The organism is Planosporangium thailandense, assembly GCF_011947195.1.
Taxonomy (GTDB): Bacteria; Actinomycetota; Actinomycetes; order Mycobacteriales; family Micromonosporaceae; genus Planosporangium; species Planosporangium thailandense.
On sequence record NZ_JAATVY010000013.1, the window covers coordinates 1 to 57,381 of the forward strand.

Annotated in this window: 52 protein-coding genes, 1 tRNA gene and 1 pseudogene (1 of these 54 only partly in view); 36 read left to right on the plus strand and 18 right to left on the minus strand. The window is 71.1% G+C overall.

Going from position 1 to position 57,381, the window contains the following annotated elements:
* Nucleotides 1–65: 65 nt before the first annotated feature.
* Nucleotides 66–848, minus strand: a complete 783-nt coding sequence (locus HC031_RS18295; protein WP_167926568.1) for a hypothetical protein — start codon at nt 846–848, stop codon at nt 66–68.
* A gap of 190 nt (nt 849–1,038) precedes the next feature.
* Here HC031_RS18295 and HC031_RS18300 point away from each other — a divergent pair, with 190 nt between their 5' ends.
* From HC031_RS18300 to HC031_RS18310, 3 genes are read left to right on the plus strand one after another with little or no spacing between them, the layout of a single operon-like run.
* Complete coding sequence (locus HC031_RS18300; protein WP_167926700.1) at nt 1,039–3,747, plus strand: valine--tRNA ligase; 2,709 nt, start codon at nt 1,039–1,041, stop codon at nt 3,745–3,747.
* A 26-nt stretch (nt 3,748–3,773) separates the two neighbouring features.
* Nucleotides 3,774–5,141: a bifunctional folylpolyglutamate synthase/dihydrofolate synthase gene (locus HC031_RS18305; protein WP_167926569.1), complete on the plus strand. Its 1,368-nt coding sequence runs from the start codon at nt 3,774–3,776 to the stop codon at nt 5,139–5,141.
* A complete protein-coding gene (locus HC031_RS18310) occupies nt 5,134–5,502 on the plus strand; it encodes a DUF4233 domain-containing protein (protein ID WP_167926570.1) in 369 nt (122 codons plus the stop codon). Before HC031_RS18305 ends, HC031_RS18310 begins: the two co-directional genes overlap by 8 nt.
* A gap of 5 nt (nt 5,503–5,507) precedes the next feature.
* On the opposite strand, the gene HC031_RS18315 is transcribed toward HC031_RS18310, so the two are convergent.
* Entirely contained in the window at nt 5,508–7,034 is a 1,527-nt protein-coding gene (locus HC031_RS18315; protein ID WP_338090724.1) for a VOC family protein, read from the minus strand.
* Between the two features lie 171 nt (nt 7,035–7,205).
* Here HC031_RS18315 and ndk point away from each other — a divergent pair, with 171 nt between their 5' ends.
* From ndk to HC031_RS18330, 3 genes are all read left to right on the plus strand, one after another.
* Nucleotides 7,206–7,649: a nucleoside-diphosphate kinase gene (gene ndk / locus HC031_RS18320; protein WP_167926571.1), complete on the plus strand. Its 444-nt coding sequence runs from the start codon at nt 7,206–7,208 to the stop codon at nt 7,647–7,649.
* A gap of 295 nt (nt 7,650–7,944) precedes the next feature.
* Nucleotides 7,945–11,061 (plus strand): isoleucine--tRNA ligase, encoded by a 3,117-nt coding sequence (gene ileS / locus HC031_RS18325; protein WP_167926572.1) that lies wholly within the window; start codon nt 7,945–7,947, stop codon nt 11,059–11,061.
* A 76-nt stretch (nt 11,062–11,137) separates the two neighbouring features.
* Complete coding sequence (locus HC031_RS18330) at nt 11,138–11,797, plus strand: 1-acyl-sn-glycerol-3-phosphate acyltransferase (RefSeq protein ID WP_167926573.1); 660 nt, start codon at nt 11,138–11,140, stop codon at nt 11,795–11,797.
* A gap of 146 nt (nt 11,798–11,943) precedes the next feature.
* Here the strand turns inward: HC031_RS18330 and HC031_RS18335 are convergent, their stop codons facing one another.
* Nucleotides 11,944–13,293, minus strand: a complete 1,350-nt coding sequence (locus HC031_RS18335; protein WP_205862909.1) for a cellulose binding domain-containing protein — start codon at nt 13,291–13,293, stop codon at nt 11,944–11,946.
* Between the two features lie 136 nt (nt 13,294–13,429).
* Here HC031_RS18335 and HC031_RS18340 point away from each other — a divergent pair, with 136 nt between their 5' ends.
* The 9 genes from HC031_RS18340 to HC031_RS18375 all read left to right on the plus strand — a co-directional run bounded on the left by HC031_RS18340 (nt 13,430) and on the right by HC031_RS18375 (nt 23,625).
* Nucleotides 13,430–15,376, plus strand: coding sequence for a TIGR03960 family B12-binding radical SAM protein (locus HC031_RS18340; RefSeq protein ID WP_167926575.1), 1,947 nt, complete (start codon nt 13,430–13,432; stop codon nt 15,374–15,376).
* Entirely contained in the window at nt 15,373–15,501 is a 129-nt protein-coding gene (locus tag HC031_RS33950) for a hypothetical protein (RefSeq protein ID WP_277349728.1), read from the plus strand. Before HC031_RS18340 ends, HC031_RS33950 begins: the two co-directional genes overlap by 4 nt.
* A complete protein-coding gene (locus tag HC031_RS18345) occupies nt 15,498–16,286 on the plus strand; it encodes a TIGR03936 family radical SAM-associated protein (RefSeq protein WP_167926576.1) in 789 nt (262 codons plus the stop codon). The genes HC031_RS33950 and HC031_RS18345 overlap by 4 nt, the downstream gene beginning before the upstream one ends.
* 119 nt (nt 16,287–16,405) lie before the next feature.
* Nucleotides 16,406–19,369: a ribonuclease E/G gene (locus HC031_RS18350; RefSeq protein ID WP_167926703.1), complete on the plus strand. Its 2,964-nt coding sequence runs from the start codon at nt 16,406–16,408 to the stop codon at nt 19,367–19,369.
* A gap of 181 nt (nt 19,370–19,550) precedes the next feature.
* On the plus strand, nt 19,551–19,982 hold the full coding sequence (locus HC031_RS18355) for a hypothetical protein (protein ID WP_167926577.1): 432 nt from the start codon (nt 19,551–19,553) through the stop codon (nt 19,980–19,982).
* A 171-nt stretch (nt 19,983–20,153) separates the two neighbouring features.
* Nucleotides 20,154–20,468 (plus strand): 50S ribosomal protein L21, encoded by a 315-nt coding sequence (rplU, locus tag HC031_RS18360; RefSeq protein ID WP_167926578.1) that lies wholly within the window; start codon nt 20,154–20,156, stop codon nt 20,466–20,468.
* Nucleotides 20,469–20,479: 11 nt separating this feature from the next.
* Nucleotides 20,480–20,737 carry a 50S ribosomal protein L27 gene (rpmA, locus tag HC031_RS18365; RefSeq protein WP_167926579.1) on the plus strand — a complete coding sequence of 86 codons (258 nt, stop codon included), beginning with the start codon at nt 20,480–20,482 and terminating at the stop codon, nt 20,735–20,737.
* Between the two features lie 105 nt (nt 20,738–20,842).
* Nucleotides 20,843–22,327: a GTPase ObgE gene (gene obgE, locus HC031_RS18370; RefSeq protein ID WP_167926580.1), complete on the plus strand. Its 1,485-nt coding sequence runs from the start codon at nt 20,843–20,845 to the stop codon at nt 22,325–22,327.
* Between the two features lie 86 nt (nt 22,328–22,413).
* A complete protein-coding gene (locus HC031_RS18375) occupies nt 22,414–23,625 on the plus strand; it encodes a DUF1444 domain-containing protein (RefSeq protein ID WP_167926581.1) in 1,212 nt (403 codons plus the stop codon).
* Between the two features lie 125 nt (nt 23,626–23,750).
* On the opposite strand, the gene HC031_RS18380 is transcribed toward HC031_RS18375, so the two are convergent.
* Complete coding sequence (locus HC031_RS18380; RefSeq protein ID WP_167926582.1) at nt 23,751–25,433, minus strand: DHA2 family efflux MFS transporter permease subunit; 1,683 nt, start codon at nt 25,431–25,433, stop codon at nt 23,751–23,753.
* A 593-nt stretch (nt 25,434–26,026) separates the two neighbouring features.
* On the opposite strand from HC031_RS18380, the gene HC031_RS18385 reads away from it, so the two are divergent.
* The 11 genes from HC031_RS18385 (at nt 26,027) to holA (ending at nt 37,870) form a co-directional block, all read left to right on the plus strand.
* Nucleotides 26,027–26,758: a carbohydrate-binding protein gene (locus tag HC031_RS18385; protein ID WP_167926583.1), complete on the plus strand. Its 732-nt coding sequence runs from the start codon at nt 26,027–26,029 to the stop codon at nt 26,756–26,758.
* 395 nt (nt 26,759–27,153) lie between these two features.
* A complete protein-coding gene (locus HC031_RS18390) occupies nt 27,154–27,672 on the plus strand; it encodes a hypothetical protein (RefSeq protein ID WP_167926584.1) in 519 nt (172 codons plus the stop codon).
* 117 nt (nt 27,673–27,789) lie between these two features.
* On the plus strand, nt 27,790–30,318 hold the full coding sequence (gene pepN / locus HC031_RS18395) for an aminopeptidase N (RefSeq protein WP_167926585.1): 2,529 nt from the start codon (nt 27,790–27,792) through the stop codon (nt 30,316–30,318).
* Between the two features lie 24 nt (nt 30,319–30,342).
* Nucleotides 30,343–30,936 (plus strand): nicotinate-nucleotide adenylyltransferase, encoded by a 594-nt coding sequence (gene nadD, locus HC031_RS18400; RefSeq protein WP_167926586.1) that lies wholly within the window; start codon nt 30,343–30,345, stop codon nt 30,934–30,936.
* A gap of 107 nt (nt 30,937–31,043) precedes the next feature.
* Entirely contained in the window at nt 31,044–31,487 is a 444-nt protein-coding gene (gene rsfS, locus HC031_RS18405; RefSeq protein ID WP_167926587.1) for a ribosome silencing factor, read from the plus strand.
* Nucleotides 31,484–32,080 carry a histidine phosphatase family protein gene (locus HC031_RS18410; protein WP_167926588.1) on the plus strand — a complete coding sequence of 199 codons (597 nt, stop codon included), beginning with the start codon at nt 31,484–31,486 and terminating at the stop codon, nt 32,078–32,080. Before rsfS ends, HC031_RS18410 begins: the two co-directional genes overlap by 4 nt.
* Nucleotides 32,081–32,130: 50 nt before the next feature.
* Nucleotides 32,131–32,610 (plus strand): hypothetical protein, encoded by a 480-nt coding sequence (locus HC031_RS18415; RefSeq protein ID WP_167926589.1) that lies wholly within the window; start codon nt 32,131–32,133, stop codon nt 32,608–32,610.
* 45 nt (nt 32,611–32,655) lie between these two features.
* A complete protein-coding gene (locus HC031_RS18420) occupies nt 32,656–33,516 on the plus strand; it encodes a DegV family protein (RefSeq protein WP_167926590.1) in 861 nt (286 codons plus the stop codon).
* A 105-nt stretch (nt 33,517–33,621) separates the two neighbouring features.
* Entirely contained in the window at nt 33,622–34,503 is an 882-nt protein-coding gene (locus HC031_RS18425; protein ID WP_167926591.1) for a ComEA family DNA-binding protein, read from the plus strand.
* Nucleotides 34,500–36,854: a ComEC/Rec2 family competence protein gene (locus HC031_RS18430; protein ID WP_167926592.1), complete on the plus strand. Its 2,355-nt coding sequence runs from the start codon at nt 34,500–34,502 to the stop codon at nt 36,852–36,854. Before HC031_RS18425 ends, HC031_RS18430 begins: the two co-directional genes overlap by 4 nt.
* A 14-nt stretch (nt 36,855–36,868) precedes the next feature.
* On the plus strand, nt 36,869–37,870 hold the full coding sequence (holA, locus tag HC031_RS18435; protein WP_167926704.1) for a DNA polymerase III subunit delta: 1,002 nt from the start codon (nt 36,869–36,871) through the stop codon (nt 37,868–37,870).
* A gap of 146 nt (nt 37,871–38,016) precedes the next feature.
* Here holA and rpsT read toward each other — a convergent pair whose 3' ends face one another.
* On the minus strand, nt 38,017–38,283 hold the full coding sequence (gene rpsT / locus HC031_RS18440; protein WP_167926593.1) for a 30S ribosomal protein S20: 267 nt from the start codon (nt 38,281–38,283) through the stop codon (nt 38,017–38,019).
* A gap of 389 nt (nt 38,284–38,672) precedes the next feature.
* Here rpsT and HC031_RS18445 point away from each other — a divergent pair.
* A tRNA-Lys gene (locus HC031_RS18445) sits at nt 38,673–38,748 on the plus strand.
* 292 nt (nt 38,749–39,040) lie between these two features.
* Nucleotides 39,041–39,361, plus strand: coding sequence for an integrase core domain-containing protein (locus HC031_RS18450; RefSeq protein WP_167926594.1), 321 nt, complete (start codon nt 39,041–39,043; stop codon nt 39,359–39,361).
* A 134-nt stretch (nt 39,362–39,495) separates the two neighbouring features.
* Here HC031_RS18450 and HC031_RS18455 read toward each other — a convergent pair whose 3' ends face one another.
* Both HC031_RS18455 and HC031_RS18460 read right to left on the minus strand, forming a co-directional pair.
* Nucleotides 39,496–40,803, minus strand: coding sequence for a hypothetical protein (locus tag HC031_RS18455; protein WP_167926595.1), 1,308 nt, complete (start codon nt 40,801–40,803; stop codon nt 39,496–39,498).
* Nucleotides 40,804–40,830: 27 nt separating this feature from the next.
* Nucleotides 40,831–41,100, minus strand: coding sequence for an integrase core domain-containing protein (locus tag HC031_RS18460; RefSeq protein ID WP_167926596.1), 270 nt, complete (start codon nt 41,098–41,100; stop codon nt 40,831–40,833).
* A 289-nt stretch (nt 41,101–41,389) separates the two neighbouring features.
* Here HC031_RS18460 and HC031_RS33200 point away from each other — a divergent pair, with 289 nt between their 5' ends.
* From HC031_RS33200 to HC031_RS18475, 3 genes are all read left to right on the plus strand, one after another.
* Nucleotides 41,390–41,632 (plus strand): DUF4190 domain-containing protein, encoded by a 243-nt coding sequence (locus tag HC031_RS33200; RefSeq protein ID WP_240942678.1) that lies wholly within the window; start codon nt 41,390–41,392, stop codon nt 41,630–41,632.
* A gap of 355 nt (nt 41,633–41,987) precedes the next feature.
* A complete protein-coding gene (locus tag HC031_RS18470; protein ID WP_167926598.1) occupies nt 41,988–42,386 on the plus strand; it encodes a hypothetical protein in 399 nt (132 codons plus the stop codon).
* 224 nt (nt 42,387–42,610) lie between these two features.
* Complete coding sequence (locus HC031_RS18475) at nt 42,611–42,955, plus strand: HEAT repeat domain-containing protein (RefSeq protein ID WP_338090725.1); 345 nt, start codon at nt 42,611–42,613, stop codon at nt 42,953–42,955.
* A 145-nt stretch (nt 42,956–43,100) separates the two neighbouring features.
* On the opposite strand, the gene HC031_RS18480 is transcribed toward HC031_RS18475, so the two are convergent.
* Nucleotides 43,101–43,391 (minus strand): hypothetical protein, encoded by a 291-nt coding sequence (locus tag HC031_RS18480; RefSeq protein WP_167926599.1) that lies wholly within the window; start codon nt 43,389–43,391, stop codon nt 43,101–43,103.
* A gap of 73 nt (nt 43,392–43,464) precedes the next feature.
* A complete protein-coding gene (locus HC031_RS18485) occupies nt 43,465–43,824 on the minus strand; it encodes a VOC family protein (protein ID WP_167926600.1) in 360 nt (119 codons plus the stop codon).
* Nucleotides 43,825–44,032: 208 nt separating this feature from the next.
* Between HC031_RS18485 and HC031_RS18490 the strand changes: the two genes are divergently transcribed.
* Nucleotides 44,033–45,082 (plus strand): zinc-dependent alcohol dehydrogenase family protein, encoded by a 1,050-nt coding sequence (locus HC031_RS18490; protein WP_167926601.1) that lies wholly within the window; start codon nt 44,033–44,035, stop codon nt 45,080–45,082.
* 18 nt (nt 45,083–45,100) lie between these two features.
* On the opposite strand, the gene HC031_RS18495 is transcribed toward HC031_RS18490, so the two are convergent.
* Entirely contained in the window at nt 45,101–45,694 is a 594-nt protein-coding gene (locus HC031_RS18495; RefSeq protein ID WP_167926602.1) for a TetR/AcrR family transcriptional regulator, read from the minus strand.
* 74 nt (nt 45,695–45,768) lie between these two features.
* Here HC031_RS18495 and HC031_RS18500 point away from each other — a divergent pair, with 74 nt between their 5' ends.
* The 4 genes and pseudogenes from HC031_RS18500 to HC031_RS18510 all read left to right on the plus strand — a co-directional run bounded on the left by HC031_RS18500 (nt 45,769) and on the right by HC031_RS18510 (nt 49,792).
* On the plus strand, nt 45,769–46,404 hold the full coding sequence (locus HC031_RS18500; protein WP_167926603.1) for a MarR family transcriptional regulator: 636 nt from the start codon (nt 45,769–45,771) through the stop codon (nt 46,402–46,404).
* 56 nt (nt 46,405–46,460) lie between these two features.
* Nucleotides 46,461–47,987 (plus strand): annotated as a pseudogene (locus HC031_RS33205) (MDR family MFS transporter); the annotation flags it as partial.
* 330 nt (nt 47,988–48,317) lie between these two features.
* Entirely contained in the window at nt 48,318–48,920 is a 603-nt protein-coding gene (locus HC031_RS33210; protein ID WP_240942681.1) for a carboxypeptidase regulatory-like domain-containing protein, read from the plus strand.
* A 14-nt stretch (nt 48,921–48,934) separates the two neighbouring features.
* Nucleotides 48,935–49,792 carry a YceI family protein gene (locus HC031_RS18510; RefSeq protein WP_205862912.1) on the plus strand — a complete coding sequence of 286 codons (858 nt, stop codon included), beginning with the start codon at nt 48,935–48,937 and terminating at the stop codon, nt 49,790–49,792.
* Here the strand turns inward: HC031_RS18510 and HC031_RS18515 are convergent.
* The 8 genes from HC031_RS18515 to HC031_RS18550 all read right to left on the minus strand — a co-directional run.
* Nucleotides 49,771–50,457: a response regulator transcription factor gene (locus tag HC031_RS18515; protein ID WP_167926604.1), complete on the minus strand. Its 687-nt coding sequence runs from the start codon at nt 50,455–50,457 to the stop codon at nt 49,771–49,773. The two genes, HC031_RS18510 and HC031_RS18515, sit on opposite strands and share 22 nt — an antisense overlap.
* Nucleotides 50,458–50,462: 5 nt before the next feature.
* Nucleotides 50,463–51,089 (minus strand): hypothetical protein, encoded by a 627-nt coding sequence (locus HC031_RS18520; RefSeq protein ID WP_240942667.1) that lies wholly within the window; start codon nt 51,087–51,089, stop codon nt 50,463–50,465.
* A gap of 14 nt (nt 51,090–51,103) precedes the next feature.
* Complete coding sequence (locus HC031_RS18525) at nt 51,104–52,312, minus strand: ABC transporter permease (protein ID WP_167926605.1); 1,209 nt, start codon at nt 52,310–52,312, stop codon at nt 51,104–51,106.
* The gene (locus tag HC031_RS18530) at nt 52,309–53,028 is read right to left on the minus strand and encodes an ABC transporter ATP-binding protein (RefSeq protein ID WP_167926606.1); all 720 of its coding nucleotides are present in this window, start codon (nt 53,026–53,028) and stop codon (nt 52,309–52,311) included. Before HC031_RS18530 ends, HC031_RS18525 begins: the two co-directional genes overlap by 4 nt.
* Nucleotides 53,025–54,392, minus strand: coding sequence for an efflux RND transporter periplasmic adaptor subunit (locus HC031_RS18535; protein ID WP_167926607.1), 1,368 nt, complete (start codon nt 54,390–54,392; stop codon nt 53,025–53,027). The genes HC031_RS18530 and HC031_RS18535 overlap by 4 nt, the downstream gene beginning before the upstream one ends.
* A gap of 24 nt (nt 54,393–54,416) precedes the next feature.
* Nucleotides 54,417–55,916 carry a sensor histidine kinase gene (locus HC031_RS18540; RefSeq protein ID WP_167926608.1) on the minus strand — a complete coding sequence of 500 codons (1,500 nt, stop codon included), beginning with the start codon at nt 55,914–55,916 and terminating at the stop codon, nt 54,417–54,419.
* Nucleotides 55,917–55,965: 49 nt separating this feature from the next.
* Nucleotides 55,966–56,730 carry a response regulator gene (locus HC031_RS18545; RefSeq protein ID WP_167926609.1) on the minus strand — a complete coding sequence of 255 codons (765 nt, stop codon included), beginning with the start codon at nt 56,728–56,730 and terminating at the stop codon, nt 55,966–55,968.
* A 70-nt stretch (nt 56,731–56,800) separates the two neighbouring features.
* Nucleotides 56,801–57,381: the 3' end of an efflux RND transporter periplasmic adaptor subunit gene (locus HC031_RS18550; RefSeq protein ID WP_167926610.1), read on the minus strand. Its footprint extends 826 nt past the window's final position; only the last 581 of its 1,407 coding nucleotides appear in the window; its start codon lies beyond the right edge, outside the window — the gene reads right to left on this strand; the stop codon is at nt 56,801–56,803.

The window sequence follows — 57,381 nt, forward strand, 5'->3', positions numbered from 1 at the left end:
TGCGGCCCGACACGAAAAGAGCGCCCCCGATGCCGGGGATACGTTCGGCTGGCAATTCTTTGCTGTCAGTTGCCCTCTTGCATGCTCGCCCGCATCGTTCGCAACAGCTCTGCCGACTGATCGACCGGACGGTTCGGAAACATCGCGACACCCAGGGTGTGGCGATCGGCCCACCCGCAGACAGCCATGGTGGCGCCGTCGGTCTGGGTCGAACCGCACTTCATGACACCGCCCAGGGGGCCGGCCGGCACCGTTTTGACGTGGTCGACCCCGCCGTTGTCATCGCTGATCAGCTGGAACGTCTTGGTGAGCGCGTTCTCTGCGGAACCGATTTCTCCGGTACCGCCGACGAACAGCACCGATCGCGACTCGCCGGCCTCGTCGGCGTACACGGCGCCGGTGCTCTTCTGTAGCGACACCGCGGTCTGCACGGCGGTGCGCAGGTAGTCGATGGTGTCGTGGGCGCCCTGGCTGTCGTCGAGCTCCAGGCCGGCGACGCGAGGCGGAGTGGTTATCTGCACGTCGTCGCGGCCCCACATCTCGCAGGCGACAGGTCCGAAGACCGCCGTGAGGACGAGGACAGCCACCCCGGTACTGATCAGCGCGAGGTTGCGCGGGCGTAGCAGCGCGGACCGGCCGACCGGGGGTGTGTCGCTCCCACGATCGGGCACGTCCGCCGTGCCGGCCCCGAAGAGGATCTCGGCGACAGCGTCGGTGTCAGCGGCAGCGTCGGTATCAGCGGCGTCGGCTCGTGTCGGTTCCGCCGCTTCGCCGGTGGGTACCGGGGCGGACGGCGCCGGAGCGAGCCCGTCGCCCGAGCCGGCCGAGGGCGTTTCTGCCTCGCTCATCGCACCTCCTGCAGAGGGTCCCCGGCGGCGTCTGGTTGGGCGGTTGCCCGGCGTGTTTCGGCTCCGGTCAGGGTAGCGGTCGGAGCCACATCAGATCGGTCAGGGTCACGTCGTCGGCCTTGTCCACAGGTGGGTTGGCCAGCGTCGCGGTCTCGGTCGGTCGCCGTAGACTCGCTACGTGACCGAAACCGTGCAGACCAACGCGTACGACGAGCGTGACAGCGCCCACCCGCGGCAGGGCACCTCTCTGCCGGCTCAGTACTCTCCTGCCCAGGTAGAGCAGCGACTGTACGAGCAGTGGGTAGCGGCCGGTCTGTTCCGGGCGGACGCCAGCAGTGACAGGCCGCCGTTCTGCATCGTCATCCCGCCACCGAACGTGACCGGGTCATTGCACATCGGCCACGCCCTCGACCACACCATCCAGGACGCCCTCATTCGCCGCAAGCGCATGCAGGGGTACGAGGCGCTGTGGCTGCCGGGCATGGACCACGCGGGCATCGCCACCCAGAACGTCGTGGAGCGGCAGCTGGCCGGCGAGGGCCTGTCCCGCCATGACCTGGGCCGGGAGAAGTTCATCGAGCGGGTCTGGCAGTGGAAGGCGGAGTCCGGGGGCAAGATCCTCGGCCAGATGCGTCGGCTCGGTGACTCCGTCGACTGGAGTCGCGAGCGGTTCACCATGGACGAGGGCCTGTCCCGGGCGGTCCAGACGATCTTCAAGCGGCTCTTCGACGAGGGCCTCATCTACCGCGCCGAGCGCATCATCAACTGGTGCCCCCGCTGCCTCACCGCGCTCAGCGACATCGAGGTGGAGCACTCCGACGACGAGGGCGAGCTGATCTCGATCCGGTACAGCGACGAGGTCGTCGTCGCGACGACCCGGGCGGAGACGATGCTCGGCGACACCGCGGTCGCGGTGCACCCCGACGACGAGCGCTACAAGCACCTGGTGGGCACCGAGGTCGAGCTGCCGCTGACCGGCCGACGGATCCCGATCGTCGCCGACGCGCACGTCGACCCGACCTTCGGCACCGGCATGGTCAAGGTGACGCCGGCGCACGACCCCAACGACTTCGAGATCGGCCAGCGCCACGGCCTGCCGAGCCTGACGATCATGGACGAGCGTGGCGTCATCACCGTGCACGGCCCGTTCGAGGGGCTCGACCGGTACGAGGCACGACCGGCGATCGTCGAGGCCCTGCGCGAGCAGGGCCGGATCGTGGCGGAGAAGCGGCCGTACGTGCACGCCGTCGGGCACTGCTCCCGCTGCCGCACCACGGTCGAGCCGCGCCTGTCGCTGCAGTGGTTCGTCAACACCGAACCGCTGGCGCGGGCGGCGGGCGAGGCCGTGCGCGACGGTCGCGTGCGCATCGAGCCGCCGGAGCTGGCCAAGCGGTACTTCGCCTGGGTCGACAACATGCACGACTGGTGCATCTCGCGCCAGCTGTGGTGGGGCCACCGCATCCCGGTCTGGTACGGGCCGAACGGCGAGGTGGTCTGCGTCGGCCCGGACGAGAAGCCGCCGGGCACCGAGGAGCAGGGCTGGCGCCAGGACGAGGACGTTCTGGACACGTGGTTCTCCAGCGGCCTGTGGCCGTTCTCCACGCTCGGCTGGCCGGACGAGACCCTCGACCTGCAGAAGTTCTACCCGACCAGCGTGCTGGTGACCGGGTACGACATCCTGTTCTTCTGGGTGGCCCGGATGATGATGTTCGGGCTGTACGCGATGGACGGCGAGCAGCCGTTCGACGTGGTGGCGCTGCACGGCATGGTCCGCGACCAGCACGGCAAGAAGATGTCGAAGTCGTTCGGCAACGTCGTGGACCCGTTGGACTGGATCGACCGGTTCGGCGCCGACGCGACCCGGTTCACCCTGGCCCGCGGCGCCAATCCGGGCTCCGACGTGCCGGTCAGCGACGAGTGGGCCCAGGGCTCGCGCAACTTCTGCAACAAGCTGTGGAACGCGACCCGGTACGCGCTGATCAGCGGCGCGACGGTCGAGGGCGACCTGCCGCCGGCGTCCGAGCTGGGCAGCGTCGACCGGTGGATCCTGTCCCGCCTGCAGCACGTCACCGCCCAGGTCGACGAGTACTTCGAGGCGTACGAGTTCGCGAAGGTCTGCGACACGCTCTACCACTTCGCGTGGGACGACGTCTGCGACTGGTACGTCGAGCTGACCAAGCCGATCCTGAGCTCGGCCGACGAGCAGGCCGCCGCCCGGACGCGGCGGGTCCTCGGCCACGTCCTCGACCAGCTGCTGCGCCTGCTGCACCCGGTCATCCCGTTCGTGACCGAGGAGCTCTGGCAGGCGTTGACCGCGCCGGCCCCGGTCGTCGTCGAGATGCCCGCCCCGGGCATCGGTCCGATCGAGACGATCGAGCCGGCCGGGGCGCGCTCGATCATGGCCGCCGCCTGGCCGGCGGCCGACCCCTCGTACCTGGACGACGCGGCCGAGGCGGAGCTTGCCGCCCTCCAACGGGTCGTGACCGAGGTGCGGCGTTTCCGCTCGGACCAGGGGCTCAAGCCGGGGCAGCGGGTCAGCGCCCGGCTCACCGGTCTCGGTGGGCTCAGCGGGCACGAGCCGCTGATCCGCTCGCTGGCGCGTCTCGACGCCGCCGGTGACGACTTCACCGCCACCGCGACGCTGGCCGTAAGCGGGGGAGTGAGCGTCGAGCTCGACACGCGCGGCTCGATCGACGTGGCGGCCGAGCGGGCCCGCCTGGAGAAGGACCGGGCGGCAGCGGAGAAGGAGGCGGCGCAGTGCCGCGCCAAGCTCGACAACCCGGCGTTCGTGGGCAAGGCGCCGGAGCCGGTCGTGAGCAAGATCCGGGACCGGCTCACGGCCGCCGAGGCCGAGCTGGAGCGGATCGCCCGGCAACTCGACGCGCTTCCGGCGGCGTGACGTGACGTCTGACAGGGCGGTGTGACATGACGTCTGACAGGTCGACCGCGGAACGGTCGACGTCCGAGCGGTTCGCCGAAGCCGAGCGCGAGCTGGAGCAGCGCGGCACCAGCCGCATGGTGTTCGAGCTGGGGCGGATCGAGGGGTTGCTCGAGATGCTCGGCGACCCGCAGAAGGCGTACCCGTCGATCCACGTCACCGGCACGAACGGCAAGACGTCGACGGCGCGGATGATCGACGCCCTCCTGCGGGCGCACGGGCTGCGCACCGGGCGTTACACCAGCCCCCATCTGACGACGGTGCGTGAGCGCATCACGATCGAGGCGCAGCCGATCGGAGAGGAGCGCTTCGTCGATGTGTACGACGAGGTCGCGCCGGTCGCGAAGCTTCTCGACGAGCGTGCCGGCGAGAGCCTGACCTACTTCGACATGACCACGGCGATGGCGTTCGCGGCGTTCGCCGACGCGCCGGTCGACGTGGCCGTGATCGAGGTCGGGCTCGGCGGCGTCGACGACTCGACCAACGTGGTGCACGCCGGCGTCTGCGTGATCACCCCGATCGGCCTCGACCACCAGGAGTGGCTCGGGGACACCCTCGAGGACATCGCGCTGGCCAAGGCGGGCATCGTGCACAAGGGCGCGACGTTGGTCTGCGCCGCCCAGCCGGACGAGGCGATGCGGCCGATCCTGGAGCACTGCGCCGAGGTCGACGCCACGATCGCCCGCGAGGGCAGCGAGTTCGGCGTCCTGCACCGCTCCCTCGCGGTCGGCGGCCAGGTACTGACGCTGCAGGGCCTGTCGGGGGTGTACGGCGACGTGTACCTGCCGCTGCACGGCGCCCATCAGGCCGAGAACGCCGCCGTCGCGCTCGCCGCGGTGGAGGCGTTCCTGGGCGCCGGGGCCGACAAGGCCCTCGACGTGGAGACGGTGCGCGCCGGCTTCGCGGCCGCCAGTTCGCCGGGCCGGCTGGAGCGGGTACGCACCTCGCCGACGATCCTGCTCGACGCCGCGCACAACCCGCACGGCATGGCAGCCACGGTCACCGCGCTGGGCGAGGAGTTCGATTTCCGGCGCCTGGTGGCGGTGGTCGCCACCCTCACGGACAAGGACTCGCAGGGCATCCTCGAGCTGCTCGAACCTGTGGTCGACGCGGTGGTGGTCACCCGTAACACCTCGCCGCGGGCGACGCCCACGGCCGAGCTGGCCAGGATCGCCGTCGAGATCTTCGGCGAGGACCGGGTACAGGTGGAGCCGGCGCTGCCCGACGCCATCGAGGCGGCGGTCACGCTGGCCGAGGCGGACATGGACGCGGAGATCAGCGGGGTAGGGGTGCTCATCACCGGCTCCGTGGTCACCGTGGCGGACGCGCGAAGGATGCTGAAACGCGATGAGTGAACCAGCCCGGCCCGGTCTTCGTAACCCGCTGGCCGCGGTGCGCGGCGCCGGCGCGGGGGCGCTCGTGGTCGAGGCGCTCGTCCTGCTGCTCGCGATCGCCCCGCTGGCGCGCATCGGCGGCGCGGAGCGCGGCCCCGCGATCGGGCTCGTCGTCGCCCTCGCCGTCGTTGCCGGCCTGCTGTGCGGGCTGCTGCGCCACCCGTGGGCCTGGTGGGCCGGCCTGGTCATCCCGGTCGCGCTGCTGGCCGGTGGCGCGCTGCACTGGTCGCTCGGCGTGCTCGGCGTCGTGTTCGGGCTGCTGTGGGGGTACATGCTCAACGTGCGGCGGACGATCCTCGCCAACCGCCCGTCCGACGTCTGACCCCGTCAGACGCGGTCCTCCCAGTGGGTCAGGGCGATCGCGTGACCGTCCGGATCGCGGAGCGTCGCCGCCCACTGCTCCAACTGTTCGCCCTTGTTGACCACCCGCGGCGGGTGCATGAACTCGACGCCGTGGCGGCGTAGCCGCTCGTACGCCTCGTGCACGTCGTCGACCTCGAGGTTGAGGTGCACGACCCGACGGTCGACCGGTGGGGTGTCGGCGACCTGGCGCAGCAGGATCCGGGCGTTGCCGGAGGCGAGGATCGCGCTTCCCTGGCCACCGTCGATCTCGGTGAGCCCCAGCAGGTCGCGGTAGAAGGTCAGGGAGCGCCCCAGGTCGGACACGATCACCGTGACGCCGACGTTGTGGACGCCGTCCAGGCCCTGCGGCTCGTCGTCGGGGGCGTCGGCCAGGTACGGCGCGACGTACGGATCAGGTGGGGTCGCTGCGGCGCCGGCCGGTGGGGCCGTACCCGCTCCGGCTCCGGCCGGCGCGGCGGTACCCGCCCGCCCGTTCGCGTCCTCGGCGGGCGGCTCGGCGTTGCCGATGAAGAGACCGCCGGCCGGGACGACCGGCCCGGCCGGTTCGACGGCGGCCGGGGCCGCCGGCCTGGCGTCCACCACGTCCGGCTCGCCGCCGGCGACATCGCCGGCCGACAGGAACTCGTCAGTCGGCGCCGCGTCCGGGGTGACCGGTGACGCGCCGGGCGTCGGAAACACGACGCTTTCCATCGGCACGACGGCCTCGACCGACCCGGGCGGCGGCGCTTCGGGCCGCGGCCGGGGACTGGGGCGACGCCGGCCGCCGGCGGTCGCGATGCCCGCCTGGGTTGCGACGCCCGCCTGGGTCGCGACGCCCGCGGGCGACGCCGTGGCGGCCGGCTGTGCGGCGGGGACAGGCTCCGCCGCGGCGACCGGCTCGATGACGGCCGTGGGCGTGTCGTCGATGAACGGGTCCGGCTCCAGGAACGGGTCCGGCTCGAACCGGTGCTCGGCCGGCACCATCGTCTCGATCGGGTACCCCTCGTAGTCCGCGCCCTCGTCGACGTACTCCTCTTCGACGTGGGGCGAGTAGCTGAGGTCGTCGGCGGCGAGGTCGCGATGGGCGGGTACCTGGTCCCAGAGCACGCGCAGCCGCCGCGGATTGCTGTTGGGGATCAGCACCGGCAGGGTCGCGCCGATGTCGGGCCACTTGCTCACGGGCACGTTGGCGTCGCGGACGCGCACCACCACGTTGTGGACGCCGTGGGCGTTGACCAGCAGGTGGAGGTCGGCCGGGCCGGTGAGGCCGGTCGGCGGCGGCGCGGACGACTGGCTGACGTGCGCCGTGCCGTAGACGTCGGGGCGGTTGGCCCGGACGCTGGACAGCACGATCACGGCGGGGCCGAGCAGCCCGATCACGACGCCGAGGACCGCGATGGGCACGCTGCCCATGCCGGCGCCACAGGGCAGGATGAACAGACCTACCGTCACCAGGCCGCACACCAGGAAGCCCTGACGTGACGACAGTGACCAACGACTGGCATTCGCCACGTTGACCTCCACGGGGCTGGGAAAGCCAGGCTAGGCCGCGTCGAGTGACGAAAGAAAGATTAAGCGCTCTGCTCGATATCCGCTGACCTAGCGTGCCGGTCCTCGCCGGCCCTTGTACAGCGCCCGCTAGGCTGCGTCGGTAGCGGAACGTAACGCTGGAGGAGGGCACACGTGGCCGAGCGCACGCTCGTACTGGTCAAGCCGGACGCGGTCCGTCGCGGGCTGGTCGGTGAGGTGATTGGCAGGTTCGAGCGCAAGGGCCTGACCATCGAGGAGATGCGTCTGCGCACCATGGATGCCGCGCTGGCCGACGAGCACTACGCCGAGCACGTGGACAAACCGTTCTACCCGCCGTTGAAGGAGTTCATGACCAGCGGCCCGCTGGTTGCGATGATCCTCTCCGGCGACCAGGCGATCGAGGTGGTGCGGGCGCTGACCGGCGCGACCGACGGGCGCAAGGCGGCTCCCGGGACGATCCGTGGCGACTTCTCGCTGTCCAACCGCGAGAACCTCGTACACGCCTCGGACTCGCCGGAGAGCGCCAAGCGGGAGATCGCCCTCTGGTTCCCCGAGCGCGCCAAACTCGTGGATCTTGGACAGTTGTGCGACCTATAGGTCGCACAACTGTCCAAGATCGGGGAACACGGCGGGCGCGCGGCACGTTGTAAACACCGTGAAGAGTGCCCGACCGTTCGGGTACTCTTGACGACCACAGGCGACGACCCGGCCATCACCGGTGAGCCTCCGGAAGAAAGGGCCTCGGGGCCCGAGTAGAACCGGACGGGGCGGCCCGTTACAGCCGATGAACGAGCGGGCATCCGATCTCGGGTGTCAAGCGGGGTGGTACCGCGGGCTTCGGCTCGTCCTCGCACCGGCAGCAGTACATACCGGAGCGAGGAGAGACGCCACCATGGCCTATCCGAAGAACGCCCCCGCCGGCGTACCGGCGAGCCCCGACCTGCCCGAGGTGGAGCGGAACGTCCTCGACTTCTGGAAGTCCGACCGGACTTTCGAGGCGAGCGTCGAGAACCGACCGGCCGGGGAGAACGGAGCCAACGAGTTCGTCTTCTACGACGGGCCGCCGTTCGCCAACGGCCTGCCGCACTACGGTCACCTGCTGACCGGCTACGTCAAGGACGTGGTGCCGCGCTACCAGACGATGCGCGGCCGCCGGGTCGAGCGCCGCTTCGGCTGGGACACCCACGGCCTGCCCGCGGAGGTCGAGGCCGAGAAGCAGCTCGACATCTCCACCAAGGCGGAGATCCTCGCGCTCGGCGTGGACAAGTTCAACGCCGCCTGCCGCGACTCGGTGCTGCGCTACACCAACGAGTGGGAGCGCTACGTCACCCGCCAGGCCCGCTGGGTCGACTTCACCAACGACTACAAGACGCTCGACCTGCCGTACATGGAGAGCGTCATGTGGGCGTTCAGGACGCTCCACGACAAGGGCCTGATCTACGAGGGCTTCCGGGTCCTGGCGTACTGCTGGCGCTGCGAGACGCCGCTGTCGAACACCGAGACCCGCATGGACGACGTGTACCGCGACCGGCAGGACCCGGCGGTCACCGTCAAGTTCCGCCTGGAGACCGGTGAGGACCTGTGGGTGTGGACCACCACGCCGTGGACGCTGCCGTCCAACCTGGCGGTGGCGGTAGGGCCGGACATCGAGTACGCCGTCTTCGAGGACGAGAACGGGCAGCGCCACGTCGTCGGCGCGGCGCGGGTCGGCGCGTACGCCAACGAGCTGGCCAACGCGACCCAGGTGGGCACGGTGTACGGCCGGGACCTGGTCGGCCGCCGGTACACGCCGCTGTTCGACTTCCTCGTCGAGCAGGCCGGCCCGAACGCGTTCCGGGTGCTGTCGGGCGACTTCGTCACCACCGAGGACGGTACCGGCGCCGTGCACATGGCGCCCGCCTTCGGTGAGGACGACCAGAACACCTGCAACGCCAACGGCATCCCGACCGTGGTGACCGTCGACGAACACACCCGGTTCACGTCGCTGGTGCCCACGTACGAGGGGCTGCAGGTCTTCGAGGCGAACAAGCCGGTGCTGCGCGACCTCAAGGAGCGCGGCGTGGTGGTGCGCCACGACACCTACACCCACTCGTACCCGCACTGCTGGCGCTGTGACACCCCGCTGGTGTACAAGGCGGTGTCGTCGTGGTTCGTGGCGGTGACCCAGTTCCGTGATCGGATGGTCGAGCTCAACCAGCAGATCACCTGGGCGCCCGAGCACGTCAAGGACGGCTCGTTCGGCAAGTGGCTGGCCAACGCCCGGGACTGGTCGATCAGCCGGAACCGGTTCTGGGGCTCGCCGATCCCGGTGTGGAAGTCCGACAACCCGGAGTACCCGCGGGTCGACGTCTACGGCTCGCTCGACGAGCTGGAGCGGGACTTCGGGGTACGCCCGGCGGACCTGCACCGGCCCGGCATCGACGAGCTGACCCGGCCCAACCCCGACGACCCGACGGGTAAGTCGACGATGCGCCGGGTGCCGGAGGTGCTGGACTGCTGGTTCGAGTCCGGCTCGATGCCGTTCGCCCAGGTGCACTACCCGTTCGAGAACCGCGACTGGTTCGAGCACCACTACCCGGGCGACTTCATCGTCGAGTACATCGGGCAGACCCGCGGCTGGTTCTACACGCTGCACGTGCTCGCGACGGCGCTGTTCGACCGGCCGGCGTTCCGCAACTGCGTCAGCCACGGCATCCTGCTGGGCGAGGACGGCCGCAAGATGTCCAAGAGCCTGCGCAACTACCCGGACGTGTACGGCGTCTTCGACTCGTACGGCGCGGACGCCATGCGCTGGTTCCTGGTGTCGTCGCCGGTGCTGCGCGGCGGGGACATGTCGGTGACCGAGGCCGGCATCCGGGACTCGGTGCGGCAGGTGCTGCTGCCGCTGTGGAACGTCTGGTACTTCTTCAGCCTGTACGCCAACGCCGAAGGATACGAGGCGAAGCGGCGTACGGACTCGCCGCACCTGCTCGACCGGTACGTGCTCGCGAAGACCGGCGAGCTGGTCGCCGACGTGACGAAGGCGCTGGACGCGTTCGACCTGACCGGCGCCTGCACGGCGGTCCGCTCGTACCTCGACGCGCTGACCAACTGGTACGTCCGCCGCTCGCGCAACCGGTTCTGGACCGGGGACCGGGACGCGTTCGACACCCTGTACACGGTGCTGGAGACGCTGACACGGGTCATGGCGCCGCTGGCGCCGATGGTCGCGGAGGAGATCTGGCGGGGGCTGACCGGTGGCCGCTCGGTGCACCTGACCGACTGGCCATCCGCTGAGGAGTTCCCGGCGGATCACGACCTCGTCGCGGCGATGGACTCCGTCCGGGACGTCTGCTCGGCGGGGCTGTCCCTGCGCAAGGCCCGGGGCCTGCGGGTGCGGCTGCCGCTGCCGGCGCTGACCGTGGCGACGCCCGACGCGGCGCGGCTGCGGCCGTTCGCCGACCTGGTCGCCGACGAGGTCAACGTCAAGGAGGTCGGCTTCGCCGACGATCTGAGCCGGTACTGCGAGCAGGTGCTGACCGTCGTGCCGCGGGCGCTCGGGCCGCGCGTGGGCGGTCAGGTGCAGCACGTCATCAAGGCGGTCAAGGCCGGCCAGTGGGAGCTGGTCGACGGCGCGCCGGTCGCGGCCGGGGTGACCCTGCAGCCCGGGGAGTACGAGCTGAAGCTGGTGGCCGCGGACGCCGAGAACTCGGCGCCGCTGCCGGGCGGTGAGGGCGTGGTCGTGCTCGACACGGCCGTCACGCCGGAGCTGGCGGCCGAGGGGCTGGCCCGCGACGTCGTACGCGTCGTGCAGCTGGCCCGCCGGGAGGCGGGGCTGGAGGTGACCGACCGGATCGCGCTCGTGGTCGACGCGCCGGCCCAGGTGGCCGCGGCGGTCGAGGCGCACCGCGACTTCCTCGCCGCGGAGACGCTCGCCGACTCGGTGACGTTCGGGGACACCGGGGACCGCGGGTTCGAAGGCGAGGCGGGCGAAGGCGACAAGGTACGCGTAGCCGTCACGCCGGTTTGAGATCATGAGCACTTTGCGGGGTCGGAGGGCCCCGCAAAGTGCTCACGATCATGCCACCTGCCGTAACGTGACGGCCGTGTCCGCGCTGTACTCGATTGGGAAGGCCACGGTCGCCCCGGCGCTGCGCGCCGTCTGGCGGCCGAAGGTCACGGGCCTGGAGCACATCCCGCGCACCGGGCCGGTGATCCTGGCCAGCAACCACCTGTCGGTGGTCGACTCGCTCATCATTCCGATCACGGTGGCTCGGCCGGTCTACTTCCTGGCCAAGGACGAGTACTTTCGCCAGCCCCTGATGCGAACGATCATGACCGGGCTCAACCAGATCCCGGTCGACCGTTCCGGCGGCCGGGCCAGCCTCATGGCGCTGGACGCGGCCCTTCCGGTACTGCGCACCGGCAACGTGCTCGGCATCTACCCCGAGGGCACCCGCTCGCCGGACGGGCGGCTGTACCGTGGTCGCCCCGGCGTGGCCAAGCTCGCGCTCGACGCGGAGGCCGCCGTGGTGCCGGTCGGGCTCCTGGGTACCGAGAAGATCCAGCCGGTCGGGGCGCGCCTGCCGCGCGTCGGCGTGCCGGTGGAGATGCGCGTCGGTAAGCCGCTGGACCTGTCGCAGTGGCGCGACGTCACCGTCGACAGCCGCGTACTGCGGGAGATCACCGCGGCCATCATGGCCGAGATCCGGGCGCTGACCGGCCAGGAGTACGTGGGCCGGTACGCGCCCCGCCGCGACAGTTAGCTCCGCGAGTTAGCGCGGCGAGTTAGCGCGGCGAGTTAGCTCCGCGAGTTAGCTCGCGAGTCAGCCCCGCGCAAGGTGTCACGCTTTGCTGCTTCGGCGCCGCGTGAGGCCGCAATATGTGACACCTTGCGCGGATGATGTAGGACTCAGAAGCCGGCGCTGATCCGCGTGAACTCCCAGTCGGACTGGTCCATGCCGCTGCAGCTGTCGGAGGCGCCGCCGCCCGGGCAGGGGCGGTCGCGGTTGGCCGACCAGAACGCCAACCGGACCAGGCCCTTGTTCTTGGCGTAGTCGCGGATGTCGGTCCAGGTCTGCGGCGGGATCCGCTCGTCCTCGGCGGTGACGCCGGTGCGGCCCGAGATGCCCATGTGACCGTACGCGGTCGCGTCCGGCCAGCCGAACGTGCGCTTGAGCTGGTCCTTCAAGCCTTCCGTGGCGTTGACGGTGTCGGTGTACATGTCCGTACCGTCGAAGTCGAATGGCATGATCGTGTACACGTCGACGTCCGCGCTGAGCGCCTTCGACCGGTTGATCAGACGCACCCCCGCATCGGTCGGGCCGGTCCGGCCGGTTCCGAACGTCAGGACCGTCGTCACGCCCGGGTTGCGCTCCTTGACGATCTTCAGGGCACCGAGGATCCGGTCCTGCACCGCCGGATCGCCGAACTCGTCGGAATTCTCGATGTCGATGTCGACGACCTTCAACCGGTACGCGTCGATCACCTTCTGGTACGCGCCCGCGAGGGCGGCGTCGTCGGGGCAGCTGGGGCCCAGCTTGTTGCCCGACCAGCCGCCGAACGAGACCTCGACGTCGCCGCCGGCCGCCCGGACGGCGTTGATCGTCTGCTGGTCGACGCCGCCGGTCAGGGGACGCGAGCCGTCCCACATGGGGTTGCAGCCGCCGCCGGAGAGCATGAACGCCATCGTGAAGGCCTTGATACCGGACGCCGACATGACCGAGGTGGCGCTCGGTGGATCGCCCCAGCCCAGATACAGGTAGGGCGCCGCGGGGAGCTTCGCGACGCGGTCGCCGCCAGCCGGCCGAGGTGAGAGCGCGGGTGAGGGCGACGGGTAGCTGCCTCTGGTGTCGACGCAGGTGTCGCCGTTCAGGCCGCAGTTGGTGGGCTCGCCGGTGCCGCTGGCCACGAAGCTGAACGACACCGAGGCGCCGGGCGTGATCGTCGCGTTGTACTCGCGGTTGCGGGCGGTGTGGTGGACGCCGTTGGAGGTGATGTGGGCGTCCCGGTACGCGCCGAGCCTGGTGCCGGCTGGAAGGTCGAAGGTGAGCGTCCAGCCCTTGATCTTGTCGCTGCCGCTGTTCTTGATGGTGTAGATCCCGGTGTACCCGTTGCTCGAGCCGGCCTTGCTGAACGTGACGGTCGCGTCGGTCGTGGCGAACGCGGTCCGCGTCACGGTCTCCGTCAGCAGGGCGGCCGCGCCGGCGACGAGCGTCGCCGCGCCGGCCGCCAGGAGAATACGGGCTGACCTCGGTCTCATAGCGGTCCTTCCCATCCAGGGTCTCGATGGCGATGAGCGGGAGCTACCAGTGGTGGGGGAGCGGTGAGCACGGTGTGTAGTTGACGGCGGGGCGTGTTTTCGGAGCTGCCGAGCCGGCCGCGTAGGCTGGTTCGCTATGAGCGTCGCGTCCGTCTTCCCCAAGCTCGAGCGGTTGCTGCCCGAGGTGAGTAAGCCGATCCAGTACGTCGGTGGTGAGCTGGGCGCGGTCGTCAAGGACTGGGACGCCGCGACCGTGCGGTGGGTGCTGTCCTACCCCGACGCCTATGAGGTCGGTCTGCCCAACCAGGGCGTGCAGATCCTGTACGAGGTGCTCAACGAGCAGGCCGACGTGCTTGCCGAGCGCACCTACGCGGTGTGGCCCGACCTAGAGGCTCTCATGCGCAAGCACGCGGTGCCTCAGTTCACCGTCGACACGCACCGGCCGGTCCGCGCCTTCGACCTGTTCGGGATCTCGTTCGCGACCGAGCTGGGCTACACCAACATGCTCACCATGCTCGACCTGGCCGGGATTCCGCTCGACAGCCGTGACCGGGACGAAACCCACCCGATCGTGATCGCCGGCGGGCACGCGGCGTTCAATCCGGAGCCGATCGCCGACTTCATCGACGCCGCCGTACTGGGCGACGGCGAGGAGGCGGTACTCGAGATCACCGCGATCGTGCGGGACTGGAAGGCCGAGGGGTGCCCGGGCGGCCGCGACGAGCTGCTGCTGCGCCTGGCTCGGACCGAGAGCGTGTACGTGCCGCGCTTCTACGACGTCGACTACCTGCCCGACGGCCGGATCCAGCGGGTCGTGCCCAACCGGGCGGACGTGCCGTTCCGGGTGCACAAGCGCACGACCATGGACCTCGACGCCTGGCCGTACCCGAAGAAGCCGCTGGTGCCGCTCGCCGAGACGGTGCATGAGCGGTACGCGGTGGAGATCTTCCGGGGCTGCACCCGGGGCTGCCGGTTCTGCCAGGCCGGCATGATCACGCGGCCGGTCCGGGAGCGGTCGATCACGACGATCGGGGAGATGGTCGCCGAAGGGCTGGAGTTCAGCGGGTTCGGCGAGGTGGGCCTGCTGTCGCTGAGCTCGGCGGACCACTCCGAGATCGGCAACATCTGCTCCGGCCTGGCCGACCAGTACCAGGGCAGCAACGTGTCCCTGTCGCTGCCGAGCACCCGGGTGGACGCGTTCAACATCACACTCGCCGAGGAGTTGTCGCGGGGCGGCCGGCGTACCGGACTGACCTTCGCGCCGGAGGGTGGTTCGGAGCGGATCCGTCGCGTCATCAACAAGATGGTGTCGGAGGAGGACCTGATCCGCACCGTCGTCACGGCGTACTCGAACGGTTGGCGGCAGGTGAAGCTGTACTTCATGTGCGGGCTGCCCACCGAGACCGACGAGGACGTCCTGCAGATCGCGCGCCTGGCGCACGAGGTCATCAAGGCCGGCCGGGCGGCCACCGGCTCCAAGGACATCCGCTGCACGGTCTCCATCGGGGGCTTCGTGCCCAAGCCGCACACGCCGTTCCAGTGGGCGGCGATGTGCTCACCGGAGGTGATCGACAACCGCCTCAAGCTGCTCAAACAGGCGATCAACTCCGACCGCTCGCTCGGCCGGGCCATCGGGTACCGCTACCACGACGGCCAGCCGTCGCTGATCGAGGGCCTGCTCAGCCGCGGCGACCGGCGCGTCGGCGCGGTCATCCGGCGGGTCTGGGAGGACGGCGGCCGTTTCGACGGCTGGTCGGAGCACTTCTCGTTCCAGCGTTGGGTGGACGCCGCCGCCGAGGTGCTGCCGCAGTTCGGCGTCGACCTCGACTGGTACACGACGCGTGAGCGCGACGAGAACGAGGTGCTGCCCTGGGACCACCTGGACTCCGGGCTGGACAAGGAGTGGCTCTGGCAGGACTGGCAGGACGCGCTGTCGGAGTACGAGCAGCCCGACTGCCGGTGGACTCCGTGCTTCGACTGTGGGGTCTGCCCGAGCATGGACACCGAGATCCAGATCGGGCCGACGGGGAAGAAGTTGCTGCCCCTCACGCCGGTCAACACGGGCCTGCGGGTGCCGTCATGAGCGAGCGAAGCGGGGTCATCAGCAGGCTCAGTGTTGGCGCGAAGGGCGCCTACGAACTGTCCGGCCCGCGCGGCTGCGCGGTGCGGCCCGGACAGTTCGCCGAGCGCAGCGAGGTGCCGTCATGAGCCGTACGAAGCCGCAGCCGGAAGGCGGCCAGGCGCCGGTCGTGCAGCGCGTCCGGCTGCGCTACGCCAAGCGCGGGCCCATGCGGTTCACGTCGCACCGCGACTTCGCCCGGGCGTTCGAGCGGGCCATCCTGCGGGCCAACGTCCCGATCGCGTACTCGCAGGGATTCACCCCGCACCCGAAGGTCTCGTACGCCTCGGCGGCGCCCACCGGCGTGGCCAGCGAGGCGGAGTACGTGGAGATCGGGCTGCGGGAGCGGGCCGACCCGCGGGAGCTGGTCTGGGCGCTCGACGCCGCGCTGTCGCCGGGGCTGGACATCCTCGAGGCGGTGGAGGCCACGGGCGGCAGCCTCGCCGAGCGGATCGACGCGTCGGCGTGGCGGATAGAATTGCCGGGAGTGACCGCTAATGCCGCGCGCCACGCCGTCGATGTATTCCTCGCGGCGACCGAGGTGCCGGTGGAACGCCTGACCAAGCAGGGCAGGCGCACGCTGGACGCCCGCGGTCCCGTGGTACGGCTCGACGCGCCACAAACTTCGGATGCCACACCTTCCGAGGTCAGTGGCGTACCGTGTGCGATACTCGACCTTGTCGTTAGGCAGGTCACCCCGTCCGTACGACCCGATGACGTCCTGTCCGGCCTGCGCGTGGCGGCCGATCTGGAGCTGCCGGTGCCGCCCCGCGCGACCCGGCTCGCCCAGGGAGTGCTCACGCCGCAGGGCGAGCTGGTCGATCCGCTGGCCGCGGATCGCGATGCGGCTGTCATCGGAGCTCCGCCGCCCTGACGGAGTTGCAGACTTCGGCGGTTGGCCCGGATTCCCGGGCGGGCCGTCGGCACGTACAGGTGCCCCTGCGTGGCAGCGTTTGCACGCGCCCGGGGGTGCCAGAACTGGAGAACATCCGAATGCTCGACAACGAGCCTGGAGCGGCGAACACCAACGCACCAGGATTTGATGCCCTGACAAGCGCCGCGGGCGCGGCGAACCCGAGTCACACGGACGCGCCGACCGCGGAGCCGCAGGCCGGACAGCCGGCGGAGGCCGCGCCTGCCCGCCGTACCCGGCGCCGTGCCACGAAGTCGACCCCGGCGGCAGCCGCGGGTGACACGCCGGCCGCGCAGGCTGAGCCGGCCGGCGACGGCGTGACGGCTCCCGCGGAGGAGCCGGCCAAACCGGCGCGCCGTAGGCGACGGCCTGCCGCGGGATCGGCCGAAGCGGCCGTTGAGCCCGCCCAGGGAGGTACGGCCGACCAGGCCGGCGCTGTCACCGCTTCCGGCGACGCCGGCGCTGCGGCCGCCACCGGCCAGAGCGCCTCCGGCCAGGCCGCCTCCAGCCAGGCCGCCTCGGGCCAGGCCGGCGAGGACACCGCCGGCGCCCCCGCCGCTCGCACCACGCGTACCCGGCGGCGCACTGCCAAGGCCGCGCCGGTGGCCAAGGCCGAGCCTGCCGCAGCGGAGCCTGGAAACGAGACCGCCGAGCCGTCGCCGGCCGCCCCGAGCGTCGCCGAGCCCTCGGCGCAGGCCGGCGGGTCGCAGCAGGCCGCGCCCCAGCAGGCCGAGCAGCGGGCGGCGACCCGCCAGACCGGGCCGCAGCAGACGGAGCAGCCCGCCGAGCAGCAGCCGGCCGAGCGGCCGTCCCGGCGGCGCGTCGCTCCGGCCACCACGGTCCTGTTCATGCCGCCCACCGCAGCCGAGATCGAGGCCGAAGCCGAGGCGGAGGCCGCTCGCGCCTCCCGGCGGCGCCGGGGCCGGCGGGACGAGGTCGCCGAGCCCGAGCCCGTGGCGGCCGAACCGGAGCCCGAGGTCGAAGAGGCCGACGACGAGGTCGGCGACGAAGAGGACGAAGCCACCGCCACCCGGCGGCGCCGGCGGCGCGGCCGCCGTGGCCGCGGCCGGGGCAAGGGCGGGTACGACGAGGCCAACGACGACGCCGAACACGACGAGGCGGACGAGCACGACGAGGCCGCGGAGGCCGACGAGCACGACGAGGCCGACGAGCACGACGACGCCGAGGCCGACGAGGGCGTGACCCGTCGCCGGCGGCGGCGCCGCCGCAAGGGCGCCGGTGACGTCGAGCCCGCTCCGGACGACCCGGCGAACACCGTTGTCAAGATCCGTGAGCCGCGGCCGGCCCGCGACGAGGTGCAGGGCGTGTCCGGCTCGACCCGGCTCGAAGCCAAGCGCCAGCGCCGCCGTGACGGCCGTGAACAGCGGCGCACCCGTCCGCCGATCCTGACCGAGTCGGAGTTCCTGGCCCGCCGCGAGGCCGTCGACCGGGTGATGGTCGTACGCCAGAAGGGCGACCGTACCCAGATCGCGGTGCTCGAGGACGGCATCCTCGTGGAGCACTACGTCTCCCGGGCCAGCGCCTCGACGATGGTCGGCAACGTCTACCTCGGCCGGGTCCAGAACGTGCTGCCCAGCATGGAGGCGGCCTTCGTCGACATCGGGCGCGGCCGCAACGCCGTCCTGTACGCCGGCGAGGTCAACTGGGAGGCCACCGGCCTGGAAGGGCGTACCCGCACCATCGAGCAGGCGCTCAAGTCCGGCGACTCGGTGCTGGTACAGGTCACCAAGGACCCGATCGGCACCAAGGGCGCCCGTCTGACCAGCCACATCGCCCTGTCCGGTCGGCACCTGGTCTACGTGCCGGGCGGTAACGCCTCCGGCATCAGCCGCAAGCTGCCCGACGTCGAACGCAAGCGGCTGCGCGACGTGCTCAAGCACCTGGTGCCGGAAGGCGCCGGCGTGATCGTGCGCACGGCCGCCGAGGGCGCGTCCGAGGACGAGCTGGCGCGCGACGTCAAGCGGCTGCAGGCGCAGTGGGAGGACATCCAGGCCCGCTCCGGCGAGTCGGGCGCCCCGAAGCTGCTGTACGAGGAGCCCGACCTGCTGGTCCGGGTGGTCCGGGACCTGTTCAACGAGGACTTCCGCGAGGTCGTCATCCAGGGCGACGGGGCGTACGAGATGGTGGAGGCCTACCTCCAGCACGTCTCGCCCGACCTGGTGGACCGCGTCCGCCGGCACACCGGCACCGGGGACGTGTTCCACGACCTGCGCGTCGACGAGCAGCTCCTCAAGGCGCTCGACCGCAAGGTCTTCCTGCCCTCCGGCGGCTCGCTGGTGATCGACCGGACCGAGGCGATGACCGTCATCGACGTCAACACCGGCAAGTACACCGGCTCCGGGGGCAACCTGGAGGAGACGGTCACCCGCAACAACCTGGAGGCCGCTGAGGAGATCGTGCGGCAGCTGCGCCTGCGCGACCTGGGCGGCATCATCGTCATCGACTTCATCGACATGGTGCTGGAGTCCAACCGCGAGCTGGTGCTGCGCCGGCTCACCGAGTGCCTCGGACGGGACCGCACCAAGCACCAGGTCACCGAGATCACCTCGCTCGGGCTGGTGCAGATGACCCGTAAGCGGGTGGGCCAGGGGTTGCTCGAAGCGTTCAGCGAGACCTGCGAGGTGTGCAAGGGCCGGGGCGTGATCATTCACCACGAGCCCGTACCCGAGAAGCGCGGCTCCGGCGGCGCTGCCCAGTCGAAGGCCGCGCCGGCCAAGCCGGCGGAGCCCAGCGAGAACGGCCGCAGCGGCCGGCGTCGTCGCAAGGCCACCGCGGCGGCTGAGGCGGCGGAGGCTGCCTCGACCGACGAGTCCGGTGCGGAGGAGACGGTCGAGCCCGGTGCCGCCATAGAGGTGGGGGAGGACCTCGAGGCGGAGGCCGCCGTGAACGACGCGGCAGCCGACGATCTCGACGGGCACGAGGCGGCGTTCGCCGGGCTCGACCCCGTACCCGCGGTCGAGTTCGACGAGGAAGCGGAGGAGGAGCCGGTCGGCCCGCGGCGTCGCGGACGCCGTCGCCGCTGAGAACCCGCGTCGATGACGATCGGTGGGCTCGGTGCCGCGTACGGTGGCACCGAGCCCACTGTCATGAGGGAGATCGGATGCGCGCTCTGATCGCCGTGACGGCCCTGTGCGGGATGACGCTGTTGTCCACCGGCTGCGGCGCCGCCACCGGCAAGGGCGGGCCCGGCGGGGGGCGTCTTCGGTGGAGTCCGTACGGTTCGTGCGGCCGGGCGCGGGTCCGTCCGGCCCGGTGGGCGCCGCGCCGGACGGCCAGGCGAAGGCGATCTGTGACGACGTGCGTGACAACGTGCTCGGCGCCGACGCCAAGGCGTTCGGTGCGGAGCTGGGCCGGATGATGGCGTTCCGGGCGCAGCAGGACAGAGCCGCGGAGCAGCGCGCACAGCAGGCCGCCACCGCCAAACTGGCCGAGATCGCCGGCAAGCTGCGTACGCATGCCGCCCAGGCCGGTGATCCGCGGCTGCGGACCGCCCTGAACGCGTCAGCCGGCAACCTGGATCGGCTCGGCGCCGACACCGGCGCGCTCACCGGGCTCGACTCGCTGGACGCGGTCAGCAAGACGACGGGGAAATTCGCCGCCGCGCTGGGTGACGTTGCCGACTATTGCAGCGGATGACCACCCGGTTTTGGAACAACGGCCCCTCATGACGTACTCTTGCCTGCGGCGCACGTACGTGCGTCACATCCTCGCGCGCCCTGCGTGTGCACGCCTCGCTCGTGTGCCCGCGTCGCCGGCGCGATGAGGAGCGAATCAACCGCCAGTAGCTACGACAGGAGTCCGCCTCCGATGTACGCGATCGTCAAGACCGGCGGCAAGCAGTACAAGGTCGCCGAGGGCGACGTGATCGAGGTCGAGAAGCTCGCCGGTGACGCCGGTGACGCGGTCACCCTCCCCGCGGTGCTCCTCGTCGACGGTGACGACCTGGTGACCGACGCGGCCCAGCTTGCCAATGTCGCGGTGACCGGTGAGGTCGTCGCCCACACCAAGGGTCCGAAGATCCGGATCCACAAGTTCAAGAACAAGACCGGCTACCACAAGCGCCAGGGGCACCGTCAGCCGCTGACCCAGGTCAAGGTGACCGGCATCTCCACCGGAAAGTAGGCGTGTAAGCGATGGCACACAAAAAAGGTGCGTCCAGCTCGCGGAACGGCCGCGATTCCGAGGCCAAGCGCCTGGGCGTGAAGCGCTTCGGTGGACAGCAGGTCAAGGCCGGCGAGATCATCCTGCGTCAGCGCGGCACCAAGTTCCACCCGGGCGACCTGGTCGGCCGCGGTGGCGACGACACGCTGTTCGCCCTGGCTGCCGGCGCGGTCCAGTTCGGCACCAGGCGTGGCCGCAAGACCGTCAGCATCGTTCCGGCTGGGGTCTGAATCCAGGACTGAGCGGCGGACCGGTTGGCGCGTGAGCGCCGCCGGTCCGCTTTGCGTTTGACGTGGTCCGGGTTTGGCCCGTGATCGGGAGGAAAGGAACAAAACGTGGCTACATTCGTCGACCGGGTCGTATTGCACGTGCAGGCTGGTGACGGTGGCCACGGCTGCGTGTCGATCCACCGCGAGAAGTTCAAGCCGCTGGGCGGCCCGGACGGTGGCAACGGCGGCCACGGCGGCAGCGTCGCCCTCGTCGTCGACCCGCAGGTGCACACGCTCCTCGACTTCCACTTCCGGCCCCGGGTCAAGGCCGAGAACGGCAAGGGCGGAGCGGGCTCCAACCGCGACGGCGCCAACGGCGAGGATCTCGTACTGCGCGTACCGGACGGCACGGTCGTCTCCACGCCGGACGGCGAAGTGATCGCCGACCTCGTCGGTGAAGGGACGACGGTCGTCATCGCGCAGGGCGGCCGGGGCGGCCGCGGCAACGCCGCGCTGGCCAACACCAAGCGCAAGGCGCCCGGCTTCGCCGAGCTCGGCGAGCCCGGTGAGCTGCGTGACATCGTCCTGGAGCTCAAGAGCGTTGCCGACGTCGGCCTCGTGGGCTTCCCCAGCGCCGGCAAGTCGTCGCTGATCTCCGTGCTCTCCGCGGCGCGCCCCAAGATCGCTGACTACCCGTTCACCACGCTCGTGCCGAACCTCGGCGTCGTGCGCGCCGACGACCACACCTTCACCATCGCCGACGTACCCGGACTGATCCCCGGCGCGGCCACCGGCAAGGGGCTCGGGCTGCAGTTCCTGCGGCACATCGAACGTACGGCCGTCCTGGTGCACGTCGTCGACACCGCCACCCTGGAGCCGGGCCGTGACCCGGTCGCCGACATCGACGCCATCGAGGCCGAGCTGGCCGCGTACGGCGGGCTGGAGGACCGGCCCCGGATCGTCGTACTCAACAAGATCGACGTTCCCGACGGGCAGGATCTCGCCGACATCGTGCGGCCGGACCTCGAGGCCCGGGGGTACCGGGTGTTCGAGGTCAGCGCCGTCACCAGGCAGGGGCTGCGGGAGCTGACGTACGCCCTCGCCGAACTCGTCGAGCAGCAGCGCAAGGCGGCGCCGCCGCCGGAGCGCACCCGGATCGTCATCCGCCCGACGGCCGTCGACGACACCGGCTTCACCCTGGAGAAGGCCCCCGACGGCGCGTACGTCGTCCGGGGCAAGCCCGAGCGGTGGGTCCGCCAGACCAACTTCGACAACGACGAGGCCGTGGGCTACCTCGCCGACCGGCTCGCCCGCCTCGGTGTCGAGGAGGCCCTCGCCAAGGCCGGCGCCGAACCGGGCGTCACCGTCCGTATCGGCACCCACGAGTTCGACTGGCAGCCCACCCTGTACGCGGGGGAGGAGTTCGTCCCCGGTCACCGGGGTACCGACTACCGGATCGAGGGGCCGTCGACGCGGGTGCCCGCCGCCGAGCGCAAGGCCGCCCGCAAGGCCCGCCGGCAGCCGTACGAAGAAGCGGAGGCGGCGTCGCGGGAGGCCGGCGGCGCGCCGTCGACCGGCAGCGTCGATGCCGCCGGTGACGGCGAGGACTAGCCTGCCTGCTCACAGCCCGCACGGACCGGTCAGCTGCCGTTGGTCCGCTCCGGGTAACCTCGTCGGTCTAGCGACCGGGAGGTGACGTGGGTATCTTCGACCGGCTGCGCCGACGGAGCGGACCCGACCGGTTCGCCGGCGAGGTCCTGGCCGCGCTGCGCGCCGCCGGCATCTCCGACGCCCGCTACCACCGCCGCGAGTTCTCCATCGAGTACCGTCGTGCGCCCGGCGCCGAGCCGACCTGGCTCTACCTGCACAACGTCTACGTGGAGTGTCAGCGGGAGCCGCATACGCGCGAGGCGCGGATCCGCCGGTTCGTGACCACCTTCACCAGGATTCCCGACGTCCCCGAGGACTGGGATTCGGCGCGCGACCGCCTGCGACCGGTGCTGCGCAGCGCCACGTTCGCCCGCGGTGGCGATTCGGGGCGCCCGGCGCCGCTGCGTCGACCGGCGTTCCCGTTCCTCGACGAGATGGTCGTGATCGACCAGCCGACCTCCATGGCTTACGTCTCCGAGATGACGTGCGCGGCCTGGGGGGTGTCGGCGGAGGAGGTGTTCGCCGCCGCCCGGGCCAACCTCGCGACCGCGGCCGGCCTTCCGCGGGCCGAGTCACCGGGCGGCCGGGTGATGCTGCGGTTCGTCGACGACGGCGACGCGTACTGGGTGTCGCACATCCTGCTGGACGGCTGGCTGGCCACGCTGGCCGAGCACGTCGGCGGCACCCCGGTCGCGTTCATGCCGGACGTGCGTTCCCTGGTCGTGGTCGATTCCGACCCGCAGCCGCTGACCGAGCTGTTCGAACTGGTGGAGCGGCACTTCACGGAGTCGGCCCGGCCGCTGTCGCCGATGGCGTACACGGTCGACCACGCCGGCCGGGTGGTGCCGCTGACCGTCGGGGCCGGTCACCCGGCCGCCGGCGTGGTGGAGCGGTCGGCGCGGGTGCTGGCCGCCACCGAGTACGGCGCACAGCAGAACATCCTGCGTGACGCGGTGGACGACTACGTCGCGTCGTACGCGCTGTTCAGCAGCCCCGAGGGCGGGACGTTCTCGGTGGCCGCCTGGACCCGGGGCATGAGCGTGCTGCTACCGCGGGTCGATTTCGTGGCGTTCAACGTCGCCGCCGGCAACACGTTCTTCGTGCCGTGGGACGTGGTCGTGGAGGCCGACGTGCTGACCGAGCTGCCGGAGTATCGGCCGGCCCGGTATCGCGGGGAGGTCTGGCCGGCGCCGGCCGCGTACGGATATCTGCGGGAGCGGGCCGTCCCGATCGATCTGGGTCGCCCGGTGCCCCGCTGACCGGCTCAACCGACTTCGCGCTGTCGTAGTGCCTTGCTGTCGTTGTGCTTTGTGCTGTCGTTGCGCGGCTGGTCGCGGCGGGCGCCTGCGCCTGGCTGTGTGTCGGGCCAGGCGCAGGCGGCGGATCAGGCGCCGACGCGTTCGGGGGCGCCGGCTCCCGCCGGCGTGTCGGCCTGCCCCGACCGGCTTCTGCGCTTGACCAGCAGGCAGGACAGGGAGGCGAGGGCGAGGACCGCGAACGGCAGGATCAGGGATACCCGCATCGCGTTGGTGTAGCCCTCGTGGAACGTGTCCACGATGATCTTCCGAACGGCGTCCGGCACCTGGCCACCGAAGTTCACGCCGTTCTGGCCGGCGCCGACTTCGAGGCTGCCGCCCGAGGCGTGGCTGAAGCCCGCCACGAACCGGTCGCGGAACTGCGGCGGCAGCGCCGAAGCGTGGGCCTTGGCGGACGCGCTCAGCTTCGTCGCGAGCTGGTTTTGCAGCAGCGCCCCGGCCGCCGCCGAGCCGATGACCGAACCCAGCTGGCGGGTGGTGTTGATCAACCCGGACGCGGCGCCCGCCATCCGCGGCTCGATGTTGCGCATCGCCACGGTCTGCAGCGGGGCGAAGGTCAGGCCCATGCCGAGCCCGCTCACCAGGAGCCCGGGGAGCAGGTGCCACCGGTTCATGTCGGGGTGCGCGGCCGCCGTCATGAGTCCCGTGCCGACGGCGAACAGGGCGAGCCCCGCCATCAGGATGAACTTGCCGCCGATACGGTCGGCCATCCGGCCGGCGAACGGCGCGACGACCATCGACACCACCGACATCGGCGCGGTCGTCAGACCGGCCTGCAGGGCGCTGAGCCCGAGGACCGACTGCAGGAAGATCACGATCGGCAGGAACAGGCCCAGCATGCCGAAGCCCAGCGTCGCGCCGACGAAGTTCATCACCGAGAAGTTGCGGTCACGGAAGATCGCCATCGGCACGAGCGGCTCACCGTCCCGCTGGCGGTACTGCTGGATCATGAACAGCGCCAGCACGACGATCCCGGCGACGATGACCTCGGTGATCGTGATCGAGCCCCAGACCTTGCCCCAGTCGTGCGGCTGCCCCTCGATCAGGCCGTACGTGACCAGGAACAGTCCGACCGTCGCGAGCACCGTGCCGGGCAGGTCGAGGCGGTGGCGACGGTTGAGCTTGAGGTTGGGCATCACGGCCGCGGCGAGCGCCAGGGCCAGCACACCGATGGGCACGTTGACGAAGAAGATCCAGCTCCAGCCCCAGTGCGTGACGATGAACCCACCCAGGGTCGGGCCGGCGATCGTCGCCACGCCGGCGACGGCGCCCCAGATGCCGAACGCCGCGCCGCGCTTCTGCGGTGGGAAGATCACCGTGAGCACCGACAGCGTCTGCGGGGTCAGCAGCGCGCCGCCCAGGCCCTGCGCCACCCGGGCCGCGATGAGCTGGCCCGGGTTGTGGGCGATGCCGCAGGCGGCCGAGGCCAGCGTGAAGATGAGCAGGCCGGCCATGAACAGTTGTTTCGGGCCGTACAGGTCGCCGAGCCGACCGGCGGTGATCAGCAGCACCGCGTAGACCAGGATGTAGGCGTTGAGCACCCACAGGATCTGGTCCAGCGAGGCGTGCAGTCGGTCGATCATGTTCGGGATCGCGATGTTCACGATCGTGGTGTCCAGCAGGATCATGAAAAAGCCGAGGCACAGCACGAAGAGCACCAGCCAGGGGCTGTGGCTCGGCTTCGAATCGGCGGTCGGGGCACCAGTGCCGGAGGGCGGGCTGGCGGCGGCGCCCGGCTGTGGCGTCGTCATGCGGTTGTCTCCTTCGGTGCCGGGTCCACCAGATCACCGGCCGGGCGATGCTGTGGTTCCCCCGTGTGTTTTGAGCGGTCCAACCCTATCGGTGGGGTGGGACAAGATCGGTTTGGTCGCGCGGATCAGGGCTCGGCGTGTGCTGTGGGGGGCGCCAGGGCGGGCGTATGCGGCTGGGCATCGTGGCCGGAGTCGAACCGCGCGACGTACGCGGAGCCGGGTGTCTGGAGTTCGGTCGCTCCTCGGTCGCAGCGGTTGTCGGGTTGTCTGCGCGATATCGCACATCTATAACCGGGGTACCCGTCAGTAATATCGCGTTCAAATGCGTGCGTTACGGTACGGCTTGACTGCGGTCAGTTACTAAACAGTCTTTACTGTTTGTTTCCCCAGCTAGAAACGTTGCCGTCGACGTTTCGGGTCCGATTGCAAATGGCCGGCCATCGTCCCGTCACTCCCTTGCCATACCCCGTCCTCATAGTCGATTGTGAATACATGGCCGCGCCGCCGCGGGCTTTCTTGAGAGGCGCCAGAGAGCCGGTTTCCGGGCTCGGCCCGGCAGCGACGCCCGGATCGGCCGTGGAAGGAGGAGAGCGATGGCGGACGGAAGGAACCTGCCGGCCTGGATCCCTGTGCCGGCATACCGCGGTCAGCACGCCGGTGGCCGGCGGGCCCGTATCACCTTCGTCATCGCAGGGGTCGCCGCGCTCGGGCTGGTGGGCACCGTCGCCGCCCTGGCGGTCACCGGTAACAACACGTCCCGGTCGCTGCCGCCCCTACCCGCCCGGATGAGCCCACTGCCCATGGGGCAGGTGCCGAACCCGCTGCCGAGCGCCCCGCCCGGGTATCCGTCCGCGATCCCCACCGGCAGCGCGTCCGGTCGCGTGCCGCCACCTACCACCACGCGACCCGCGCCGCCGCCGCCCACCCAGCCGCCGATCGCGCCGGTCAGCGTCGAGGCCGAGTCGGCCGCGAACGACCTGACCGGTGAAACGCGTATCCGCCCGGTGGCAGGAGCATCCGGTGGCCAGGTGATCGAGCACATCGGTGGCGATCCGGAGAACTCGCTGCGCTTCAACCGGATCGTCGTTCCGTTCGGTGGCGTCTTCACCGTCGACATCCGTTACATCTCCGCTGTTGACCGCAGCGCCGCTGTCAGCGTCAACGACGGGCGCTTCGTGACGGTGAAGTTCCCGGCTACCGGCGATGGGGAGACCGTCGGCTCGCTCGTTCTGCGGATCAGGCTCGACAAGGGCTCCAACAGCATCCAGTTCAGCAACCCGGTCAATTACGCCCCCGACATCGACCGGATCATCGTGCGCTCGTAGCGCGGTTTCGCCGCCGTCGCCCGGCCGCGTCGCCAACACCCGGCCGCGTCGCCGCCGCCCGGCCGTGTCGGCCACGGACCGGCCGCGTCGGCACCGACCGGTCCGGACGCTCGGCTGGCTCCGTCCGGCTTGTGCTGGCTCCCTGGAATCCGCGCCGTCTGGCCCCCCGAATGGCCCCGGCCCCCGAATGGCCCCGGCCCCCGAATGGCCCCCGAAATGGCCCCCTTCTGGCCCCGGGGGCCATTTCGCTGGTCCCCGAATGGCCCCCTCTTCTGGCCACTCCCGGCAGCCTGCGTCATTGGTTGGCTCGGCGGCATGAACGAGATCACCTTCATCCGGAGCACCTCGGCGCATGCGGACGGCCGACCCGGCCGGGCTGCGGGGGAGCGGCGGCGATGAGATCCCAGCGGTTCAGCATCGTGGTCGAACAGCCATTCGACGAGGTGGCGCGAGACGCGCTGGCCGAGCGGTGCCGGGACGCCACGGTCACCGGTATCCCGCATCAGCGCGGAGTCGTCATCAGCTTCGAGCGGGACGCGCCCACGTTGATCGACGGCGTCGTGACAGCGGTGCGCGATCTCGACGCCGTCGGCCTCAGGGCGGCCAGCGTGCGCGACGACGGCCTGGTGACGACCGACACCGTCGCCGAACGCGTGGGCCGTTCCCCGGAGGCGGTCCGGCTCTGGGTCGTCGGCCGGACCGGCGCAGGCTCCTTCCCGGAGCCGGCCGAGACCCGGTCCGGCACGGCGTACTACCGGTGGAGCGAGGTGGTGACCTGGCTCCGGGATCGGATGGGGGTGGACGCAGCCGATCCGGATCCGGCGCTGGCCGCCGTCAACCTGGCGCTGCAGCTTCGGGAGTTGGCTCCCCGAGTGTCCCGGATGGCCGCCATCCGGGCCCTCATAGCCGGATGACGACAGCCCACTCATAGCCGGATGACGACAGCACTCACAGCCGGATGACACGGAGGAGGGGCGGGTGACCGGGGTGCGGGCCCACGCACGGATCCGGGAGAAGGCAGGATGACCTGCATGCCGAGCCTCACCAGAGCCGAGGCGGCCGAGCGGGCCGCACTGCTGTCCGTCGACGAGTACGCGATCGACCTGGACCTGACCGCCCACGGCGACGGGTTCGCCTCGACGACGGTCGTGCGGTTCCGGTGCGCGCACCCCGGGGAGGACACGTTCGTGGAGCTCCGCCCGGCCGCGCTGCGCTCCGTCACCCTCAACGGCCGGGCGCTCGACGTCGCCGACCTCGACGACAACCGGCTGCCGCTCACCGACCTCGCGGCCGACAACGAGCTCGTGGTGGAAGCCACGATGGCGTACTCGAACAGCGGGGAGGGGCTCCACCGCTTCGTCGACCCGGCCGACGGCGAGGTGTACCTGTACGCCATGGCGGGTCCGGACAACGCTGACCGCATCTTCGCCTGCTTCGACCAGCCCGACCTGAAGGCGCCCGTCACGCTCACCGTCACGGCCCCGCCGCAATGGACGGTACTGGCCAACGGCGTGGGGGAGCAGGTGGAGCCGGGGCGGTGGCGGTTCGTGCCCACGCCGCCGATCTCGACGTACCTGATGACGCTCGTCGCCGGGCCACTCCACTCCCGGTACGCCGACCATGACGGCATCCCGCTGGGCCTGCACTGCCGGGCGGCGCTGGCCGAACACCTCGACCGGGACGCCGACGAACTGTTCGAGGTGACGGCGCGGTGCTTCGACCGGTACCACGAGCTGTTCGACAGCCGGTACCCGTTCGGCAAGTACGACCAGGCGTTCGTGCCGGAGTTCAACTGGGGCGCCGTCGAGAACCCGGGCTGCGTGGCGTTCCGCGACGAGTTCGTGTTCCGGTCCGCGGTGACCGAGGCGCAGCGCATGGAGCGGGCGATCGTCATCGCGCACGAGATGGCGCACATGTGGTTCGGCGACCTGGTCACCATGCGCTGGTGGGACGACCTGTGGCTCAATGAGTCATTCGCCGAGTACATGGGGGTGCGGGTCGCGGCCGAGGCGACCCGCTTCACCGGCACCTGGACCGACTTCGCCATCAGCCGCAAGACCTGGGGGTACGCGGCCGATCAGCGCCCCTCCACCCATCCGGTCGCGCCCGAGCGGGTCGACGACGTCGCGGCGGCGCTGCTCAACTTCGACGGCATCTCGTACGCCAAGGGCGCCGCCGCGTTGCGCCAACTCGGCGCGTACGTGGGCGATGACGCCTTCTTCGCCGGCCTGCGGAAGTACTTCGTCGCCCACGAGCACGGCAACGCGACCCTGGCCGACCTGATCGCGGCGCTCGGCGAGGCCAGCGACCAGGACCTGTCGGGCTGGGCCGCGCTCTGGCTGCGTGAGAGCGGTGTCACCACGGTGCGGCCGGTCGCCGAGGTCGACGCGGGCGGTCGCTACAAGAGCGTCACGGTCGTCCAGAGCGCGCCGCCGAGCCGTCCGGTGCTGCGCCCGCACCGGCTCGCGCTCGGACTGTACGACCGGGCCGCCGACGGGCGGGTGGTACGGCGGGAGCGCGTCGAGGTGGACGTCGACCCGGCCGATCAGGGGCGCACGCCCGTACCTGCCCTCGCGGGCCGGCCGGCTGCCGCGCTGCTGCTGGCCAACGACGACGACCTCACGTACGCGAAGGTGCGGCTGTCCGACGCCGAGCTCGCGGCGCTCCCCGAGCTGTTGCCGGCGGTCGTCGACCCGGTGGCCCGGGCGCTGCTGTGGAGCGCCGCGTGGGACGCCACCCGGGACGCCGAGATCGCCCCGACCACCTTCGTCGACCTGGCCGTGGCCGGGCTCCCGACCGAGCCCGATTCGACGTTGTTCACCGAGGTGATCGGGTTCGCGGCCGCCATCACGGTGGGCCAGTACCTGACACCCGAACTCCGGGCGGGCGCGAGCGCCGCGCTGGCCTCGGTGTGCGCCCGGGTCGTCGGGTCGGCGGCCGCGGGCAGCGACCGGCAACTCGCCGCCGCCCGGGGCCTTGTCCGGTGTGCGGGGGCCGCCGAGGTCGACGTGCTGCGCGGCTGGCTGGACGGTACGAGCGTGCCCGCGGGCCTCCCCGTCGACGCCGAACTGCGCTGGGCGGTGCTGCGGCGGCTGGTCGTCCTGGGGGCGGCCGGCGCGGCCGACATCGACGCCGAGAGCGGGCGGGACCGCAGCGCGCACGGCGAGCAGCACGCGGCACGCTGCCGGTCGGCGCTGCCCGACGCGGCCGCGAAGGCGTGGGCCTGGGACGCGATCGTGGGCGACGACACGCTGTCCAACCGGCTGGCGCTCGCGCTCGCGGAAGGCTTCTGGCACCCCGAGCAGGAGGAGCTGACCGGGCGGTACGTGTCGCGGTACTTCGACGAGATGCCCGACCTGGCTGCCCGGCGCAGCGCCCAGGTGGTCAACCAGGTGGCGGGCGCCGTCTACCCGAGGTACGCGGTCCGGCCGGCGACGGTCGACGCGGCCCAGCGCCTGCTCGACCGCGCGGACCTGCCCGCCGTGCTGCGGCGGGTCGTCGCGGACCGCACCGACGACCTGCGCCGCGCGCTGGCCGTACGGTCGCTGATCGACAAGTGAGGCCCAGCCATTACCATGCCGCGGATGGAAGCGCCTCACCGCCGTATCGGGATCATGGGCGGCACGTTCGACCCGATCCACAACGGCCACCTTGTCGCCGCCAGCGAGGTGGCCGACCTGTTCTCCCTCGACGAGGTCGTTTTCGTGCCGACCGGGCAGCCGTGGCAGAAGGACGACGTGAAGGTGGCCCCGGCCGAGGACCGGTACCTCATGACCGTGATCGCGACGGCGTCCAACCCGCGGTTCCACGTCAGCCGGGTCGACATCGACCGCAACGGCCCGACGTACACCGTCGACACGCTGCGCGATCTGCGCCGGGTGTACGGGCCGGAGGCGGAGCTGTACTTCATCACGGGCGCCGACGCGCTCGCGCGGATCCTGTCGTGGAAGGACGCCGACCAGATCTTCACGCTCGCCCATTTCGTGGGGGTCACCAGGCCGGGGTTCGAGCTCAGCGACGCCCATCTGCCCGCCGACACGGTGAGTCTGGTGCAGGTCCCCGCCATGGCGATCTCGTCGACCGACTGCCGGCAGCGTGTCGCCGCGGGCAAGCCGATCTGGTATCTGGTGCCGGACGGAGTGGTGCAATACATCGCGAAACGGCATTTGTACCGATAGCTCCTTGATATCGGAGCGGCACTTCGCCCGTACGCGTGAGAGGCTTGAATCTCGGACGGCCGGACGGCCGGCCGTATCGGTATGAACGTAACGACGAGAGGAGTCCGGTGCCCGCAAACGAGCGCGCCCGCGAACTGGCCCTTGCCGCCGCGCAGGCGGCCGCTGACAAGAAGGCACAGGACATCGTCATCCTCGACGTGGGCGACCAACTCGTAATCACCGATGCGTTCCTGCTCGCGTCGGCGCCGAATGAGCGCCAGGTGCTCGCGATCGTGGACGCGATCGAGGAGAAGCTGCTCGAACTGCCGGACAAGGCGAAGCCGGTTCGCCGCGAGGGTGAGCGCGCCGGTCGCTGGGTGCTGCTGGACTACGTCGACCTGGTCGTACACGTCCAGCACACGGAGGAGCGCGAGTTCTACGCACTCGACCGGCTGTGGAAGGACTGCCCGAGGATCCCCTTCGTCGACCGTGACCTGGTCGCGGCCGAAGGCGGCCGTGGTGGCGCCGGAGGTGGCGCCGGTGCGAGCGGCGACACCGAAGCGTCGGCGTGACGCGCCTTCTGCTGTGGCGGCACGGTCAGACCGCCTGGAACGCCGCCAACCGGGTACAGGGGCAGCTCGACGTCGATCTCAGCGCGGCCGGACGCGCCCAGGCGCAGGCTGCCGCCGCGCGCCTCGCCGAGCTGCATCCCGATCTGATCGTCGCCAGTGACCTGCGCCGAGCCGCGGACACCGCCGCCGCGCTCGCCGCCGTCACCGGGCTGGACGTCACCTACGACGCCCGGCTTCGCGAGCGCCACTACGGCGAGTGGCAGGGCCTCACCAACCCGGAGATCACCGCCCGCTGGCCGGAAGAGAGCGAGCGCTGGCGGGCCGGGCTTCCGGTGCCCGAGTTCGGCATCGAGGACCTCGACGAGGTCGGTAAGCGGGTGACGGCTGCGCTGCAGGACGTGTGCGCCGCGAACGCGGGCGCGACGATCGTCGTGGCCAGCCACGGCAGCGCCATCCGGCGCGGCGTCGTCACGCTGCTGGGCTGGCCGGACTCGGTCCTGCGCACCCTCGGCATCATGGACAACTGCCACTGGGTCGAGCTACGCCTCGACACGCGCCGAGGCTGGCAGCTGCGGGCGTACAACGCCGGCTGAACCGACCCGGCGGCTTCGTTCCGGAACCGGACGGCGTGGGCTGGCGTCCCATGTCCATGGGTTCTCGTCAGCGCGCTGTCACCACCCTGCTCGTCTCGCTGGCCGCGGCCGGCCTGCTGACCGGTTGCGGCGGACCCGCCGGAACGCCGTCGGCGGCAGACGGCAGCAGGTCCGCGGGCAGTTCGATCGCTCCATCGCCGTCGGCGTCGGCCGTCGCGTCCGGTTCCCCGTCGACGCCCGCTACCGGGCCGACCGGTGGCGGGCCGACGGGTGCTCCGGTCCCGCCTCCGACCGGTGGCCCGTCCACGGTCGCCGGTGAGATCACACTGCAGGGGCAGGTCGACACGGGAGCCGAGCCCAGCTGCCTGATGCTGCGCAGCGGTGGCCACCTCTACCACCTCCTGAACGGCGACACCGCCGTCGTGAAGGCCGGCAACAACGTGGTCGTACAGGGCCATGTCGTCAAGGGCGTGATGAGCCACTGCATGCAGGGGGTGCCGTTCATGGTGACCCACGCGCGGGCGGCATGACGAGGAGCCGTTTCTGATCCGACCGTCATCGGTTACGGTGCCGACATGGCCGGCCGATCTGAGCGCGTCGCTGTGGTCACCGACAGCACCACATACCTGCCCGATTCGGTCGCGGCGGAGGCCGGCCTCACCGTCGTCCCGCTGACCGTCGTCATTGCCGGGGTGCCGGGCCTGGAGGGCGTCGACATCACGCCGGCCGACGTCGCCAAGGCCCTGGAGAGCAGGCGGACCCACGTGACGACCTCGCGGCCGGCCCCCGACGTCTTCGCCGAGACCTACTCCGACCTGCTCGACGCCGGTGCGCCCGGCGTCGTCTCGGTACACCTGTCGGCCCAGCTCTCCGGTACCTTCGACGCCGCATGCATGGCGGCCGAACAGTTCGGCGACCGCGTCGAGGTGGTCGACTCCCGTTCCACCGGCATGGGCCTCGGCTTTCCGGCCCTCGCCGCGGCGTCGGCCGCGGCCGACGGCAAACCCCTTTCCGAGGTACGCGACGCCGCGATCGCGGCGGCCGACCGTACGACCGCCCTGTTCTACGTCGACACGCTGGAGTTCCTGCGCCGGGGCGGACGCATCGGGGCGGCGTCCGCGCTGCTGGGGACGGCCCTGTCGGTCAAGCCGATCCTGCGCCTGGGCGACGGCCGGATCGCTGTGAGCGACAAGGTACGGACCGCCAGCCGTGCCCTGGCCCGGCTCGTGGACCTCGCGGTCGACGCGGCCGGCGATGCCGAGGTCGACGTCGCCGTACACCATCTCGTGGCCGCCGAGCGGGCCGAGGGGCTGCGCCAGTCGATCACCTCTCGGCTGGGAGACCGGGTACGCCGGGTGTACACGACCGAGGTGGGCGCCGCCGTCGCCGCGCACACCGGCCCGGGGCTGGTGTGCGCAGTGATCAGTCGCTTATAACACAGTCGCAGGGAACGCCTTGGCCTGTCCACAGGCACCCTCGCTGTCCACAGCGCCGCCGCCGAGGGCCGCGCAGTCCAGGGGCGTCGCTCTAGCTTTCGCCGCATGTTCGCATCACGTCGAGACGCCGCCGACGATGCGGTGCGGGAGCGGTTCATTCGGGTCGTCGGCCTGCCGGAGGTCGAGGACATCGGCGCCGGGCCGACCCGGGCCGCGACCGATCCGCCCACCGATCCGTCATCGGATCCGCCTACGAGGCTGCCGCCGGCGCTCGATCCGTCGGCGGTCCCACCGCCAGCCCTTCATCCGTCGGCAGACGAAGGGGTGGTGATCGATCCCCAGGCGGGATCGGGCTTCGCGGACGCAGGTGGGCTGCGCGGGGTGGTGAGCGCGCTGGACCCGGGGCGGCGCGGTCTGCGGGCGCTCGCCGCCGTGGCTGCGATCGGCATCGCCATCGCCGCCTTCCTGGCGTGGCGGGCCCGGCCGCAGGTGGAGCAGGTCGCCGCGCACACCGAACCGGCCGTGGCGCCGAGCGCGTCGAGCGGCCCGTCGGGTGCCGTCGTGGTCGCCGTGACCGGCCGCGTACACCATCCCGGGTTGATCCGGCTACCGAGCGGGGCCAGGGTCGCCGACGCCGTCGACGCGGCGGGCGGCGCGCTACCCGACACCGACCTGTCGTTCGTCAACCTGGCCCGGAAGCTCACCGACGGAGAACTCGTGACGATCGGGGTCACCCCACCACCGGGCGTCGCCGCACCCGCGGGCGGCGGGGCGCCGGGCGGGGGACCGGCTGCGGGTCCGCTGAACCTCAACACCGCGACCGCCGCCCAGCTCGAGGCGCTGCCAGGCATCGGACCTGTGCTCGCCCAGCACATCGTCGACTACCGCACCCGGCACGGACAGTTCCGCTCGGTCGACGAGCTACGGCAGGTGGAGGGTCTGGGCACTGCCCGGTTCAACCAGCTCAAGCCGCTGGTGACAGTGTGAGCGCGGCGGAGTACCCGGATCTGCGACTCGCCGGCGTCGCCGGTGGCACCTGGGTGGCCGCGCTCGTGGCGCTCCGCCTCCCGTGGTCGGGCGGAGCGGTGATCGCCGCAGTCGCGGCGGTCGCCGCAGCACTGATCGCGGCCGCAGGGCTTCCGGCTCGGACCGCCGTCGGCCGCCTTCCGGTTCGCACCGTTGTCATCGGCGTCCTCATCGGCGTCGTCGCGGGCGGCGCCGCCACGGCATGTCGGGTGGCGCTGCGCGACTCCGGCCCGGTGGCGGTCCTCGCCCACCAACGGGCCGGCGTGCACGCCGAGCTGACGGTCACCGACGATCCCCGCCCGACGCGGGGCGTGGCGGGTCGGCCGGCGCAGTACGCCGTCGCGGCCGACCTCACGCGAGTGCGGGCGACCGGTCGTCCCGCGCTCCGCCTGTCGGTACGGGTACTGGTACTCGCCCAGAACCCTGCCTGGCAGGGCCTCCTGCCCGGACAGCGGGTGGTGGTAGACGGCCGGATCGGAGCGCCGCGCGGGGGAGACCTGCGCTCAGCCGTGCTGACGGTGCCCGGCGCGCCCCGGCTCGTCGGGCGCGCCTCCTGGGCGCAGCGGGCGGCCGGGCGGCTACGAGCCGGGCTGCGGCAAGCCTGCGCACCGCTGCCGTCGGAGCCCGGTGGGCTGCTGCCGGGCCTGGTCGTCGGCGACACCACGCGGCTGGAGCCGGCCGTCGCCGACGACTTCCGTACGACCGGGATGACGCATCTGCTCGCGGTCAGCGGATCCAACGTCGCCATCGTCCTAGGGCTCGTGCTCGGGCTGGCGCGCTGGTGTCGTGCGGGCCCCCGGCTCGCCGCCGCCGTCTGCGCCGTCGCGCTGGTCGGGTTCGTGATCCTGGTACGCCCGTCGCCCAGCGTGCTGCGCGCCGCCGCGCTCGGCGGGCTCGCCCTCGTCGCGCTCGCGAGCGGCCGGCCGCGCTCCGCGGTTCCGGGGCTCGCCGCCGTGGTGGTCGTCCTGGTCCTCGCCGACCCGCAGCTTGCCGGCGATCCGGGCTTCGCGCTGTCGGTGCTCGCCACGGCGGGTCTGCTGCTGGTCGCACCCGGCTGGCGGGACGCGCTGCGGCGCCGGCGGGTACCGGCCGGGTTGGCCGAGGCGGTCGCGGTACCGGCGGCGGCCCAGCTCACGTGCGCGCCTGTCATCGCCGCCCTGTCAGGCACCGTGGGGCTCGCCGCGGTGCCCGCCAACCTGCTCGCCGTACCGGCCGTCCCGCCGGCCACCGTGCTCGGGGTCGTCGCGGCGCTGCTGTCCCCGGTGTGGCCAACCGGCGCGGAGATGGTGGCGTGGCTCGCCGCGTGGCCGGCGCGGTGGCTCGTCCTCGTCGGCCACTACGGCGCGCAGACCCCCGCGGGCGTCGCGCCGTGGCCGGCTGGCGCGGTCGGCGGCGTCCTGCTGGCTGCCGTCCTCGCGGCGCTGCTCGTCGCCGCCCGGCACCGGCTGGTGCGCCGGTTGGCCGCTGTCGTCACCGTGGCGGCCGTCGTCGGCGCGCTGCCTGTACGGATGGTCGCGCCGGGCTGGCCGCCGCGCGGGTGGCTGATGGTTGTGTGCGACGTGGGGCAGGGCGACGCCGTGGTGCTGCCGGTCGGGTCCGGCCAGGCCGTCGTCGTCGACGCCGGGCCGGACCCGACCGCCGTCGACGGGTGCCTGCGCCGCCTCGGCGTCCGCCACGTGCCGTTGCTGGTCATCACTCACTTCCACGCCGACCACGCGGGCGGGGTGGAGGGCGTGTTCCGGGGCCGCTCGGTGGGGGCGGTGGTGACGACGGCCCACCCCGAGCCGGCCCTCGGGCACCGGCAGGTGCTCGACGTCTCCGCCGCGTGCCGCACTCCTGTACGGGTGGCGGTGGCCGGCGAGGTCTACGCCAGCGCCGGGCTGCGGCTGGCCGTACTCGGACCGAGCCGTCCACTGGTCAACACCAGGTCGGATCCGAACAACAACTCGGTGGTCCTGCGCGTCACCGAGCGCGGGCACTCGATCCTGCTGGCCGGAGATGCCGAGGAGGACGAGCAGCAGACGCTCCTGGCCGCTCCGGTGGCCGTGGAGGTGCTGAAGGTGGCGCACCACGGAAGTGCTTTCCAGAGCCCGCAGTTTCTGGACGCGGTGCATCCGTCGGTGGCGCTCGTCTCGGTCGGCGCCGGCAACGTGTACGGGCACCCGAACATGGGCGTACTCGGCCGGCTCTCCCGTGGCGGCGCCCGGGTGCTACGCACCGACCTGTCCGGCGACCTGGCCGCCGTCGACGTGGGTGGGCGGCTGGGGGTGGCGGTCCGGGGCGTGCCTACCGGTGACCGCCGTCGCCGGTAGGACCGTCCGTGGACATGCCGGTCCGTGCGACGATTGCAGCCGTGCCCCCACAGCTTTCCGCCGACCTGAGACTCGTCCTCGGCGACGAGGAACTCCTCGTCGCCAGAGCGGTGAGCGAGGCGATCGACGCCGCGCGCGCCGTCGAACCCGACGCGGAGGTCCGCCAGTACGCGGCCAGCGAGCTGGTGCCGGGGGAGCTGGCCGAGATGACCAGCCCGTCGCTGTTCGGCGGGCGGCGGGTGCTTGTCATCCGGGGTGGCCAGGACGCCAAGAAGGATCTGGCTGCCGCGCTTCTCCAGTACGTCCGTGACCCCGATCCGGACGTGTCCTTGGTGATCACGCACGCGGGCGGCGCGAAGGGCAAGGCGCTGGCCGACGGGCTGCGCGGCGCGGGCGTCCGGGTCATCCCCGCCGCGCGCATCACCCGCCACCGCGAACGTGTCGACTTCGTCCGCGCCGAGGTGCGCAGGCTTGGCGGCAAGTGTGCCGAGGACGCGGCCGAGGCGCTGATCGCGGCGGTCGGCAGCGATCTACGGGAACTGGTCGCCGCCTGTTCCCAGCTGGTCGCCGACACCGGAGGCCGTATCGGCGCCGACACCGTCGCCCGTTACTACCGCGGTCGCGCCGAGGTCAGTGGCTTCACGGTGGCCGACGCCGCCATGGTGGGCGACGTGCCGGCCGCACTGGAGGCGCTGCGCTGGGCGCTGCACATCGGCGTCGATCCCGTCCCCATCGCCGACGCGCTCGCCGACGGGGTCCGTACGGTGGCCCGGGTGGCTTCCGCCGGGCGCGGCAACGCGTACCAGCTGGCGAGTGCCCTGGGCATGCCGGCCTGGAAGATCGAGCGTGCCCAGCGGCTCGCGCGTGGCTGGACGCCGGAAGGGCTCGTCGCCGCCATGCGCGTGGCGGCCGACTGCAACGCCGAGGTCAAGGGCGGCGCGGATGACCGCGGGTACGCCCTGGAACGGGCGATCTTCGCGGTTGCCGCGGCGCGCAACGGCGCGAGAGCGCGCTGAGCGGGAGCTGGCGTTCTGGACCTTGGGGAGCTTGACACCGAATACGGTGTCGCAATCCCCAAGATTGGAGCGGCTCAGGCACGCCAAAACGCCCGCCGGGCCGGGGTGGCCTGGCGGGCGTCGCGAGGCGTCTGTACGGGCGGGGCTCAGGCCGCCAGCGACGACAGCCGCTTGGCGATGGCCGACTTGCGGTTGGCCGCCTGGTTCTTGTGGATGATGCCCTTGCTCGCGGCCTTGTCGAGCTGGCGGGTAGCCGCGCGCAGCAGCGCGGTCGCCTGCTCGGCGTCACCGGCCGCGGCGGCCTCGTTGAACTTGCGGACAGACGTCTTCAGCGCAGACTTGACCGACTTGTTACGCAGCCGGCGCTTCTCGTTCTGCCGGTTGCGCTTGATCTGGGACTTGATGTTCGCCACGCGACAGCCTCGTCAAGGTAGTTCGGGTTGGAGTCGAGTGCGTATCTGAGGTGGCCCTCGGCAATACGCGAAGAGCCAGGTTACCAGGTGCGCTCGCCGCCGGCCAAAACGGTGGCAGAGCCCACGGCTCAGACGGTCGGTACCGGAGGGCCCAGGCGGCCGGTTCCGGGCGGCCTGAGCAGGGGAGACCGGATCAAATCGTACGCCGGGAGAGCGGGGCCGGGCGCCGCCCGTACCCGCTCGTCGGCCGCCCGCACGCGGGCTGATCGGATCCGGCGACCGGGGGAGAGTGTGCGCTTGTGGTGTGTCCGCCGACACGTCACGGCTTATGTGGGAACGGGTTGGGAGACGGTGGAAGGGGCGTGCTATGGTTCTCTGCGTTCCGGTGAGCGCCGCTAGCTCAACTGGCAGAGCAGCGGACTCTTAATCCGCGGGTTCGGGGTTCGAGTCCCTGGCGGCGCACCACAGGAAGCAGGCCCTGAGCTGGCGTTTCACGCCGGATCGGGGCCTGTTTTGTTTTTGCCGGCTCTGGCTGCGTGCTCGCTGGGCGCTCAGGAACGGTTGGATCGGCTGGGTTGGCCCGGGAATATCCGGCGCGCTCGGGGTGTGAGCGGCTGGCGGGTCGATCTCCGGCTCGGCGTGTGTGGGCAGTTGACCGGAGCCCGAGATGCCGCCGCCGGGCCGCTCGTCTGTCACCCGGCACGGCTAAGTGATCTCTCATGCCAGGGGGCCTCCGCGCTCGGTGTGCCTAGGGTTCGTGGCGGCCGCTGTCGATGTCGGGGTGTCGTGCATCGATCCCGCATCGCCGTGGCAGAACGGAGTCTGCAAGTCGTTCAACGGCCGCTTCCGCGACGAGTTCCTGGCCTGCGAACAGTTCGACACCCTGCTGGAGGTCCAGGTACTGACCAAAGACTGGCGGATCGAGTACAACACCTACAGACCCCACGGCTCGCTGGACTGGCTCAGCCCCGACGCCTTCCGCCAGCAGTGGATCACCAACCGGCAACCAGTGCTCTCATGGCCGGTGGACCACAAAGCGGGCCCGGTCACAAGGTACGTGTGTTGCGCTGAGGGATGAGCAAGGTAGGCCCGCCACGCCTCACGCATGTTCGACCGCGGGCCCGCTTGTTCTGGTTCACCCAGTTACCGAGGGTGCCCTCGGTTTCGGGTAACCCCGCACCACTCGGCAAGTGAGTGCGAGCACTCCTACGCTTACGCGGGAAGCGCGGGGAACACGACCACCGAGCCGTCCTTGTTGCGGGCAATCTCAATCGCCACATCTGTCGCGCGGCTGTTGACCATGACGCCGTCGCGCAGCTTATGAATCCGGTCTGCCGCGCGCATCAGGCGATCGACTTCACCGGCCGTAAAGACGGGCCGCAAACCTTGCGGGCGTGCCAGCTCCAGCGCCGACAGGCGTTCTAGGACACCGGCGATGCTCGACTCCAGTTTGTCGAGGCGCTGCTGGTCGGCCTTAAGTGCGCGGGCGAAGTTCTCGAACAAGTTGCCAGGGTCGATCTGTGCATGCTCGACAGCCTGCAGGACGATGACCCGCCGCTTCAGCGCAATGGCCAAGGCGGCGAGTTCGAGGTGGGTGCGGAACGTGCCGCCGTGGTCATCGACGCCGGGGAACGACTTGGTCAGCGTGCCGATCTCGACGGCCTTGCCGTCGGGCAGCTCGTCCAGTGCGCTCTGCCACCGGGCAAGGCGGCGGTCAGCGGCGGCCAGCGCCTTGCTGATGGCATGCACTGCCGAGTCCAGTCCAAGTGAGACACCGAGCTTGCCCTGGTCGAGCAGGATAGCGGTGGCTTTGTCAATGGCATCGCGGCAGCCGTCGAGCTCGTTGCGCTCGTCATCAAGCTTCTGTTCGTGCAGTTGCTCCAGCAGTTCTGTGATGTGTTCGATAGCCTGCTGGCGCTTATAGTCGGCATTCGCGCTCACCCCCACCGCTACGGCCATGAGCACGAGCGGCGCGGCCACCGTGAGCGCAGCGCTGCCGGCCACCGCGACGCCGGCTGTTGCAGCGGCTCCACCGACTGCGCCCCCTGCCGCCGCTTTACCGACTGGCACGAACGTCGCCTGGGCGGCGATGCCCGTTGAGTTCACGAGCGCACTGTGGATGCCACCAGCCGCCGCCCTCGATGCCATCGGGCGAACGATGCCCTGGCCGAGCTGGGCGGCAACCTTCGCCGGAACCACCATGCGATACAGGCCTTCGCCGGCAGTGGTCGCCGTAGCCGCCACAGACGAACTTCGCGCTGATTGCGAGATGAGCTGAGACAGGTGATGTGCCAAGGGACTCGCGGCATCGAGCGGGATACCTAGGCTGCGGTCGAGCTTGTCGGGTAAGGGATGTACCTCAAGTGTGGCAATCGGCTCGTCGGCCAGGACTGCCAGCACACTGCGCAGTTCAGCCAAGCGCTCAGCCGTCATCGGCTCGTCTCCGGCCAATGCGGGCACCCGGACGTCACCGGTAGACAGCGCCCACACCGGAACGATCGCCTTGCGGTCGTCAGTCATCGTCTCCCCTTGCTTTCCGACGACAGCCTAGTACTCCAGCGTCACTTGGCCTCGGCCCTGAGCTCCTCGGACCTCGGCCATGAAGCGTTCGTAGTCGATCGGCGACATGCCGTCGCAGGCGCTGTGGCGTCTGCGGGTGTTGTAGAAGTCGACGGCCCAGGTGGCGATCTTGGCGCGAGCCTCAGCTCGCGTGCGGAAGCGTTGCCGGTGGATGTACTCGACCTTGATGGTGGAGTTGAAGGCCTCTGCGGCGGCGTTGTCCAGGGCGCACCCGACGCGGCCCATCGACTGGGCCACGCCAGGACGTCGAGGAGGCGACGCAGACGGCCGATTCTGCCCGTAACGAGGGTCGGCTGAAGATCGCGTTCAGTGCGCCGATCGGCTGACGCGGAAGGGGCTGGGGCCGGCGACACTGAGAGCACATTGACCAGTGTCTACCGGAGCCAAAATGACGACCCCTGAGGTACCACCGTCGCAGACACCGCCGCCGACGCCGCCAGAACAGGTATCGGCATCGTCACCCTACGGCTGGTACCCGCCGCCGACGCAAGCACCAGCACCGCCGCCCTATGGGTGGTACCCGCCAATGAACACATATGCGATCCTGTCGCTGGTCTTCGCGATCGCTGTCTTCCCGCCACTGGGCATCTATTTCGGGAACAAGGCCAAGCGGCAGATCGCCGAGCGCGGCGAGCGGGGTATCGAACTCGCCAATGCTGGTGTGATCTGCGGCTGGATCTTTAGTGCGTTTCAGGGACTCGTCCTCATCATCTGGTGCGGCTTCGGCGCTGCAATCGTCGTCGGCGGCATCGCCAATGGCGGCCAATAGGTGTAGTGCTACCCGGGCGGCTGGAGGCTGCGTCCGGCCGTCATCGTCGAGCCAACTCTGTCGGGAGTCATGACCCCTGCGTGACCCCAACGCCGTGCAAGCGGGACACTGCCAGCACGGCGACGCGTTTGGTCAACCTGAGGTCAGGCGTCCTGACGACGACCGGGCGGGAGTCGTTCCAACCTGAAGGTGCCGGTCGGGCGTTTGATGGGGCGGGCGGTACGCCATCCTTGATCTCTGAAGCACGTACGGACCTGATTGATCGGGAGCACCCATGCCGGGTTGGGCAGTTGTCGGCGCTCGCAAGCGCCGACTGTACGTGATGAGTTGGTCAGCCATGGTCCACGGAAGCGTGATGAACGGATGGGTGGAAGCCGTCGACCAGGACGTCCCGCACGCCGCATTGGGTGGGCTGGTCAGACAGGCACTCGCTCAGTCCAAGACCAACGTGCCGATGCCCAACTTCCGGTCGTCTGAGTCCCCGACCAATGCGCTGCTGGCCGTGGCCGGGGTCAAGTCCTACAACGGCTACGCACTGAGCGCGCGCGAGGTCTGCATCGACCTGGACGACGAGGCTCCCGGCTTCCTCATTACGCCGACCCGAAATGGGGGAGCGCAGGAGGGTTGGGTGCGGCTCGACGAGCTGGCGATACGCCTGGAACGGGAGATTACAGACGGACAACTCGGTCAGGCCGTACGCAATGCTCTCGACCTGGCTGTCGGTCGGCCGCAATCGGCCTGGCGGGGAAGGTAGCGGCGGCGGTCGCAAGAGACTGGCTGTACAGCCAGCGGTACAGCCACGCCGCTCGACCCGGGCCGACATCGCCGGACACCGGCAGACGTTCTGAGCAGGGGGAGCGCCTTCTCCACCAAGCCGCCGCGAGCGCGCGTTGTCGCCGAATTCGCCTGTACTTGGATCAAGCGCGCCGCGCGACGCACTGGCCAGTGAGAGAGCGGCGATGCAGTACCGTCTCCGGCGTGACCGACCGCTTCCGTCACGCGATGCGGCTCATGCGACGCCACGCCCCGCAATTGCGGGAAGACGGCTTCGCTCTGCTCCGGGCCCACGCCGGAGAACATCTCGACCAACTCGTCGCCGAGTTCCGCCAGGAGCACGACCAAGGCCTGCGCTGCTGGCTGCTAGAACTCATCGGCGCCGCCCGCGACGAACGCGCACTGCCATTGCTTGCCGAACAGCTGTACAGCCCGGATGAGTCACTGCGTTCGTGGGCAGCCAGCGGGCTGCGACGACTCAACAACCGCCAGGCACGCCGACTGCTCTACGAAGCAGGGCTCAACGACACCAAGCCGCAGCTCGACTGAAGCTCGCGGACAACTCCGGTCACACGACTCGTGAAGGGATGGACGGGGGAGCAGCGGCGCACGACCGCCGGTGCGGATGACCGAAAACCCGGGACATCGACCGGGCGCGGAGCGAAGATCGTGCCATGCAGGGGTCGGTGGACGTTCAGCGACCAACCTCTGGGCGAGGGTTGCGCCGCTCCTGGCGCCGGGTCCACAGGCCCCAGCCGAGCGCCGTCATTCCGACGACCCCGACCAGGGCGCTGATCTCGAGCCGGGTCACGAGCTCGTGCCTGAGCGCGGCGACCTCGGCGGCCTGCTTACGCAGCATTTCTGACGTGGGGTCCTGGTAGGGCATCGACGCCCCGGCATAGTCGCCGAACAGCCTGCACGGGATCACGAAGGCTGCCGCAACCAGGACGATGCCGCAGATCAGGGCCAGGCGGGAGCGGGACACCGCGTCAGCGTGCCACGGACGGCCAAAGTGCGCTGCCCGTGATCGCCTGTACCCGGATCGAACGGATGCGGTCTCAGATCGGCTGGGTGAGGTTGACCGCGTTGCCGTCGGGGTCCTGGATGTGGGCGACCCGCTGCCCCCACGGCATGTCGTTGGGCGGGCCGAGTACGCGTCCGCCGGCCGGCTCGACCCGCTCGAGGAGGGCGTCGACGTCATCGACGGCCACGCTCAACAGGATCCGTTGCGGTGTGCCGGGCTCGACGTCAGCGTCGGCGACCAGTCCCAGTTCCGCGTCGCCCGCCTTCAGACCGAGGTAGAAAGCCGGCCCCTCGGCCGGTACCCGGCTGAACTCCACCGCCCCCAGCACGCGTTCGTAGAAGCTCCGCAGGCGGTTGACGTCAGGGGTGATGATGACGGGCTGAATGCTGGTCACGCGTTCCTCCTCGAGAGCGGGCGGCCGGACCCGCCGGTCGGGTCCGGCGCGCTGGAACAGACCACCGCCGGACCGGGAATCCATCGGTCGGCCGGCGCAATTGGTGGAGACCCCGCCGGTAGGGGGCCGCCGGCTGTGGGTAGAAGATCCTTATCCGACGAGCGAACGACCGTCGAGGCTATGCGAAGCGAACAGGAGATCCGGGCACATGCGTGCGACTTTGATCTACGGGACTCGCGACATCCGCTTGGAGGAGGTCCCTGATCCCGCGATCCATTTTCCGACCGACGCGGTCGTGAAGGTCGTGGCGTCCTGCGTGTGCGGCTCCGACCTGTGGCCGTACCGGGGGGTACGGCCAACCGCCGAGCCGCACCGGATCGGGCACGAGTTCGTGGGCGTCGTCGAGGAGGTCGGATCCGAGGTCCGGACGGTCTCGCCCGGTGACTTCGTGATCGCGCCGTTCACGATCAGCGACGGTACGTGCCGGATCTGCCGGCACGGCATCACCACCTCCTGTGAGCGGGTGGAGTGGTGGGGCTCCACGGACCGGCACGGGCAGCCGATCGACGGCGGCCAGGGGGAGTACGTGCGGGTGCCGCTGGCCGACGGAACGCTGGTGGCGACGCCGGGACAGCCGGAGCCGGCGCTCGTACCCAGCCTGTTGACCCTGTCCGACGTGATGGGTACCGGGCACCACGCGGCCGTGTCGGCCGGCGTGACGGCGGGAAGCAACGTCGTGGTGGTCGGCGACGGCGCCGTCGGCCTGTGCGCGGTCCTCGCGTCGCGCCGGCTGGGCGCGGAGCGGATCATCGCGATGTCCCGGCACGCCAAGCGGCAGGAGGTGGCCCGCTACTTCGGCGCGACCGACATCGTCGCCGAGCGCGGCGACGAGGGAGTGGCGGCGGTCAAGGAGCTGCTCGGCGGGATCGGCGCGGACGCGGTGCTGGAGTGCGTCGGCACCAAGGAGTCGATGGACCAGGCGCTCAACTCGACCCGGCCGGGTGGCTTCGTCGGGTACGTGGGCGTGCCGGCGGGCGGCCCGGAGCTGCCGATCCAGAAGATGTTCAGGTCGAACGTCAACGTCGCGGGCGGGGTGGCGCCGGTCCGTACGTACCTGCCCGAGCTGCTCGGTGACGTGCTCAAGGGCGCTATCGACCCGGGGCGCGTCTTCGACCTCGAACTCCCGCTGGACCAGGTCGCCGAGGCGTACGCGGCGATGGACGAGCGGCGCACGATCAAGCCGCTGCTGCGGCCGTGACGTCGGGGCCGCGACGGCCTATTCGAACCGCGCGCTGATCTGGTCGAACACGGTGTCGGCGACCTCGGACAGCGGCCGGGCCCGCGGCTCGTCGAGCCACAGCTGCATGGCGAGCCGTAGACCGGTCAGGAACGTGGCGGCCATGACGCGGGCGCGGGTCGATCCGCCGGGCTGGTCGCCGATCCGTTCGGCGATCACCTCGGTGAGCTCGCGCTCCACCCGGGCCAGTGCGGCGAGTTGGCGGGCCAGGAGCGAGGGGTTCTCGCGTACGAGCCGGTACTCCGCCAACCAGTGCGGATCCGGCTCGTCGGGGTCGGAGTGCAGGCCGTGGAAGGCCTGCCGCAGCGCCGTCCACGGGGACTCCTCGGCCGGTCGGACCCGGAGCAGGTCGAGGAGCGTACGCAGGCCCTGCTCGTAGCCGTAGAGGACGGCGTCCTCCTTGCCGTCGAAGTAGTTGGAGAAGGTGCGGCGGGACAGGTCGACCGCGTCGGCGATCGCCTCGACGGTGACGTTGCTCAGACCCCGCTCCACCGCCAGGCGCACGGCGGCCTCGTGGAGAGCCTGTCGGGTGGCGACCTTCTTGCGCTCACGGAGGCCAGTACTGGTGTTCATTGATCAGAAGTTAGCTCAGTGAGAAAGAATACTCAACGTGAAAACTTTCTCAATGTGCATGTACGCTTCGTTGCGTGCGTCAAGCAGATAAGCCGGTCACGACGTCGGGCGCAGATTTCCCGGCCGGGGATTCACCACCGCGACTGGACGAGCAGTTGCGCGCCTTCGTCAAGGCGCTGAGGGTCGCCCGTCAACGACTGACCATCCAGGACGCACCGGTGCACCCGGGAATGGTCGGAATCCTCGCGGCGATCGCGTGCGCCGGGGAGGGCGGCGGCTGCCACCCCAAGGAGCTGGCGGCGCGGTGCGCGCTCGACGCGTCCACCATCAGCCGTGCGGTTGCCGCCCTGGTGGAACGCGGGCTGGTTCGGCGCAGCCCGGACCCGGCCGACGGGCGGGCCCGGCTGCTGACCCTGACTCCCGACGGTCGAACCGCCCTGGCTAAGGTCGAGCAGCTACAGAGCGTGCATCTCGCCGAAGCGTTGCGTGATTGGACCGCCGAGGAGGTTGACGCGTTCGCTGTCGCCCTCGGCCGGTTCGTCGCGGGCCTGACCGCCCACCTCGACGCCGCGCACCCGGATGGCATGTACGCCAGGGCCGCGCCCCCAGCCGTGACATCCCCGGCGACCGGAGCGCCCCCCGACGCGGCGCCCGAGTCATCCGACGACCGATCCCAACCCGAGACAAGCAAGTTGGAGGCAGCGCTGTGAGCGCAGCGACCACCGCACCGAGCGCGGCGACGGCCGCACCACCCGATACCGCGGAGATGAGCCACCGGCAGGTGATGGAGGCCCTCAGCGGTCTGCTGCTGGTGCTGTTCGTCGCCATGATCAGCGCCACGGTGGTGTCGAACGCCCTGCCGCAGATCATCCAGGCGCTCAAGGGTACCCAGAGCCAGTACACCTGGGTGGTCACCGCGTCCCTGCTCACGGCGACCGCCGCGACCCCGATCTGGGGCAAGCTCGCCGACCTGTTCAGCAAGAAGGTCCTGGTCCAGGTCGCGATCGTCATCTTCGTCATCGGTTCGATGATCTGCGGCATCGCACAGAACACGCCTCAGCTCATCGCCGCCCGCGCGTTCCAGGGGCTGGGCATGGGCGGCCTGCAGGCGCTGGTCCAGGTCGTCATCGCCGCGATGATCCCGCCGCGGGAGCGCGGCCGCTACAACGGCTACCTCGGCGGCGTGATGGCGCTGGCCACCGTGGGCGGCCCGCTGCTCGGCGGCGTCATCGTCGACACCTCGTGGCTGGGCTGGCGCTGGTGCTTCTACGTGTGCGTGCCGTTCGCCGTCGTCGCATTCTTCCTGTTGCAGAAGACCCTGCACCTGCACACCGTCCGCCGGGCGGAGGCGCAGATCGACTACCTCGGCGCCACGCTGATCGCGGCCGGCGTCAGTGTCATCCTCATCTGGGTCACCTTCGTGCACAACTCCTTCGCCTGGCTGTCGTGGCAGACCGCGGCGATGGTCGGCGGCGGTGTGGTGCTCCTCGCGCTTGCCATCCTGGTGGAGGCGCGGGTCAAGGAGCCGATCGTGCCGCTGCGCATCGTCGTGCAGCGCACGCCGGCCCTGGCGATCCTGGCCAGTGTGGCGGTCGGTATGGCCATGTTCGGTGGCTCGGTCTTCCTCGGCCAGTACTTTCAGATCGGCCGGGGCTACAGCCCGACCAAGGCCGGCCTCATGACGATCCCGCTGATGGCCGGCGTCCTGATCTCTTCCACGATCGCCGGGCAGCTCATCACCAGGAGCGGAAAGATCAAGCCGTACATCGTCACCGGCACCGTCGTGCTGATGGGCGGCTTCGCGGCGCTGGCGAGCATCGACCACGCCACCAAGCTGGTCTACGTCGGCGCCGCCATGGCGCTGGTCGGCATCGGGGTCGGCATGACGATGCAGAACCTGGTCCTCGCGGTGCAGAACACCGTCGCCCTGCGCGACATCGGTTCGGCCAGCGGCACGGTCACGTTCTTCCGGTCGCTGGGCGGCACCATCGGCGTGTCGGTGCTCGGGGCGGTCCTGGCCGACCGGATCACCGCGGACATCCCACGTCGGATGGCCGAAGCCGGCATCCCCGTCCCGGCCGGCGGCAGCAGCGGCGGGATCGGCACGCTGGACCTGAAGGACATGCCGGCGCCGATCGCGGCCATCGTCCGCGCCGCCTACGGCGACGCCACCGCGCACATCTTCCTGATCTCCGCGATCATCGCCATCGTCGGTTTCCTCGCCGCCCTGGTGCTGCCGCGCATCACCCTGCGCACGAGCGTCGACCTCGCGGCACCCAAGGACGAGGCCGCTGAGGACGAGCCGGGGCCGGTCGCCGAGCCGCAGCCCACGGCCGGCGACCACCGCGCCGACGACGAGCCGTACCAGGGCGCGCACGCCGCGGACCGGATCCAGGCCGAGCCGGTGTCCGCGGCGCCGGTCAGTGGCGCCGTGGTGATCGGTCGGGTGGAGGGTCCGGACCGGCGGCCGGTGGCGGGTGCGTTGTTGACGGTGACGGATTATCCGGGGCATCAGGTGGCGCGTGAGGTGAGCGCGGCCGACGGCGGTTTCCGGTTGAACCTGCCCAGTGGTGGGTCGTACCTGTTGATCTGTGCGGCGGAGCAGCACCAGCCGATGGCGACGATGTTGTCGGTGGGGCTGGGGGAGACGTACCGGGACATCGCGTTGGCGGGGGCCTGTGTGGTGGAGGGCCGGGTGTCGGGTGTCGGTGGTGAGCCGGTGCATGGTGCGACGGTGACGTTGACCGACGCGCGTGGTGAGGTCGTGGGTGCGGCGGTGTCGGGTCCGGACGGCGGGTATGTGCTGGCGGATCTGTATCCGGGGGAGTACACGTTGACGGCCACGGCGGAGAACACGTTGCCGGTGGCGCAGGCGGTCGTGGTGGACGGGGCCGGGTCGCACCGGTTCGATGTGGTGGTGCGGTCGAATGCGACGGTGGCGGGGACGGTGCGGTCGGCGCGGTCGGGTCAGCCGGTGGCGGATGCGTCGGTGATGTTGTTGGACGCGTTCGGCAATGTGGCGGGGACGGCGGTGACGGCTGAGGACGGCCGGTACGAGTTCGTCGGGCTGGTGCCGGGGGCGTACACGTTGACGGCGAGCGGGTACGCGCCGGTGGCGGCGCGGGTGGACCTCGCCGGTGAGCACACCGACCGCGACATCGTGCTCGGCGAGCCCGGACCGGCGACGCCGGTGACGGTTTCCCCCTCGGACCAGGTTGAGAGCTGATCAAGGTGTCACAGTTGGAACATGGTGCCGGCGCGCCGGCTGACGGGTCGGCGCCGACCCCCGTGCTGCGGGGCACGGTCGTGACCGGTGACGGGTGGCCGATGCCCGGCGCGACGGTCACCGCCATCGGGCCCACCGGACAGCAGTTGGGGCGGGCCGCCGCGAACGAGGCCGGCGCGTTCGCCATGCCGGTCTCGGCCGCGGGCCTGGCCACCGTCGTCGTCGCCGCGCCCGGCGTGGACCCGCTGGCCCGTACCGTCTCGATCAACCCGCACGGCGCCACCGACCTCGGCTCGGTCGTGCTCGGCAGCGCCAAGCGCGCGTCGTTGCCGGCGCCGGGCCGGTGGGACATCGACCCGGCGCACTCCATCGTGCGGGCCCGGGCCCGGCACCTGGCGCTGTCCCTTGTCGAGGGACGGTTCATGTCGTTCTCCGGGCACATCACCATCGCCGACCCGATCGAACGCTCGAGCGTCGAGGCGACCATCGACGCGGCGAGCATCGACACGGGCAACGCGGAGCGGGACGCGCACCTGCGCTCACCGGACTTCCTCGCGGTGGACCGGTTCCCGGTGCTGACCTACCGCAGTGAGCGGGTGGTCCGGCTCACCGACGAGCGCTGGCGCGTCGACGGTCAGCTGACCATCCGGGACATCACCCGGCCGGTCCCGCTCGACCTGACGTACCTGGGCACCGGAGCGGATCCGTGGGGCGGCACCCGCATCGCGCTGAACGCCACCACCCAGTTGGCGCGCAAGGACTACGAGATGAACTGGAACATGGGGCTGCCCGGCGGGTTCGTCCTCGTCGGCCCGACGTTGCGCATCGAGCTGGAGATCCAGGCGGTCCGTCAGGAGGCCAACGGCGGCTGAGCGGTGCGTTCCGCGCGGATCACCCGGTACCCGTCGGGCGCGGCGACCAGGCACCAGCCGACCGTCGCGAGCTTCGCGGCCAGCGACTCCAGGTACGGGTCGAGCACCTTCGACCCGCCGCCGAAGTCGTAGTGCCACACGTGCTCGAACAGGGCGGCCTTGCCCAGCGGCGCGTCCCGGTGGTCCAGGAACGCCTCGGCGAGGCGGTACTCGATCGAGCTGAGCGTGATCTCCCGGCCGTCGCCGGCCAGCAGCCGGCCGCCGGGGCCGAGGGTCAGGCCGCCGGCCGGGCCGGGGCCGGGCAGCAGGGCCCGCAGGTGCGCCGTCAGCTCCGGCAACGGGACCGGCTTGACCAGATAGTCGTCGGCGCCGGCGCGCAGGCCCGCCGACCGGAGCCACCCGCTGTCGCGCGCCGTCATCATCAGTACCGGCATGCGGTGGCCCTCGGCGCGCAGGGCGCGGCAGGTCTCGATGCCGTCCATGCCGGGCATCATCACGTCGAGCACGACCGCGTCCGGCGGCTCGCCGTGCGCCACGGCGTCACGTACCAGGTCCAGGGCGGCGGCGCCGTCCGGCGCGGTGCGGACGTCGAAGCCGGCGAGGCCCAGCCCGCGCGACACCGACTCCCGTACGCCGGGCTCGTCGTCGACCACCAGGATGCGCATGGCTGCTAGCCCTTGGTGACCTTGCTCGCGGTGACCACGCCGTCGCCGCTGGCCGGGCCGGTGACGGTGACCTGGGCGCCGGGGGTCAGGTCGGCCAGCTTGCCGTTCTGGGTGCCCTGGATCGTCGTCGCGCCGCTGGTGCGTACCGTCACCACGTTGCCGTCGGCGGTCTGCACGTACAGGGTCGTGCCGTCGACGAGCTTGACCGTCCCCGTGGTGACGTTCGAGGCGGTGGCGCTGGGCCGCGGCGCGCCGGCACCGGTCTGGCCGCCGGCACCGGTCTGACCGCCCTGGCGCTGCCCGCCGAAGCCGCCGAAGCCGCCAGCGCCGAAGTTTCCGCCGCCCGCCAAGGCGGAGCGGGCCGAGGCCTGGCTGCCCGCCGCCGGGGTGCCGTAGCGCTTCTGCACCTGGGCGCCGGCGAAGAACCCGATGACCAGGAGGACCAGCGCGGCGAGCACCATCGTGGTACGCGTGGCGTAGCGGCGCGGTGCCCGGGCGGCCAGCTGCGCGCTCAGGTCGTCGGCGAACGGATCGCTGTCCAGATCCACGTCGGGGGCGGTATCGAGGAGCGCCTGCGGGACCGGCTCCAACTGCACCGTCTCGTACTCGGCGTGCCGTCCACTCGTGTTCATCCGGTTGAAAGTCCTCACTCGTAGCGGAGCGCTTCGATGGGCCGCAGCCCGGCCGCGCGGCTGGCGGGGTAGCTGCCGAAGAACAGTCCGATGGCGACGGAGACGCCGAGCGCGAGCGCCACCGAGGCCGGCACGATGACCGGCTTGATACCGACGATCGTGAACTGGCTGCCGATGACGGCGGCGGCGACGCCGAGCAGCCCGCCGATGAGGCTCAGTACCGTCGCCTCGACCAGGAACTGCGTGAGGACCGTACGCTTCGGCGCGCCGAGCGCCTTGCGGATGCCGATCTCGCGGGTGCGTTCGGTGACCGTCACCATCATGATGTTCGTGATGCCGATGCCGCCGACGAGCAGGCTGATCGCCGCGACCGCACCGAGCAGGACGGTGAACGTCTTGGCGCTGTCCTGGCGGGCCGACAGCAGCTGCGACTGGTTGAGGATGCGGTAGGGCGGGCTCGCCGCGTTGGCCACGTGCAGCTTCTGGTTGAGGATCGCCGTGACCTCGGCCTGCGCGGCGTCGACCGAGTCGGGGGCGGTGGCCTGGACCAGCAGCTGGTTGAGCGGCCCGTACCCGGTCAGCGACTCCTGTACGGCGGTGACCGGCGCGATCGCGATGTCGTTCGGGTCGTTGAACCCGGAGCCGCCCTTGTCGGCGAGTACCCCGGTGACCGTGAACAGGGTGCCGTTGACGGTGATCTGCTTGCCGACCGGGTCGGTCCGGTCGAACAGCGCCTGGGCCACGGTCGAGCCGATCACCATGACCCGCCGGGCGTCCTTGACGTCGTCGTCGGTGAATCCGGTGCCGCGGGACACGGTGTCGTTCGCGGCCGGCAGGTAGGTCGGGGTGGTGCCGACGAACTGCGCGATGGTGTGGTCGACCCCGTCGTACGTGGCGTCCGGCGCGGTCGTCACGACGGGGGAGGCGCTCTTGACGTCGGGCGCGGCGTTCCGGTCGCTCAGCGCGCTCACCAGATCGGTCGTCAGCGACGTGTTCTGGGTCGCGCTCGCCGACTGCCGGACGCCGCCGCTGCTTACGGTCAACGTGTTGGTGCCCAACCGTTCGATGCTGGCCTGGATCGCCTTCGCCGACCCGTTGCCGACGGCCACCAGCAGGATGACCGCCGCGACACCGATGAGGATGCCGAGGACGGTCAGCCCCGAGCGCAGCTTGTTGGCGAGTACGCCACGGACGGCGAAGCGGATGGTCTCGAAGATGCTCATGTCAGCACCGCCGTGTTGCCTGAGTGGTGGAGCACCTCGTCATGCACGATCTGCCCGTCGACGAGCCGGATCAGCCGCTTGGCGTGCCGGGCCACGTCGTCTTCGTGGGTGATGAGCACGATGGTCCGGCCGCTGCGGTTGAGCCGGTCCAGCACCGCGAGGACGTCCGCGGTCGAGCGGGTGTCCAGGTTGCCGGTCGGCTCGTCGGCCAGTACCAGCGCCGGCGCGGTGACGAGTGCCCGCGCCACCGCGACCCGCTGCTGCTGCCCGCCGGACAGTTGGTTGGGCTCGTGGTCGGCGCGGTCGGCCAGCCCCACCATGCCGAGCGCGGCGAGCGCGCGGCGGCGCCGCTCGGCGGCCTTCATCCCGGCGTACGCCAGCGGAAGCTCCACGTTGGACACCGCGCTGGTGCGGGGAATGAGGTTGAACGCCTGGAACACGAACCCGATCCGCCGGTTGCGCACCAGCGCGAGCTGCCGGTCGTCCAGGCGGCTGACGTCCACGCCGTCGAGCAGGTACCGGCCCGACGTCGGGGTGTCGAGGCAGCCGAGGATGTTCATCAGTGTCGACTTGCCGGATCCGGACGAGCCCATGATCGCCACGTAGTCGCCGCGCTCCACGGTCAGGCTGACGCCGCGCAGGGCACGTACCTGTGCCTCGCCCTCGCCGTACACCTTGACCAGGTTCCGCACCTCGAGCACCGGGTGGTTCGTCATCCGCCGGCACCGCCCCGCGCGCCGCCGCCGGAGAACCCGCCACCGCCGGAGAAGCCACCGCCGCCGTTACGGCCGCCGGCACCGCCGAACCCGCCACCGCCGAAGCCGTTACCGCCGAAGCCGGCGCCGCCGGTCCGGCCGTTGGTCCCGGTGCCCGTGCTGGTCGGGAGGTTGAGGGCGACCTGCTCGCCGGGCTGCAGGCCGGAGGTGATCTCCACGAACTGGTCGCCCTGGACGCCGACCTGGACCGGTCGGGTCTCGTGCGTCCCGTTGGCGGTCACGACGTCGACCGTGTGGCGCTGCCCGGTGCCGCGCACCGCCGCCGCGGGTACCCGTACCGCGCTGTCGACCTGGGCGACCGTCACGGTGACGGAAACGGTCTGGCCGATGCGGATCCCGTCGGGCAGCGAGTCGAGATCGACGGTCACCGCGTAGGAGTTCACGCCGTTCTGGGTGGTGGCGGTGGGGGAGATCGCCGAGACCTTGCCGGTCGTCCGGGCGCCCGATAGCGCCGCCCAGGTCGCCGTCGCGTCCTGGCCGACCTTCAGCTTGGTGGCGTCGGCCTCCGCGAACGAGGCGGCGACCTGCATCCTGGTCAGGTCGGCGAGCCGGATGAAGCCGCCCGTTGTCGAGGTCGACGAGCCGGTGCTGGAGTTGGACGAGCTACCGCCACCCGTGGCGCTGCCACCACCGCCGCTGTTACCGCCGTTCCCGCCGCCGGCCGCGCCGCTGCCGCCGGACGAGCCCGACCCCGAGCCGCCGCCCGAGGACGACGAGCCGCTGGACGGGCTGCCGACAGTACCGTTGACGGCGACCACCGTGCCCGCCATCGGGGCGGTGAGGGTCGTGCCGTCCAGCGCCCGCTGGGCCGAGTTGACGCTGTTCTGGGCGTTCGTGACCTGGGCCTGGGTGGCCGCGATGGTGGCCGAGTCGGGCTGGGCGGCGGACTGGGCGCGGCTCAGGCTCGCTTGCGCGGAGGTCAGGTTGGCCTCGGCGGCGTTCAGCTGCTCCTGCGCCGCGGTCGGGCTGACCTTGGCCAGTACCTGGCCGGCCTTCACGGTGTCGCCGACCTTGACGTCGATCTCGGTGACCGTGCCGGCCGTGATGAAGTTGACCCCCGCGGTCGACGCGCTCTGCACGCTGCCGGTCGCCGAGACCGACGAGATCACCTGTCCCTGGGTGACCGGGACGGTCCGGCTCGTCGACCTCGTGGTCGGTGTGGTGTCCGCGACCGCGACGGTGCGGTAGGACAGGAACGCGCCGAGCGCGAGCAACAGCGCCAGGACCGCGTTGACGACCAGGGTCGGCCGCTGCGGCAGCCGCAGCGCAGACGGCAGGGTCGGTCGGCGTGGCCAGAGGGACATGGCCGAAATCGTGCCGGGGGGCGCTCAGAGCGCGATTGGCATTTCCTCAGAGCTGGCTGGGAGTCGCGAGACGTCCGTAGGCAGGAGCACCCGGAAGCGGGCGCCGGCGCCGGGCGCGGTGTACAGCTCGACCCGGCCGCCGTGCGCCTGCACGATCGCGGCCACGATGGCCAGGCCGAGCCCGGCGCCGCCGTGCCGGCGCGAGCGGCTGGCGTCCGCGCGGTAGAGGCGTTCGAAGACGTGCCGGGCGTCCTCGGCGTTCATCCCGGGACCGGTGTCGCTGACCTCGACGGCCGCGGCGGGTACGCCGGCGGGCAGGTCCGCGCCGACCACGGCGAGCGGAGCGGGGTCCGCGCCGCCGGTGGTGGCCCGCCCCACCCGTACGGCCACGGACGCGCTGTCGGGCGTGTGCTGGAGGGCGTTCGCGAGGAGGTTCGTCACGACCTGCCGGATGCGGGATTCGTCGCCGAGGACGGTGACGGCTTCGAAGGTGTCGCTGGTGTCGTCGAGGGCGGCGAGCTGGACGAAGCGGGAGGGTACGCGGACGTGGGCGTCGCGGACGGCGTCGGCGGCGACGGCGAGCAGGTCGACGGGGCTGCGTTCGAGAGGGCGTTCCTCGTCGAGGCGGGCCAGCAGCAGCAGGTCGTTGACGAGCAGGCGCATGCGGCCGACCTCGGCTTCGATGCGGCCCATGGCTTCGTCGAGGGCGGGTCCGGGTGGGGCGCCGCCGCGGCGGTACAGCTCGGCGAAGCCCTGGATCGAGGTCAGTGGGGTGCGCAGCTCGTGGGAGGCGTCGGCGAGGAACTGCCGCAGGCGCCGCTCGGAGGCGGTGCGGTCGGCGAGGGCCGCCTCGATGCGCACGAGCATCGTGTTCAGCGCGGTTCCGAGCCGGCCGGATTCGGTGTGCGGGTCGGCGTCGGGGACCCGGCGGGACAGGTCGCCGCCCGCGATCTCGGTGGCGATCTTCTCCATGCTCGTGAGCGGGCGCAGGCCGATGCGTACGACCGAACCGGCGGCGACCGCGATCAGCACGATGACCAGGGCGGTGACCGCCGCGTCGACGAGCAGGAGCGTCTGCGCGGTCACGTCGATGGCGTGCAGCGAGACCGCGTGCACCGCGTACTCGTGGCCGGTGGCGTCCCGGCCGCTGGGGACCTCGACGACCTTCACCCGCCAGGCGCCTTCGGTGCCGTCGACGGTGAAGGGGCGGTCGCCGGCCCGGGCCTCGAGCGCGGCGACGTTGTCGAGCCGGGGCTCGTCGGCGGTGCTGCTCGGCGAGGCGTAGAGCCGGGTGCCGTCGCTGGCGTACAGGTAGACCCGCGAACCGCTGCCGAATCCCGGGCTCGGACGCGGGGTACGGGGGATGCCCGGCGGCGGGCGCTGGCCCACTCGGGACAGGCCCCGCGCCTGCGCCTCGAGCTGCGCGTCCACCCTGCTTACGAGCCCCGATCGCAGCAGCGTCAGACCGGCGACGTCGGCGATGACCAGGGCGACCGCGGCCAGGATCGCGGTGGTGACCACCATGCGGCTGCGCAGCGTCCACTGTCGCCACGGCCGAAAGGGGATCGACGCGCTACGCCTCATCGGCGCGGGGCAGCCGCAGCGAGTAGCCGACGCCGCGAACCGTGTGGATCAGCGGCGGACCGACCTTGTCGATCTTGCGTCGGAGGTAGTAGACGTACGACTCCACGATCCGGCCGTCGCCACCGAAGTCGTAGTGCCACACCCGGTCCAGGATCTGGCTCTTGGAGACCACCCGCCCGGCGTTCGTCATCAGGTACCGCAGCAGGTTGAACTCGGTGGGGGACAGCTCGATGAGCTTGCCGGCCCGGCGCACCTCGTGCGCCTCGTCATCGAGCTCCAGGTCGGCGTAGGTCAGCGTGCCGCCGGTGTCCGGACCCTGCGAGCCACGCCCGCTGCGCCGCAGGATCGCCCGGATGCGCAGCACGACCTCTTCCAGGTTGAACGGCTTGGTGACGTAGTCGTCGCCGCCGACCGCGAGGCCGGAGATCCGGTCCTCCACCGCGTCGCGCGCGGTCAGGAACAGCACGGGTACGTGCTGGCCGGAGGCCCGCAGCCGCTGCGCCACCTCGAAGCCGTCGAGGTCGGGCAGCATCACGTCGAGGACGACCAGGTCGGGCTCGTACTCCGCGGCGGCCACGAGCGCCTCGTTGCCGCCGGTCGCCACGCGTACGTCGTAGCCGGTCAGCCGCAGGGTCGCCGACAGCAGCGCGCAGATGTTGGGCTCGTCGTCGACGACGAGGACCCGGCCCGCGTGCTCGGCCGACGCCGTGAACGGTGCGGAAGCCTGTAACGCTGGTTGCCTAGTGCCTGACACTCTCGAAGTTGTACCGGCACGACCTGTGCGCCGGCTGACAGTAATCTGGGAAAGAGCTGATCGCCGTCCGTCAACGTGAGCCGGGGACCACCAGTTCGTCACCCTCCTGCACCCCGGAGCGGATCTCGGTGTACTGGTCGCCGCGCAGCCCCACCTGCACCGTGCGCTGCTCAGTGCGCCCGCCCGACAGTACCGTGACCACGCCCTTGCCGCCCGACACCGAGCGCACCGCGGCCGAGGAGGCGTACCGCGCGTCGGCCGCCGACGCCGTCACCACGGCCACGTTGGCGCTCTGGCCGAGGAGCAGATCGGCGGGTACCTGGTCGAACGTGATCTGTACGCCGTAGCGCACCAGCCGTCCCGAGGTCGTGCCGGCCGGGTCGATCTGGGAGACCTTGCCCTTGAACTGGGCGCCGTCCCGGTCGGGCAGCGTGATGGTCGCGGTCTGGCCGACGGCCAGGTGCGCGACGTCGGCCTCCGAGAACTCGGCCTGCACGATCGTGTCCGCGACGTCGCCGAGGACGATGAAGCCGCTGCCGCCCGGAGTCTCCTGGGTGCCGACCGTGCCGGCCACGGACAGCACCTTGCCGGCGACCGCGGCCGTGATCGTCGTACCCGCGAGCCTGTCCTGCGCGAGTTGGAGCGAAAGCT

What these genes read in the sequence shown, in the direction of transcription:
- HC031_RS18310 (WP_167926570.1), top strand. Translation starts at nt 5,134, where the DNA reads ATGAGTGAACCAGCCCGGCCCGGTCTTCGTAACCCGCTGGCCGCGGTG.
- pepN (WP_167926585.1), top strand. Translation starts at nt 27,790, where the DNA reads ATGCCGAGCCTCACCAGAGCCGAGGCGGCCGAGCGGGCCGCACTGCTG.
- HC031_RS18340 (WP_167926575.1), top strand. Translation starts at nt 13,430, where the DNA reads ATGAGCGTCGCGTCCGTCTTCCCCAAGCTCGAGCGGTTGCTGCCCGAG.
- HC031_RS18345 (WP_167926576.1), top strand. Translation starts at nt 15,498, where the DNA reads ATGAGCCGTACGAAGCCGCAGCCGGAAGGCGGCCAGGCGCCGGTCGTG.
- HC031_RS18470 (WP_167926598.1), top strand. Translation starts at nt 41,988, where the DNA reads ATGAACGGATGGGTGGAAGCCGTCGACCAGGACGTCCCGCACGCCGCA.
- HC031_RS18495 (WP_167926602.1), bottom strand. Translation starts at nt 45,694, where the DNA reads ATGAACACCAGTACTGGCCTCCGTGAGCGCAAGAAGGTCGCCACCCGA.
- holA (WP_167926704.1), top strand. Translation starts at nt 36,869, where the DNA reads ATGCCGGTCCGTGCGACGATTGCAGCCGTGCCCCCACAGCTTTCCGCC.
- HC031_RS18350 (WP_167926703.1), top strand. Translation starts at nt 16,406, where the DNA reads ATGCTCGACAACGAGCCTGGAGCGGCGAACACCAACGCACCAGGATTT.
- HC031_RS18540 (WP_167926608.1), bottom strand. Translation starts at nt 55,916, where the DNA reads ATGGTGGTCACCACCGCGATCCTGGCCGCGGTCGCCCTGGTCATCGCC.
- HC031_RS18490 (WP_167926601.1), top strand. Translation starts at nt 44,033, where the DNA reads ATGCGTGCGACTTTGATCTACGGGACTCGCGACATCCGCTTGGAGGAG.
- HC031_RS18380 (WP_167926582.1), bottom strand. Translation starts at nt 25,433, where the DNA reads ATGACGACGCCACAGCCGGGCGCCGCCGCCAGCCCGCCCTCCGGCACT.
- HC031_RS33210 (WP_240942681.1), top strand. Translation starts at nt 48,318, where the DNA reads ATGTTGTCGGTGGGGCTGGGGGAGACGTACCGGGACATCGCGTTGGCG.
- HC031_RS18415 (WP_167926589.1), top strand. Translation starts at nt 32,131, where the DNA reads ATGTCCATGGGTTCTCGTCAGCGCGCTGTCACCACCCTGCTCGTCTCG.
- HC031_RS18525 (WP_167926605.1), bottom strand. Translation starts at nt 52,312, where the DNA reads ATGAGCATCTTCGAGACCATCCGCTTCGCCGTCCGTGGCGTACTCGCC.
- HC031_RS18390 (WP_167926584.1), top strand. Translation starts at nt 27,154, where the DNA reads ATGAGATCCCAGCGGTTCAGCATCGTGGTCGAACAGCCATTCGACGAG.
- HC031_RS18335 (WP_205862909.1), bottom strand. Translation starts at nt 13,293, where the DNA reads ATGAGACCGAGGTCAGCCCGTATTCTCCTGGCGGCCGGCGCGGCGACG.
- HC031_RS18515 (WP_167926604.1), bottom strand. Translation starts at nt 50,457, where the DNA reads ATGCGCATCCTGGTGGTCGACGACGAGCCCGGCGTACGGGAGTCGGTG.
- HC031_RS18455 (WP_167926595.1), bottom strand. Translation starts at nt 40,803, where the DNA reads ATGACTGACGACCGCAAGGCGATCGTTCCGGTGTGGGCGCTGTCTACC.
- HC031_RS18295 (WP_167926568.1), bottom strand. Translation starts at nt 848, where the DNA reads ATGAGCGAGGCAGAAACGCCCTCGGCCGGCTCGGGCGACGGGCTCGCT.
- HC031_RS18520 (WP_240942667.1), bottom strand. Translation starts at nt 51,089, where the DNA reads ATGAACACGAGTGGACGGCACGCCGAGTACGAGACGGTGCAGTTGGAG.
- HC031_RS33950 (WP_277349728.1), top strand. Translation starts at nt 15,373, where the DNA reads ATGAGCGAGCGAAGCGGGGTCATCAGCAGGCTCAGTGTTGGCGCGAAG.
- HC031_RS18535 (WP_167926607.1), bottom strand. Translation starts at nt 54,392, where the DNA reads ATGTCCCTCTGGCCACGCCGACCGACCCTGCCGTCTGCGCTGCGGCTG.
- HC031_RS18305 (WP_167926569.1), top strand. Translation starts at nt 3,774, where the DNA reads ATGACGTCTGACAGGTCGACCGCGGAACGGTCGACGTCCGAGCGGTTC.
- nadD (WP_167926586.1), top strand. Translation starts at nt 30,343, where the DNA reads ATGGAAGCGCCTCACCGCCGTATCGGGATCATGGGCGGCACGTTCGAC.
- HC031_RS33200 (WP_240942678.1), top strand. Translation starts at nt 41,390, where the DNA reads ATGAACACATATGCGATCCTGTCGCTGGTCTTCGCGATCGCTGTCTTC.
- ileS (WP_167926572.1), top strand. Translation starts at nt 7,945, where the DNA reads ATGGCCTATCCGAAGAACGCCCCCGCCGGCGTACCGGCGAGCCCCGAC.
- HC031_RS18425 (WP_167926591.1), top strand. Translation starts at nt 33,622, where the DNA reads ATGTTCGCATCACGTCGAGACGCCGCCGACGATGCGGTGCGGGAGCGG.
- HC031_RS18530 (WP_167926606.1), bottom strand. Translation starts at nt 53,028, where the DNA reads ATGACGAACCACCCGGTGCTCGAGGTGCGGAACCTGGTCAAGGTGTAC.
- rplU (WP_167926578.1), top strand. Translation starts at nt 20,154, where the DNA reads ATGTACGCGATCGTCAAGACCGGCGGCAAGCAGTACAAGGTCGCCGAG.
- HC031_RS18385 (WP_167926583.1), top strand. Translation starts at nt 26,027, where the DNA reads ATGGCGGACGGAAGGAACCTGCCGGCCTGGATCCCTGTGCCGGCATAC.
- HC031_RS18420 (WP_167926590.1), top strand. Translation starts at nt 32,656, where the DNA reads ATGGCCGGCCGATCTGAGCGCGTCGCTGTGGTCACCGACAGCACCACA.
- rpmA (WP_167926579.1), top strand. Translation starts at nt 20,480, where the DNA reads ATGGCACACAAAAAAGGTGCGTCCAGCTCGCGGAACGGCCGCGATTCC.